The 57,671-nt window shown below is 54.5% G+C and carries 51 protein-coding genes and 8 pseudogenes (2 of these 59 running past the window's edge); 22 read left to right on the top strand and 37 right to left on the bottom strand.

Annotated features, from left to right (window positions below; all coding sequences use genetic code 11):
- Together HP062_RS05010 and HP062_RS05015 are read right to left on the bottom strand one after the other, a co-directional pair.
- A protein-coding gene (locus tag HP062_RS05010; protein ID WP_172790972.1) for a LexA family transcriptional regulator crosses the window boundary here: on the bottom strand, positions 1-222 show its 5' portion. 213 nt of this gene lie to the left of the window's left edge; 222 of the gene's 435 nt are visible here — the first part of the coding sequence; its start codon is at positions 220-222; its stop codon lies off the left edge, out of view.
- Between the two features lie 121 nt (positions 223-343).
- Positions 344-691 carry a hypothetical protein gene (locus HP062_RS05015; RefSeq protein ID WP_256666095.1) on the bottom strand — a complete coding sequence of 116 codons (348 nt, stop codon included), beginning with the start codon at positions 689-691 and terminating at the stop codon, positions 344-346.
- Between the two features lie 556 nt (positions 692-1,247).
- Here HP062_RS05015 and HP062_RS05020 point away from each other — a divergent pair.
- Positions 1,248-1,595 carry a hypothetical protein gene (locus tag HP062_RS05020; RefSeq protein WP_256666096.1) on the top strand — a complete coding sequence of 116 codons (348 nt, stop codon included), beginning with the start codon at positions 1,248-1,250 and terminating at the stop codon, positions 1,593-1,595.
- Positions 1,596-1,974: 379 nt separating this feature from the next.
- On the opposite strand, the gene HP062_RS05025 is transcribed toward HP062_RS05020, so the two are convergent.
- From HP062_RS05025 to HP062_RS05045, 5 genes are all read right to left on the bottom strand, one after another.
- On the bottom strand, positions 1,975-2,910 hold the full coding sequence (locus HP062_RS05025) for a diguanylate cyclase (protein WP_256666097.1): 936 nt from the start codon (positions 2,908-2,910) through the stop codon (positions 1,975-1,977).
- Between the two features lie 11 nt (positions 2,911-2,921).
- Entirely contained in the window at positions 2,922-7,472 is a 4,551-nt protein-coding gene (locus HP062_RS05030; RefSeq protein ID WP_172790975.1) for a CHASE domain-containing protein, read from the bottom strand.
- A gap of 92 nt (positions 7,473-7,564) precedes the next feature.
- Entirely contained in the window at positions 7,565-8,248 is a 684-nt protein-coding gene (locus HP062_RS05035; RefSeq protein WP_172790976.1) for an HDOD domain-containing protein, read from the bottom strand.
- 38 nt (positions 8,249-8,286) lie between these two features.
- The gene (locus HP062_RS05040) at positions 8,287-8,688 is read right to left on the bottom strand and encodes a response regulator (protein ID WP_172790977.1); all 402 of its coding nucleotides are present in this window, start codon (positions 8,686-8,688) and stop codon (positions 8,287-8,289) included.
- A gap of 514 nt (positions 8,689-9,202) precedes the next feature.
- Positions 9,203-9,838 carry an NAD(P)H-dependent oxidoreductase gene (locus HP062_RS05045; RefSeq protein ID WP_172790978.1) on the bottom strand — a complete coding sequence of 212 codons (636 nt, stop codon included), beginning with the start codon at positions 9,836-9,838 and terminating at the stop codon, positions 9,203-9,205.
- 93 nt (positions 9,839-9,931) lie between these two features.
- Here HP062_RS05045 and HP062_RS05050 point away from each other — a divergent pair, with 93 nt between their 5' ends.
- Positions 9,932-10,594, top strand: coding sequence for a TetR/AcrR family transcriptional regulator (locus HP062_RS05050; RefSeq protein WP_172790979.1), 663 nt, complete (start codon positions 9,932-9,934; stop codon positions 10,592-10,594).
- A gap of 186 nt (positions 10,595-10,780) precedes the next feature.
- Here the strand turns inward: HP062_RS05050 and HP062_RS05055 are convergent, their stop codons facing one another.
- Positions 10,781-11,731, bottom strand: a complete 951-nt coding sequence (locus tag HP062_RS05055) for an alpha/beta fold hydrolase (protein WP_172790980.1) — start codon at positions 11,729-11,731, stop codon at positions 10,781-10,783.
- Positions 11,732-11,793: 62 nt separating this feature from the next.
- A complete protein-coding gene (locus HP062_RS05060) occupies positions 11,794-12,999 on the bottom strand; it encodes an MFS transporter (protein ID WP_172790981.1) in 1,206 nt (401 codons plus the stop codon).
- Between the two features lie 105 nt (positions 13,000-13,104).
- Here HP062_RS05060 and HP062_RS05065 point away from each other — a divergent pair.
- Positions 13,105-13,739, top strand: a pseudogene (locus tag HP062_RS05065) (TetR/AcrR family transcriptional regulator).
- 272 nt (positions 13,740-14,011) lie between these two features.
- Here the strand turns inward: HP062_RS05065 and HP062_RS05070 are convergent.
- From HP062_RS05070 to HP062_RS05090, 5 genes and pseudogenes are all read right to left on the bottom strand, one after another.
- Positions 14,012-14,139 (bottom strand): annotated as a pseudogene (locus HP062_RS05070) (serine/threonine protein phosphatase); the annotation flags it as partial.
- Positions 14,140-14,234: 95 nt separating this feature from the next.
- Positions 14,235-14,612 (bottom strand): hypothetical protein, encoded by a 378-nt coding sequence (locus tag HP062_RS05075; protein WP_172790982.1) that lies wholly within the window; start codon positions 14,610-14,612, stop codon positions 14,235-14,237.
- A gap of 460 nt (positions 14,613-15,072) precedes the next feature.
- Positions 15,073-15,453: a hypothetical protein gene (locus HP062_RS05080; RefSeq protein ID WP_172790983.1), complete on the bottom strand. Its 381-nt coding sequence runs from the start codon at positions 15,451-15,453 to the stop codon at positions 15,073-15,075.
- A 45-nt stretch (positions 15,454-15,498) separates the two neighbouring features.
- On the bottom strand, positions 15,499-15,921 hold the full coding sequence (locus HP062_RS05085) for a hypothetical protein (protein WP_172790984.1): 423 nt from the start codon (positions 15,919-15,921) through the stop codon (positions 15,499-15,501).
- Positions 15,922-15,962: 41 nt separating this feature from the next.
- The gene (locus tag HP062_RS05090; RefSeq protein ID WP_172790985.1) at positions 15,963-16,403 is read right to left on the bottom strand and encodes a hypothetical protein; all 441 of its coding nucleotides are present in this window, start codon (positions 16,401-16,403) and stop codon (positions 15,963-15,965) included.
- Positions 16,404-16,614: 211 nt separating this feature from the next.
- Between HP062_RS05090 and HP062_RS05095 the strand changes: the two genes are divergently transcribed.
- Positions 16,615-17,088, top strand: a complete 474-nt coding sequence (locus HP062_RS05095; protein ID WP_172790986.1) for an XRE family transcriptional regulator — start codon at positions 16,615-16,617, stop codon at positions 17,086-17,088.
- 797 nt (positions 17,089-17,885) lie between these two features.
- On the opposite strand, the gene HP062_RS05100 is transcribed toward HP062_RS05095, so the two are convergent.
- From HP062_RS05100 to HP062_RS05115, 4 genes are all read right to left on the bottom strand, one after another.
- A complete protein-coding gene (locus tag HP062_RS05100; RefSeq protein ID WP_172790987.1) occupies positions 17,886-18,902 on the bottom strand; it encodes a hypothetical protein in 1,017 nt (338 codons plus the stop codon).
- Positions 18,903-19,074: 172 nt separating this feature from the next.
- On the bottom strand, positions 19,075-19,929 hold the full coding sequence (locus tag HP062_RS05105; RefSeq protein ID WP_172790988.1) for a hypothetical protein: 855 nt from the start codon (positions 19,927-19,929) through the stop codon (positions 19,075-19,077).
- 7 nt (positions 19,930-19,936) lie between these two features.
- Positions 19,937-20,836, bottom strand: a complete 900-nt coding sequence (locus tag HP062_RS05110) for a TniB family NTP-binding protein (protein WP_306163355.1) — start codon at positions 20,834-20,836, stop codon at positions 19,937-19,939.
- Positions 20,837-20,945: 109 nt separating this feature from the next.
- The gene (locus tag HP062_RS05115) at positions 20,946-22,721 is read right to left on the bottom strand and encodes a Mu transposase C-terminal domain-containing protein (RefSeq protein ID WP_172790989.1); all 1,776 of its coding nucleotides are present in this window, start codon (positions 22,719-22,721) and stop codon (positions 20,946-20,948) included.
- A 901-nt stretch (positions 22,722-23,622) separates the two neighbouring features.
- Between HP062_RS05115 and HP062_RS05120 the strand changes: the two are divergent.
- The 4 genes and pseudogenes from HP062_RS05120 to HP062_RS05135 form a co-directional block, all read left to right on the top strand.
- Positions 23,623-23,808, top strand: a pseudogene (locus HP062_RS05120) (IS5/IS1182 family transposase); the annotation flags it as partial.
- A gap of 305 nt (positions 23,809-24,113) precedes the next feature.
- Entirely contained in the window at positions 24,114-25,484 is a 1,371-nt protein-coding gene (locus tag HP062_RS05125; protein WP_077748449.1) for an NAD(P)-binding domain-containing protein, read from the top strand.
- A 263-nt stretch (positions 25,485-25,747) separates the two neighbouring features.
- Entirely contained in the window at positions 25,748-26,029 is a 282-nt protein-coding gene (locus HP062_RS05130; protein WP_010460264.1) for a hypothetical protein, read from the top strand.
- 217 nt (positions 26,030-26,246) lie between these two features.
- Positions 26,247-26,489, top strand: coding sequence for an AbrB/MazE/SpoVT family DNA-binding domain-containing protein (locus tag HP062_RS05135; protein WP_010460266.1), 243 nt, complete (start codon positions 26,247-26,249; stop codon positions 26,487-26,489).
- 250 nt (positions 26,490-26,739) lie between these two features.
- On the opposite strand, the gene HP062_RS05140 is transcribed toward HP062_RS05135, so the two are convergent.
- Both HP062_RS05140 and HP062_RS05145 read right to left on the bottom strand, forming a co-directional pair.
- Positions 26,740-28,059, bottom strand: a complete 1,320-nt coding sequence (locus HP062_RS05140) for an AarF/ABC1/UbiB kinase family protein (RefSeq protein ID WP_172790990.1) — start codon at positions 28,057-28,059, stop codon at positions 26,740-26,742.
- The gene (locus HP062_RS05145; RefSeq protein ID WP_172790991.1) at positions 28,056-28,520 is read right to left on the bottom strand and encodes a DUF3429 domain-containing protein; all 465 of its coding nucleotides are present in this window, start codon (positions 28,518-28,520) and stop codon (positions 28,056-28,058) included. Before HP062_RS05145 ends, HP062_RS05140 begins: the two co-directional genes overlap by 4 nt.
- A gap of 565 nt (positions 28,521-29,085) precedes the next feature.
- On the opposite strand from HP062_RS05145, the gene HP062_RS05150 reads away from it, so the two are divergent.
- Complete coding sequence (locus HP062_RS05150; protein ID WP_172790992.1) at positions 29,086-29,550, top strand: hemerythrin domain-containing protein; 465 nt, start codon at positions 29,086-29,088, stop codon at positions 29,548-29,550.
- Positions 29,551-29,655: 105 nt separating this feature from the next.
- Here the strand turns inward: HP062_RS05150 and HP062_RS05155 are convergent, their stop codons facing one another.
- The gene (locus HP062_RS05155; protein ID WP_077748452.1) at positions 29,656-29,892 is read right to left on the bottom strand and encodes a hypothetical protein; all 237 of its coding nucleotides are present in this window, start codon (positions 29,890-29,892) and stop codon (positions 29,656-29,658) included.
- Between the two features lie 444 nt (positions 29,893-30,336).
- Between HP062_RS05155 and HP062_RS05160 the strand changes: the two genes are divergently transcribed.
- Positions 30,337-30,909: a TetR/AcrR family transcriptional regulator gene (locus HP062_RS05160; RefSeq protein WP_154911710.1), complete on the top strand. Its 573-nt coding sequence runs from the start codon at positions 30,337-30,339 to the stop codon at positions 30,907-30,909.
- The gene (locus HP062_RS05165; RefSeq protein ID WP_172790993.1) at positions 30,906-31,883 is read left to right on the top strand and encodes a DMT family transporter; all 978 of its coding nucleotides are present in this window, start codon (positions 30,906-30,908) and stop codon (positions 31,881-31,883) included. Before HP062_RS05160 ends, HP062_RS05165 begins: the two co-directional genes overlap by 4 nt.
- A gap of 563 nt (positions 31,884-32,446) precedes the next feature.
- Here the strand turns inward: HP062_RS05165 and HP062_RS31290 are convergent.
- The 4 genes from HP062_RS31290 to HP062_RS05180 form a co-directional block, all read right to left on the bottom strand.
- Entirely contained in the window at positions 32,447-33,403 is a 957-nt protein-coding gene (locus HP062_RS31290) for a GGDEF domain-containing protein (RefSeq protein ID WP_306163356.1), read from the bottom strand.
- Positions 33,403-34,005 carry a CHASE domain-containing protein gene (locus tag HP062_RS31295; protein ID WP_306163364.1) on the bottom strand — a complete coding sequence of 201 codons (603 nt, stop codon included), beginning with the start codon at positions 34,003-34,005 and terminating at the stop codon, positions 33,403-33,405. The genes HP062_RS31290 and HP062_RS31295 overlap by 1 nt, the downstream gene beginning before the upstream one ends.
- A gap of 309 nt (positions 34,006-34,314) precedes the next feature.
- A complete protein-coding gene (locus HP062_RS05175) occupies positions 34,315-35,685 on the bottom strand; it encodes a heavy metal sensor histidine kinase (RefSeq protein WP_077748455.1) in 1,371 nt (456 codons plus the stop codon).
- Positions 35,682-36,353: a heavy metal response regulator transcription factor gene (locus HP062_RS05180; RefSeq protein WP_172790994.1), complete on the bottom strand. Its 672-nt coding sequence runs from the start codon at positions 36,351-36,353 to the stop codon at positions 35,682-35,684. The genes HP062_RS05175 and HP062_RS05180 overlap by 4 nt, the downstream gene beginning before the upstream one ends.
- A 150-nt stretch (positions 36,354-36,503) precedes the next feature.
- Between HP062_RS05180 and HP062_RS05185 the strand changes: the two genes are divergently transcribed.
- The 6 genes and pseudogenes from HP062_RS05185 to HP062_RS05205 all read left to right on the top strand — a co-directional run bounded on the left by HP062_RS05185 (position 36,504) and on the right by HP062_RS05205 (position 40,364).
- On the top strand, positions 36,504-37,007 hold the full coding sequence (locus tag HP062_RS05185) for a heme-binding protein (RefSeq protein WP_172792544.1): 504 nt from the start codon (positions 36,504-36,506) through the stop codon (positions 37,005-37,007).
- A 10-nt stretch (positions 37,008-37,017) separates the two neighbouring features.
- Positions 37,018-37,428 (top strand): hydroxyisourate hydrolase, encoded by a 411-nt coding sequence (uraH, locus tag HP062_RS05190; RefSeq protein ID WP_077748458.1) that lies wholly within the window; start codon positions 37,018-37,020, stop codon positions 37,426-37,428.
- Positions 37,429-38,169: 741 nt separating this feature from the next.
- A pseudogene (locus HP062_RS31410) lies at positions 38,170-38,805 on the top strand (PAS domain-containing protein); the annotation flags it as partial.
- A 156-nt stretch (positions 38,806-38,961) separates the two neighbouring features.
- Positions 38,962-39,396, top strand: a pseudogene (locus HP062_RS31415) (methyl-accepting chemotaxis protein); the annotation flags it as partial.
- A gap of 61 nt (positions 39,397-39,457) precedes the next feature.
- A pseudogene (locus HP062_RS05200) lies at positions 39,458-39,873 on the top strand (hypothetical protein); the annotation flags it as partial.
- Positions 39,874-39,911: 38 nt separating this feature from the next.
- On the top strand, positions 39,912-40,364 hold the full coding sequence (locus HP062_RS05205) for a PAS domain-containing protein (protein ID WP_010460270.1): 453 nt from the start codon (positions 39,912-39,914) through the stop codon (positions 40,362-40,364).
- A gap of 447 nt (positions 40,365-40,811) precedes the next feature.
- On the opposite strand, the gene HP062_RS05210 is transcribed toward HP062_RS05205, so the two are convergent.
- Positions 40,812-41,591, bottom strand: a complete 780-nt coding sequence (locus HP062_RS05210) for an SDR family NAD(P)-dependent oxidoreductase (RefSeq protein WP_042932070.1) — start codon at positions 41,589-41,591, stop codon at positions 40,812-40,814.
- 62 nt (positions 41,592-41,653) lie between these two features.
- Here HP062_RS05210 and HP062_RS05215 point away from each other — a divergent pair.
- Positions 41,654-42,019, top strand: a pseudogene (locus tag HP062_RS05215) (response regulator); the annotation flags it as partial.
- Between the two features lie 23 nt (positions 42,020-42,042).
- Here HP062_RS05215 and HP062_RS05220 read toward each other — a convergent pair.
- From HP062_RS05220 to HP062_RS05230, 3 genes are all read right to left on the bottom strand, one after another.
- The gene (locus tag HP062_RS05220) at positions 42,043-42,636 is read right to left on the bottom strand and encodes an iron transporter (protein ID WP_172790996.1); all 594 of its coding nucleotides are present in this window, start codon (positions 42,634-42,636) and stop codon (positions 42,043-42,045) included.
- A 369-nt stretch (positions 42,637-43,005) separates the two neighbouring features.
- Positions 43,006-43,614 (bottom strand): dTMP kinase, encoded by a 609-nt coding sequence (locus HP062_RS05225; protein ID WP_172790997.1) that lies wholly within the window; start codon positions 43,612-43,614, stop codon positions 43,006-43,008.
- Between the two features lie 154 nt (positions 43,615-43,768).
- Complete coding sequence (locus HP062_RS05230; protein ID WP_172790998.1) at positions 43,769-44,536, bottom strand: AraC family transcriptional regulator; 768 nt, start codon at positions 44,534-44,536, stop codon at positions 43,769-43,771.
- 278 nt (positions 44,537-44,814) lie between these two features.
- Between HP062_RS05230 and HP062_RS05235 the strand changes: the two genes are divergently transcribed.
- From HP062_RS05235 to HP062_RS05250, 4 genes are all read left to right on the top strand, one after another.
- Positions 44,815-45,741, top strand: coding sequence for a 4-hydroxyproline epimerase (locus HP062_RS05235; protein ID WP_145307056.1), 927 nt, complete (start codon positions 44,815-44,817; stop codon positions 45,739-45,741).
- Between the two features lie 61 nt (positions 45,742-45,802).
- On the top strand, positions 45,803-46,750 hold the full coding sequence (locus HP062_RS05240; RefSeq protein WP_010460283.1) for a dihydrodipicolinate synthase family protein: 948 nt from the start codon (positions 45,803-45,805) through the stop codon (positions 46,748-46,750).
- A 72-nt stretch (positions 46,751-46,822) separates the two neighbouring features.
- Positions 46,823-48,100, top strand: coding sequence for an FAD-binding oxidoreductase (locus HP062_RS05245; RefSeq protein ID WP_172790999.1), 1,278 nt, complete (start codon positions 46,823-46,825; stop codon positions 48,098-48,100).
- Between the two features lie 141 nt (positions 48,101-48,241).
- Positions 48,242-48,886 (top strand): MliC family protein, encoded by a 645-nt coding sequence (locus HP062_RS05250; RefSeq protein ID WP_077748464.1) that lies wholly within the window; start codon positions 48,242-48,244, stop codon positions 48,884-48,886.
- A 28-nt stretch (positions 48,887-48,914) separates the two neighbouring features.
- Here the strand turns inward: HP062_RS05250 and HP062_RS05255 are convergent, their stop codons facing one another.
- The 8 genes and pseudogenes from HP062_RS05255 to HP062_RS05290 all read right to left on the bottom strand — a co-directional run.
- Positions 48,915-49,355 carry a CBS domain-containing protein gene (locus HP062_RS05255; RefSeq protein ID WP_010460288.1) on the bottom strand — a complete coding sequence of 147 codons (441 nt, stop codon included), beginning with the start codon at positions 49,353-49,355 and terminating at the stop codon, positions 48,915-48,917.
- Between the two features lie 30 nt (positions 49,356-49,385).
- Positions 49,386-49,772, bottom strand: a complete 387-nt coding sequence (gene nirD, locus HP062_RS05260) for a nitrite reductase small subunit NirD (protein WP_172791000.1) — start codon at positions 49,770-49,772, stop codon at positions 49,386-49,388.
- The gene (nirB, locus tag HP062_RS05265; RefSeq protein ID WP_172791001.1) at positions 49,772-52,333 is read right to left on the bottom strand and encodes a nitrite reductase large subunit NirB; all 2,562 of its coding nucleotides are present in this window, start codon (positions 52,331-52,333) and stop codon (positions 49,772-49,774) included. Before nirB ends, nirD begins: the two co-directional genes overlap by 1 nt.
- Positions 52,334-52,682: 349 nt before the next feature.
- A complete protein-coding gene (locus HP062_RS05270; protein WP_371859430.1) occupies positions 52,683-54,023 on the bottom strand; it encodes a glutamine synthetase family protein in 1,341 nt (446 codons plus the stop codon).
- Between the two features lie 20 nt (positions 54,024-54,043).
- Entirely contained in the window at positions 54,044-54,598 is a 555-nt protein-coding gene (locus tag HP062_RS05275; protein ID WP_172791002.1) for a helix-turn-helix domain-containing protein, read from the bottom strand.
- Positions 54,599-54,623: 25 nt separating this feature from the next.
- Positions 54,624-55,913 carry an FAD-binding oxidoreductase gene (locus HP062_RS05280; protein ID WP_077748468.1) on the bottom strand — a complete coding sequence of 430 codons (1,290 nt, stop codon included), beginning with the start codon at positions 55,911-55,913 and terminating at the stop codon, positions 54,624-54,626.
- Between the two features lie 68 nt (positions 55,914-55,981).
- A pseudogene (locus HP062_RS05285) lies at positions 55,982-57,165 on the bottom strand (patatin-like phospholipase family protein).
- A 102-nt stretch (positions 57,166-57,267) separates the two neighbouring features.
- A protein-coding gene (locus HP062_RS05290) for a MaoC family dehydratase (protein WP_154911704.1) crosses the window boundary here: on the bottom strand, positions 57,268-57,671 show its 3' portion. The gene runs 61 nt beyond the window's last position; the window shows 404 of its 465 coding nt (coding positions 62-465); its start codon lies beyond the right edge, outside the window; its stop codon occupies positions 57,268-57,270.

A 57,671-nucleotide genomic window follows, 5' to 3' on the forward strand; every position in this document is an offset into this window, starting at 1 on the left:
CACAGCCATATCGCCATCGAAGATCCCAGCGCCTTCCATGCTGTGGCCTTCGATGCGCACCAGGTAGATATGCGGCGCTCGGATCTCCAGGATTTCGTCGATGGAGATGTGTTGTTCAAGGTGATCAGCCGCAGGGGATGGAAAACCGGCTGGTACTTTGAACGAGTAAAAAGGGAGCTGAACTCCCCCTTCTGCCAACGGCCCTAAGAATGTGACGCTCATTAGAAATGCCTTTACGCCGAAACTGTATATACATACAGTTAACGTCGAAGACTGCTTGCGGTCAATCTCGGCCGTAAAATTTAGACAAATGGGGGTGCAGAGCGCTACAACGCGGGGCCTTCTACAGCCCCAGAACTCGCCCTAAATAGTCATCCGTCATTTCGTCAGTGGCCTGTCCCGACTCCATGAGATGCCATTGCAGCTGGTGTCTCAGGTGTACTCTCAGGCGTGACCTGATCTCGACGTAGCCTGCCGTTGGGCCTGCATAGATATCACGACGTTTCAGAACATCACGCAGCACCCTGATGCCCTCAACGCCAATCCCTGACGCGTGCAGCCGCAAGGCAGGATCGACCCCAGGATCTCTCTTGAAACTACTGACAGCCTCTTCAACCAGCCTCACAAACGCTCCCGCGTCACATGCCTGCTGCGCTGTGCGCCAAACCTTAATCTCCAGCTCATCTTCCATCTGCTCTCTCCAATTCATACGGGACTCCGCGCGCGTGAAAGTTGTCCGACACGGGTATTTTTAAAAAAAATGACTCGTTGTTTGAAATCAAACGGGAAAGCAGCGGCTTACGCCGCGCAGTGGCGATTTTGCTATGCCCATAAGGGCAGTCACACATCAGCGCCAGCGGGATAAATCGCAAGAAAAGGCCAGAAGCAGAAGCACTGCAAAAAAGCAAAAACCAACACCGTTTCCTCAGCAGGATCGGCGGAAAGTGGGGTGCCGAGATCGCTGCTTTTTTGTTGGTCTCAAATATAAAGATCCGTTGCTGAAAAAATTTTTCAAGGGGCCATCTGAAAAAATATATTTTTTGACAGTGCCCAGCCAGAAATCACAACGCCCCATACTCGCTTTGCTTGAAGAGTGCGCGACGAACACATCCAGATCTAAGCGTCCAACAACGTATGATTGCGCTTGCTGTTGAAACGCCTGGGTAGTCCTGGAAGATGGTGGTCGCCTTGAGCCCACACGTGCAGAGAAGCGTTAGCGCAGAATGTGGTGAATTAAGGAAACACTGATGGCAGTCGATTTGAAAAGCCTGTGGCAGCGTGAGCGTGCAAGGCGGGCGGCTTTGTGGGATCTGGAGGAATTGCGACCCGGCGATGACCGCGCAAAACCTCACCTGAGAACTCTCGATGAAATCGATAGGCAAGATCTCGAACAACCTCATGGGGAAGCTCAGTTTATGACGATTGAGGAGTTGAGAGATTCTGTACCGGAAACGCCTCACGAAAGCCGCGATGGCCACCATTTCGTGATCGTTCTAGACCGGCACATTCCGGAAGTTTGGCGAACGAGATTTGAAGCAGCCAATGCACTCTCCGAACGTTTTTCGGAAGGAAGCTATGTGCATGATTGGCACTGATTTTTGAGGGTTTGGATTCGTGACATGGAACATCTCAACGCCCACCGAGAGTGGAGTCAAAATGATCGAATTTGATTTGAACACAAACGACTGTGAGACGCTGTTGAAGCGCGATTTTCAATCCAGTTTTGAGTACCTGCCGCGCTGAAAAACGTTTTTACACAGCCTCGGCCAGAAGCAGCCGGTGGCGAAGGGCCGGCCAAGCAGCCAAGCAGCCAAGCAGCAAACTGGACAGATAGATTTGTCCTGATCGCCAGCTACGTAAAGCAAGGTAATGGAGATTATCCATTGATTTTCGCGTTAATTAGGCGCTCCGTTGACCGCCTTGTTGCCGGAAGTAAGCTCCACCCAAACATGCAGTCATAAACAGGAGTAACTCTTAACTGGACGACATTGCAGATGAACATACCCGCGCCCTGCCCGCGTTCTTCGCTTCGTAGAGTTGCTTGTCCGCAGCTTCTATCAAAGCCTCGAATCCTAGTTCGCCAGTGGGCGTCAATGTTGCGACACCTAGAGAGATTGTCAGCACACGATCGACATCAGAAGCAGAATGTTCGATGCCCAATGTCCGAACACGTTCTTGCATTCTTTCTGCAATCTCGACCGCACCAGAAAGAAAAGTATTGGGCAGAACGCAGGCGAACTCTTCGCCACCATACCGAGCGACCAGGTCATAGGGCCGTCTAACCGTTTCAGATAACGTTTGGGCAACGGATTTCAAACAGTCATCTCCAGCCTGGTGTCCGTACCGGTCGTTGTAGCGTTTGAAATAGTCGACATCCACCAAAATGAGCGATAGCGGCTTTTGCTCTCGAAAGCACTGACGCCAATCCGCCAATATGTCCTCATTAAATTTGCGTCGATTGGCCACCCCGGTAAGACCATCTATCAACGCCATGGAACGCAGCAGATCGCTCTGTAGTTTCAGGGTTAGATGTGTTCGCACACGTGCTCTGACAATGGTGGTATTGATGGGTTTGGTGATGAAGTCCACCGCGCCAAGTTCCAGACCTAGCACCTCATCTGACTCCTGCTGCTGTGCGGTAATGAAGATGATGGGGATGCCTTGGGTCATAGGGTCAACCTTGAGTCGACGGCATACTTCATGCCCGTCCATACCCTCCATGATCACGTCCAGCAGAATCAAATCGGGCAGTTGGGCCTGGCATACGCTGATTGCCTGCTCACCGCTGGTGGCCATGAATACATCACAGTCCTCACGAAATAGCTCATGAAGTACCCGGATATTAGTCGGTTGGTCGTCGACAATAAGGAGTTTTGGACGGTTAAAGGAATGTGGTAACCACGTTTCCATCGATTGTTCCATCAGGCCGATCTCAACAGGTCACGACCAATCGGCATCGCAGCGGAAAAGTCTAGCGACTGCACCTTGGCAACAAGTTCGTCGAACTGTGGGCGGAGGGCTTGCGGCGTTTTTGACGCCAATGCGTCTGCCAGTTCTATGGCTTGAAGGTTACCCGCTTCCAACAACAGCAAAACCTCCTCTAGGGACTCTCTCCATAGCGCCGGCGCCATGGAGTCCTCGTCAGCACTGCTTTTTACACGCAGGCTCTGGCCAAAATCGACATTCATTTGCTCAAGGCTTTGTTGCAATAACCTGATCAAGCCGTCAAACCATGTTGGGTCGGCCAAGAGACTCGCTACAAACTCTGAATCGGCAGATTTCAGTTTGTGCTCCAGGTCGCCTGCCAACAGCGACAACGCCTTGGCGCCCATAGTACCGCTGCTACCTTTAATGGTATGGAGTACAAACGCGGCCCCCGATGCATCTTGCCGCTGGATTTGATCGCGCAACTGGACAAGCTGTTTTTCCATCTCTAGGCCAAAGGTACGTAGCACCTTGCGGATCAAATCGAGGTCACCACCAAAGCGGTCAATAGTTGATGTACGAGACTCTATAACGCCATCTCCAGTATTGGCTTGTCCCAAAGCTAAAGATGCTTGGCTATCCTCAGAGCCAGCTTGTAAGAGCAGTGTTACGACGAGTTGTTCCAGGTCTATAGGTTTGCCGACATGATCATTCATCCCGGCAGCAAGACAGGCTTCACGGTCGGTATTGGAGGCATTAGCGGTCATAGCCACAATTGGCAACGTAGCAAAGCGCGGATTCGATCGAATGCGACGGGTCGCCTCCAAGCCATCAATATCTGGCATCTGGATATCCATTAATACGACGTCGAAGGTCACACGCTCATTCATCACCTTGCTCACACCTTCCAACCCGCCTTCGGCCAACGTTACCTGAGCGCCTTCCCTTGTCAGTAACTCATCGGCGACCTGGCGATTGAGCATATTGTCTTCCACCACTAATAGTCGCAGCCCGGCCAGACGCTGTGGCCTGTCAAACGTTGACCGAGTTACGGGGGACTGCAGCAAGTTTTTGCCCTTGAGTGCTCGCTGAACAGCGTCGGTTAGCTGCTTGGGAGTGACAGGTTTGGTGAGAAAACCCACGAAGGGGGCGTCTCCCGTCTGGTGCGCGTCGGCCAATACTTCGCGGCCGTAAGCAGTGATCATAATGATCATCGGAGGTGGCACACCGTTACCCTGCTGATGAATCAATTGCGCAGCGCTCAGCCCATCCATATCGGACATCCGCCAGTCCATCAGCACCACGTCGTAGGCTTCACCTAGCGCCTGGGCTTTCTTCACCCATTCCACCGCTTGCGTGCCACCACTCACGTGGTCAGCCTTCCATCCCAATCCATGCACGGTGCGCAACAGCAATTCACCCGCCATGGCGTTGTCGTCGACGACCAGAACCCGTAAGGACACATCGACTCCAGTACAAGCGGATTTCAGCAGTGACGTCGGCGCTACATCCAAAGTGATATCGAACCAGAAACGACTCCCGACACCTTGCTCGCTCTCCACCTGAAGTTCACCACCCATCAAGGTGACCAACCGCTTGCAGATCACCAGGCCCAGACCTGTACCACCAAAGCGCCTGGAAGTTGAAGCCTCGGCCTGAGTGAAGCCTTCAAAAATGTGCTGAAGATGTTCCGGGTTTATACCAATGCCGGTATCAGAAACGGCTATGCGCAAGCTCACAGCATTTTCCGTTCGCATCAGTTGCTCAACGCTGACCACGACCTGGCCTTCTAGGGTGAACTTGAGGGCATTACCCGCTAGGTTGATCAGTACCTGTTGCAGTCGCAGGCTATCGCCGATCAGGTCGTTGGGTAAATTGGAGTCCAGGTCGAACATGACCTCAACCTCCTTATCGCCCTGGTTACCTGCCAGCACAACGGCGAGGTCACGCATGAGCGGTTCAAGCTCGAACGGGTGCACATCGAGTTGCAGCTTGCCCGCCTCAATCTTGGAATAATCGAGAATGTCATTGAGTAAACCAAGTAGTGATTTCGCAGCGGTCTGCGCTTTGGTCACATAATCGAGTTGGCGACCATTCAGGTCAGTGTTCTGCACCAACTGCAACATACCCAACACGGCGTTCATCGGTGTGCGTATTTCATGACTCATGTTTGCTAGGAAGGCTGACTTGGCCGCACTCCCTGCATCGGCCTGTTCCTTGGCGTAAAGCAGATGTGACTCTAGCTCGCGTTGAACAGTGATGTCCCGATTGATGCCGGTCACGCGCAACGCTGTACCGTCTGGACTGCGTTCTATCTGTGCGCCGGCATGTATGAAGCGGATCTGGCCGTCCGGGCGAACGACACGGAAAATTGTGTCATACACATCAGTCCCCTCGACGGCGGCATTCAGCTTTGCCGCCGCTGCCACGACATCCTCGGGGTGAACACGCGAGTACCAGTGCATATAGCTCAGACCGTTATTGCGCAACGTTAGTGGCTGCCCGTAGAACTCGAACATACGGTCATTCCACTGCAAGTTATTGTCCGCCAACGTCCAAGACCAGACGCCCAATTCAGCTACTTCAGCAGCCATCAGCAGTTGATCGTGCACCGCCATCAATTCGCTGCGTTGTTCCAGTGTTGTCTTCAGGCTCGCAGCCAGTTCCTTTTCTGCCGCTTTACGTTCGGTGATGTCTACCGCAATACCCAGATAACCGCTCAATACCCCATCGGCATCGCGCATGGAGGTGACCACTAGCGTCACAGGAAACCGCGAGCCATCCTTGCGTGTGTAAGTCCACTCTCGGGTTTCTGCGCCTTCAAGCTCAGGTTTATGGGTAAGCACACGGAAACCGTCGATAGTCTGAGCGTACTCCTCGCTCAGCTCAACGCCACGTGCAGCGACTTCCTCTGGGACATGGAAGAGCGCCGGGGTGTCTTTGCCCACTAACTCATCGGCGTCATAACCCAACAAATGCTCGGCGCCTTTGTTGAACACACGGATAACACCATCGAGATCCGTCGCAATGATCGAAACCTCAGTAGCCGAGCGTAGCACCGTGTCCAACAACAGATTGAGATGCCGCAACTCGGATGTTCGTTGCGCAACCTGCTCTTCCAGGCTGGAGTTGAGTTCAAGAATTCGGGCCTCTGCCACTTTTTTCGCCGAGATATCCCTTAACGTCTTGGACGCCCCAATGACGCGACCACCCTCGCCATAAATGGGTGAGATGCTGACGGAGACATCGATCAGTCGCCTGTCTTTGTGATGGCGTTGCGTATCAAAGCTGCCGATACGCTCACCCGCCCTGATGCGCGAAAGGATACGAGCTTCCTCTGTGACAAGCTCCAGAGGAACAATCAAATTGGCCAGTGTCTGGCCCACGGCCTCCTCGGCGGTATAACCGAAAAGGTGCTCGGCGCCTTTGTTCCAGTTGGTGACGACGCCATCGAGGTTTTTTCCAATAATGCCATCGCCCGAGCTTTCAACGATGGAAGCCAGCCTTGCCTGCTCGATAAATATCTGCCACCGACGTTGACGGCTGACACTCACGACACTCGCCAAGGTCGCCAGAAGCAGTGTGAGAAAACCACCGAAAAACAGCACAACTTTTGGTGAAACCTGATGCAGGCGCTGGATGAACAGCGAATTTGCGTCGAGTTCGATTTGCCACCGCCTTCCGTATACCTCGCGCTCCAGCTGATGGGTCATCAGCGTTTCTAGGCGAGCCGAGTCATCGGTGCTTTCATAAAACAGCTTCTCTTGTCCTGGGACGGTGATATCCCTTAATCGCAAATGTACCGTCTCATTTTCTATGCGCAGGCCTTTAAGTACCTCCTCGGTCTGCAACACAACATAGCTCCATCCAAAAGCAGCTGCCTCTCGTTCAGCAGCGGTCACCGGAGTGACTCCACCGCGAAAGATGGGCATCAATATCAGGAAAGACTGCTGCGGTTTTCCCATGGCCTGTACTAACGTGATGGGCCCAGTGATCCGTGCCGCACCGCTTTGTATCGAGGATTGTGCCGCCTCTCGCCGCGATGTTTCTGACGCTATGTCCAAGCCAATGGCAGCCCGGTTACCTTCAGCCGGTTCGACATACTGAATAACGTAGCGCTCGCCTGAGTGCGCTGAGAATTGATGGATGGAGAAGTCAGCAGCGCCGTCAGCTTGAGCGTGCTTGAGAAACTCGTTTTCATCGCGCTCTGGTACACGCCTGATAAAACCAAAGGCACTGGCGCCGGGAAACTCGAAAGCGAGGTCACGGGTTCTGTGATATTGGCGAAACACTTCACGGCTAACGTCATATTCGCCTGCTGTCAGCACCGCTGCACGAGCGCCTCGCAAACCGTATTGGTAAAGATTGAGACGCATTAAAACCAACTCTGCGGCGTCATCTGTCGCTGCTGTAATCGCTTCTCGAGCCTGCTGTTCGTTGATGCGTTCAAGGATCCAGCCACCCAGAATGCTCGCCCCTAACCCCACAGCCAGAGTGATAGCTACTCCCCAGTTCCATGCAAAAAACTTATGCTTTTTCACCCGCATTGTCCTATCGCAGAGGGCCTTCAGCCTTCAAGATTAACGTTCAAACCCTGTTGAGGGCCGCGAGATATCCAACCTGTAAGTCACGAATACGCTCAGGTCAGGCCGGCTAATCGTTGAAGCCTGTCTATGTCTGTTTCCGGTTCGCCGTTGTTAATGGCGGCAGCAAGGCGCATCACCACTTGTTCGCGGCGAACTTGCATGTGGGGCAACGCATAAATTGCGCCTATCAATTCGCGTAGAACCATAGGCAGCCCCCAGCGCGCTTTCAAGCGAATGGCAAAAGGCGCTGAAAAATCACGGGTAGCGTGGGTAAGCGTTTCTTCGGTCACGCTATTGCCCTGGTTCTCCCATATCTGAATTTGGTACAGCACACAGAGTTCGCCCATGCGGTGCAACAGGGCGGCACTTTGCAGCGGAGCGGGATCCAGACCACATTGTTGAGCTAGGAGCACAACCCTTTCAGCTAAACGCTCGGCATCATCCAGATGAGCCTGGATGAAAGTCATCACCATGCCGTCAGGTTGAGTATTGGTCTGTCGCAGGGCTTGGCTGATCGCCAGATTCACGCTGGTAAGCCCTCCCAGCCGCGTCAGGGCACCGTTCAAATTCGTGCATGGCTGCCCTAGCCCTAGATACGCGGCACCGTTGGCGGCGGCGATCAAGTGCGCACATAGCGCCGGGTCATACTGCCAATCATTGGCGAGTTCTCGTAAATCCATCACCGCCCCGCCATAGCCGAGCTGAAGCTTGTCTTTTACCGAAGCAAGTAAAGGCAAGTCCAACTCTGCCGCAGACAAACCATTGAGATAGCTAATCAGGTCTTCATCGTTGACAGTGGTCGCTCGGGGGGCTCATCAAGCGGAAGAAGCGTATCCAGGCATTGTACGACGCGCGAAACCTGGAATGGCTTGGTGAAAAAGGCACTGATCCTCAGCGATTTTACCGCCAGCACACTGTCTCGATCAGCACGCCCAGTGATCATGATCAGCGGCGTTCTTTGATCTTTTTCGCGAATTTTCTGCAACAGGTTGACGCCCGGGGCATCCGGTAGATTCCAGTCGGCCATCACCAACTGATAGGTGCTTGGCTGCCAAGCGTCTAAAGCACTAGCGACATCGATAAAGCAATCGACCTGAGCAACCGGACGGATGCTCAACACGAGCTGTTTTAAAAGATCGGATATCCAAGGGTCATCATCCAGAATCATCACTCGCATTCGATAATCCTCACTGGATTGACACGTAACTTAGCAACGCCTTAGTGACTGACTATCAGCCAACAGCAAACATAGACGTCGTTGAGATCAAGGGGTGAGGTTGTAACCGAGCGATTTTGGATAAATCACGGCAATTTCCCTTTGGCGGATGGTTAGATGGCATCCTTGAACGGTTGAATCTATTCCTGACCCGCGAACTATACAAGCAAGCAAACAGCTTACAGGTAGTCAGGATAGCGGGGGTTAGTGCATGAAACGCCGCCATAGCGGAATTGCTTGAGTGATTCCGTCCTGCTGCTCGCTGCCCTAGGCACCCAAAAATGCGCTAACCCCTCTGACTCACGGATCCAAGCAGTCTTGGATAATGGCCCGGACAGTCACCCCAGTGTTTCGGCTGGTTTTGCGCCAACATCTATGGACTGGCCTGGCATCTTCCAATGGAACGCGTCACGAGTGGCTGCAATGAGTCGTTTTCAGCCGGTGACGACAGGCAGAAAACCGCCAGAGCGGGCATTCAAGCCATGGGCAATAAATCTGTCGCGTTATTACTGCATCGCTTCGATACAGTGAAAAGTTCGCGACCGAGAGCTCGTGCAGTGTCCATATGAGCAGTCGAATCCTGCGTTTCCGATTCGAGCAGGAGTTCGGACGTCACGACGCATACGCCGCAATAATCGAAGATCCCATGGTCAATCTGCGTCTTCATGGCGTCGGCATAGCCGTGCCGCTCATAGGTTCCCCCGTCGGCGCCGCCGACACCGACAAGATGAACCCGCAGGTGGCGAAGCTTCTTCACCAGCTTGGCATCCGAACTGAAATCGAACGCCCAGCCATTGGCGAACACGCGATCGATCCATCCCTTGAGAAGCGCTGGCATCGACCACCAGTAGACGGGATAGACCAGCACAAGGGCGTCGGCGCGATCGATCCGCGCCTGCTCGGCAGCAACATCGGCGGGGGGCGGAGCCTCCCTGTGATGGACAGCGAGATCAGCCGCGGTGAACCTCGGATCGAATGCTTGCGCCGAGAGATCCGCGATTTCGAAGGAGTTGCCGGGATCGGCCAGGGATAAGCCTTCGGCGACTTGCGCAGCGAGGCTATGGGTGAGGGACTGGGGATCGTGATGAGCAACAACGATGAGTGCGTGCATGTCGAAAACTCCTGCTAGTGATTGAGGGCGAAAGGGCGAACCTTATATACTCATGGTAAGTTACGCACAGTAAGTTACTTTTGGTATATAGCCATGTCAAGCATCGAGACAAGACAGCAGGATTCCAGTCCAAAGCCGCGTCGGCGCATGTCAAGAGAAGAGAGGCAACGCCAATTGCTGGACGTCGCCTGGCGGCTAGTCCGGGAGGAAGGCACGGAAGCCTTGACGCTTGGACGGCTCGCCGTACAAGCTGGCGTGACAAAACCCGTGGTTTACGATCATTTCAGCACGAGGCCCAGGTTGCTGGCAGCGCTCTATCAGGAGTTCGATGCTCGCCAGACCGCACTCATGGACGCCGCGCTTCAGACGAGCGAACCCACCTTGCTGGAAACTGCGACGGTCATCGCATCGTCTTACGTCGACTGCGTGCTTCTCCAGGGCAACGAGATACCCGGCGTGATCGCGGCGTTGGCCAGTTCACCGGAGCTCGAAAAGATCAAGCGCGAATACGAAGCGATCTTCATGAACAAGTGCCGGATGGCCCTCTCCCCATTTACCAGAGAGGGTGCTATCGAGCCCGCGAGTCTTCGGGCGATGCTCGGTGCGGCCGAGGCCCTGTCCCATGCCGCCGCAACCGGAGAAATCACACCCGAGCAGGCGCAGGACGAACTCTTCGAAACGATTATCGCAATGGTCGACAGAAGCGCGCGCGGTGGCACGCAAAATGTCGACGAGGGCGGCGAGCTGAGCCCCTAGTGAACCGGAACGCCAAACAGCAGCTAGCTCACGAATCTATCCGACGTCCGAGAAAAGGGTCGTTGTAAGATGGTCGCGATAGGCAGAAATCGGCCAAAAGCCGACATTGGCCAAGCCCCGAACACGGCTCACATCAGTAGCCACCGCGCTTCAAATAGCAGCCACCTTACGCATCAAGAATATCCTTCAGTTTCTCAAGAATTTGACCACCAGAGGATTCAATTCAGCGGAGCATTCCTCCGGCAACCAGTGCCCGCAATTGGGCAAGACCTGGCCTTGTACATTGGTCGCGTACTCTTTCATCTGATCGACTTGAAATTGCCCCATTCCGCCGTGCCCTCCACCGCCGATTGCCAGCACGGGCATGTTCAGGGAGGTCTTCGACAGCTCGACGTTTTCAGCGACCGATTGGTTAAGTGCTCGGTAGTATTCGAACGATGCGTTCAGCGTATGGGGCTTGGCGTATGACTTCGCGTACAGATCGAGTAGCTCAGGCGTAAAAGCATCCTTGTTGGTCGCGTGTTCTTTGATGAAATGCGAGAGGAACAGCTTTTCATGGCCTGTGATTAACTTTTCAGCCAACTGGTCGCCAGCGGCGAAGAAGCTGAAATGCCAGACCAGTGACTCACCCTGTGGTGAGAATGCCGGGAAATCGTAAATGCGCTTGTCGGGAATCGGTGCCTCCATGTACACCAGTTTCCTTATCTGGCTTTGGTGGGTGACTGCCATGGGATAGGTGTTCCAGATACCGATGTCATGCGCAACCAAGTCAAACGGCTGGTTGTCGCTTAGCTGTGTCGCGAGGGCGAACAGATATTTCGAGACGTCAGTGCCGGTGTAACTGGTCTTGGGCGGTTCCGACTCGCCCAGGCCCGGTAAATCCACCGCAACGACGGTATGAGTCTTCGCGAGTTCGGGCATCAAGCTGTGCCATTCATACCAGGCTTGACCAAATCCGTGGACTAGGTAAACCAAAGGCCCGGAACCGCCCTTCACATAGTGGAGCCTGACGCCGTCTATCGTTTTGAATTCACTCTTGAATCCCGAGGGAACAGGAAACTCTGCCGCTTGAGTCAAGCATGGCAAAGCCAGGGTGATTGCGACTGCTGCGAGTGCCAATCTAATGCGCTTTTTCATTTTATTTCTCCATCGAGTTATGGCTGAAAATTACGACTGTGCGCAGGCGTGCTATCCCCTGATCAATGACCGTGGATCGCCTGAGTGGTGTGCCGTTGACCTTGCGGAAAACCATGCGCCCGTGCCCGAAATGCAATGGCCAGGCTGATCAATAGCAGCGCCAGCAACACGCTAGGAAATGCACTCGTTCCCCATTGGCCGAGTAACACGCCACCCAGCAGTCCACCGCCGGCAATAGCGCTGTTCCAGACAACTACGTTCATAGAGAGCGCAACGTCAGAGCCCTTGCCTGCTGCGTCGGCGAGTGCTGTTTGCAGCAGGGTGGCCGCGCCACCAAAGGTCAGCCCCCACATGAAGACACCCACGTAGATGGCTGCGGCGGAGCCTGAGAACACGCCGAGGAAAATCGAAACCGCTGCGAAGGTTGCAAGGCTGGCCAGTACGGTTGTTCGCAGGTGCCGGTCGACCAGTCGGCCCGTGAGCCAGATGCTGGCCAGCGCCGCGACACCAAATGTGAGCAAGACCAAATCGACGTCACTGTTCAGCCCAGCCTTGGAAACGAAAGGCGCGACATAGGTGTAAAGAATGTTGTGAGCCAGCATCCAGGTGAAGACGACAGCCAATACCGAGCGGACGCCTGGGGTGAAAAACACCTGGCGTAACGGCATGCGCTGTGAGGATGATTGGCCTGGGTAATCCGGTACTTTGATCAGCACCCAAACGATCAACACCAGGGTCATGCCAGACATCAATCCAAAGGCCATGCGCCAGCCCATGAATCCACCCAACCAGGTTCCCATCGGCACCCCCAACGACAACGCGATGGGCGTACCCACCATCGCCACCGCCAATGCGCGCCCCTGCAAATAAGGGGCGACCATGCGCCGTGCGTAGCCCGCGATAAGGCTCCAGGCCAGCCCCGCTGAAACCCCGGCGAAAAACCGTGCAATCAGCGTCAGCCAGTAATCGGAAGACAGCGCCGTGAGGGAGTTGAATACCAGAAAGCCGACAATCGTCACCAGCAGCACCGTCCTGCGGCGCCAGCTTTGCGTGGCAATGGTCAGCGGGATTGCTGCCAGCAACGACCCCAACGCATAGACAGTCACCATCTGTCCGGCCAGAGACGCAGAGACACCCAGGCCACTGCCGATTTCGGGTAGCAAACCTGCTGGCAAGGTCTCAGTGACAATGCAAATGAAACCCGTCATCGCCAGTGCAAGCAGGGCCCCAAGCGGAAGCTTTCCGCTCTGTTGCTCATCTTTAGTCATTTGCCACCTCACATATATACCGATCGGTATAATATGGAGGTGTGCCGCGATGTAGTCAACGACTTATATATCGATTAGTATTTAAGTGATCTAAAGGAGGTTCACATGGCACAGATGGGACGTCCACGCACCTTTGACCGTGGCGTGGCGATTACTCAGGCGATGCATTTGTTCTGGGAGCACGGCTATGACGCAACATCGCTTAGCCAGCTCAAGGCAAATATCGGCGGCGGCATCACCGCCCCCAGCTTTTACGCGGCATTCGGCTCAAAGCAGGCGCTTTTCAATGAAGTGATGGATCGTTATCTGAACACCCACGGCCGGGTGACCGATAGCCTGTTTGACACCACGCTCTCCCCGAGAGAGTCGATCGAACTCACGCTGCGGCGCTCCGCGAAAATGCAGTTTGAGCCCGACCACCCGACAGGATGCCTGGTGGCGCTGGGTTTGCTGAGTGCGTGCACGGATGAAAGCAAAGCCATCTCGCAGCCGCTGGCTGACGCAAGATCCTTGAACCGTGCAGGGATGGTGGCGTGTGTCGAACGCGCTATCGCATCCGGAGAGCTCCCCCCACAGTTGTCCCCGAGGCATTGGCCACAGTGTTTGACAGCTTCCTGCTAGGGATTTCGGTATTAGCCCGGGACGGAGAGCCCTTCGAGAAGATAGACAAAGCAATCACGCAAATTATGACCTTATGGGACGCATCGCCTATCAGCAGTCCGGCTTTAGCCGACGATTAGCACAACGCTGAATATCCGAACTCGTCAGTCAATTGCGAGTCATACGGGCAGTAAGACTCGCGACCTCACAGCCTGTCCATCTGCCGGATATGCCGGTGATAGTCCGTCCATATCGCTCTCGCGCTGTCACTGACCGCCGCTCGGCCACGGCGCGGCTTATGCGCGTTTCGAACTTGGCATGACAGATCTATCTCTCAGATTGAATCTGAACTGCTGGCTGGGGAGCAAAAACTGCAGGTTGCTCATGAGGTCATGAGGGTTAAAACCTAACCGTTTGCCCATTTCACACCTCTCGATTTCAGATCGATGTCACCTGCAAGGATGACGACGTCAGCATCGCTTGCAGCGCGATCGAATCGAGCGAATCGTTGTGCAGGTCTGAATAGATTTGAAGCTTCATTGGATTACCCGCCCTGAGCAGTGCTCAGCACATTCTTAAGCTGTTGTATGAGCGGTCAGCTATTTCATTGGGGCAATGGCTAGCATCCCATCACTTCATTTGCTGTAGTCAGAGGATGACCAATGGATGTGCTCAATGCATCGTACGCTCAGCCAACGCCCCTCTCCTAAAATCCCGGCCTGCCCACAAACTTCGCAAGTCGAGAGCGACCGTTCTTCTGCAGCGGCAACCACCCCACGGCACGCCGTATCACCGCCAGAAAAATAGAAGCGCAACCCACCAAACTTTTCCTTCACTTGGAGCACCTTCACCTGAGGAACATCAGGATGAGAATCCAGGTGAATTTGCAAAGTGCGGCACAGTTCATCAATCAGATTTAACCACCCGGGCAAGCACGCGATCTCCCGAAGATGGGTACTGGAGAAAAGCTCTGGATAGCGCCCTCGTAAGATATGCAACAGGTCATCCGTCATATGATTCCAATACCCCACTTTCTGTATTAGAGCTCGCCGCTAGTGCAGGGGCAGTAGACAAGCTCGCACGCCTCGTTGACGCACACTGATCAAGGACGACTTTCGATACCCTGACCTGCAACCTGCAACCTGCAATCGCCTCTTCGCGCCAGCGCCTAGCTTTACCGTGTCCTCTTCACCCAGCGAACAATTGTCTGGGCTAATCAGTGTTTCGTAGGTTCACCAGCACCCCACGTTGGCGGATGCTCAACAATATCGATGGTCATCGTCAGCTCAAATTGCATACGAGCGAAAACAGTACCGAGGTTCGGATAAGATCCCGACTCACGTAGGGCTGTTACTAGCTGAAGCAGCTCTTTGCCACTAGCCAGGGACATTTGAATATTGCAATACACGGTATCGTCGTCTTCCCGAGCCATATCAAATCCAGATTCCCATGCTGAATTGGCGTGCCCTGTGCTCACTGAACAGTTGGTGACACGGGAGCCCCATTCGTAGCGGGTTGCATGAAAGCTCTGAAACTTGGCCGCCCTACCCCTTTCATGAAGGAAGCGACCAAATATCGCGAATTCATGGTCGTCAACACCCAGAACTTCCCCTCCTTTTTTGCATAGCGAATGCTGGATGTGCGCATCAAATGTCCATCCGCGAAACGCCCAAATCGATCCACCTTGGTATGGCCAAAAACCACACCAACAGCCACGCCATTTGATACGAAGACATCGCTCAAGCATGCAGTGATGGGCGCGTCATAGACGTATTCACTTGCACGAACGATCCGACGCAGCTGGAAATCCGTAAGACGCTTTGAGTGAAGATCGACTTCGTGGATGTCGCTCATTAATTTTCTCCGATTCAGGATTCGCCCAGCGATGGAGTAAAAACGTCAGTAAATTTTTCTGACGTTAGTTAACGACTCCGGCTTGAAAGAGCGATCGTGAGTGTCTGTGTAGATCTTGCCGCTCTCAACCTCAAGCACGCATATCACGCAGCCATTACGGTCATGGCCGATGGAAATCGCCTTGATTATTTCCATTCGCCAACTTTTGCCGCCATTCATCCAAGAGGGTGTCAACGCTTGGATTTCAGTAATGACATAGTCTTCGTTCTGCAACTCAATAGCCTCGAGCAGCCTTGTCTCGTCATTCAACATATCAATCATGTTTATGAATCGACCGTCGAGCCGCTTTTTTACGCATACGTGGTACCAGTGAATATTTAAAGCTCGTGAAATGCCATGCCAGTGCGCCAGCCCCTCCCCGAACATTCCTGGTTTACCTTCAATGTCTTCGATGTTGGTTCTGAACATTTTTGTCTCTATCTGAAATCGTTGCCTAGGCACCGCGTCATCTAAAAGAAAGAAAAGATTGCCTCGAGGCTTGCTGATTTTTCGTGACCGGGCCCCTTCAACAAATAAGTCGTGTTCCAGGTTTCAAAAAGGAAGCCGTCCTGAAATGAAATCGCCATGGTGGAGCGTACCCAGTCGCCGACGTCAAATCGCCGCTCGCTGTCAAAGCGGACATTGTGAGCAAACAACACCAGCGGTAGCTTTCCGGCTGCGTGGATTTTCTGTAGCTCGTCTTCGGTGACGTCAACCTTGAAGATTGTCCAATCCTCAACGAGGCAGTAAGGCTTTCGGGGGAAGAGAGCCTTAACCAGTTCTATGAGAATCTCGTCGTCGTCAGTCGATCCTTGGCGAGGACTGCCAGGCCCGCCGAGTAACCCTTCAGCACCTTCGTTTGTATCTGTGCTCAATCTCGTAATCTCCGTCACTACAACTGGTGTGTTCATCGAGCGATCACCATCCGGAGGAACTCTCGAACTGGGCACCCACCATAGGTACCTCGGTTTTAGTGCTCCTTGAGGAAGCTTTGGTGGCGCCCTGCTACCTTCGAACCGAGGCATCTGGCCCACAGGAGCACCCGACAAAACGGATAATACACTATATTGACGTTTATTCGTAAAGCTCAGTTATGGCTATATCCTGACTTTTGAGAAAGTCATGGAACTGAGAACCGCATTTGCAGCCGTACTTCGGGCGCTCCGTCTTGTCCGGCGCGCTAGGTATGCTGACGTCTCGGATGCGACCCACAGACGTAAAGTCAGTGCTCTCGAGAACGCGCAGACCAGCATCACAGTCGAGCAATTTGACGAGCTGGCGCAATCTCTTGGTCTCGATCCCATAGCGATGCTTACCCTCTGCATTGCCCTCCGCCAGGGTGAGCAACCGCTGACGGTAATTGGTCGTGCATTGACCGACGTGGCGGCCTTCGAAGCTGAAGGTGGTATGAAGGTGCTCGCCGAACAGTTCGATGCCGACGGTAACCTCATAAAGCGCGGACGCGGCAAACCGTTAAACGCAGATAATGAGAAAGCGGTATTGGCACTCAAGGCAGAAGGTGCGACGCAGCAGCAGGCAGCAGCGCAGTTGGGGCTGGCGTTGACGTCGGTGAGGGAGTATTGGAGGAAGAGCTGATAATCAGGTGTTCACCCCTAGCAAATGAGCTCACGCTCCTAACTCTGGCGTAGTGTCCTAGTGGTGATTTAATCAAACACCAGTCTCCCAGAGCGCGCCTCCCATTTTTCACGAGGTTGGTTCATGTAGCTATTACGATGCTACGAAACGGGCGCGTAATGATTTGAACCATCCAACATCCGAAGCAGCTTTTATGCGCCCTAAACCGCGACCTTGCTTTCATGATGTCAGCGCTCACGCAAATTTATAGTTGTTTTGGCTATATAGATTGAAGCGAAAACGTTCTGTAGTGTCGATAGGCGACAGGTCAATTAGCTCACGGCGGCGCAAATCCATTCGCGCATGCAATCGCTCTATCGATTCTTAGATGCAGCTGAGCGCTAGTAGTTCGTATAGGGTTATAGAGATAACCGATGTGCCATAAGCTTAAGTCGTAAAAAGCCTTCATAAGGCTATTGGTTAAGAGCGCTACCTTAGCTGCTGGAAGTTTCCGAACGACACGGAAAGGGCCGAAGGAGTCAAAATCCAGCCTGGTTACCGCCTGTGGCGGGATGACCAAAGCCGTCCGCTCCTTCAAGTCCCGTCGAAATGCTTGCCAGAGCCAGAAACGATTAGGGTACTTCAAGTCGATCAAGGTCGGTTTAGAAAATCCATCACATCCCTCCCTGAACCCTAACGTGTAAGTCAAGATCTTCCATGCAACCACATCTACATGTAAAGCGACGACAAAATGATAGCTTGATCGGCTACCGGTGCGATGTAACATACATCCCGGTATCCAATAAACTGTCGTAATCTTATACATCATAAATAATCCGAGTTAGTTTGGGTATATTCATATGAGTAAGATTAAGGCATGGCGTTTCATAAAGCTTAAGTTCCGAAAAAAGCAATCTCAATATCCCCGGACGATCATCCAGTATTGACCATATCATGTGAGTATTCCAAGGGGAAAAATAACCTTCGCGGAGAGTCTTAAATGCCTGTTCACTGGTAATCCAACCCAAAATAATCGCGCTGAAATAGAGAGCGTACAACCGCGCCAGGCAAGTACTTCGATAGATTTCATTGTAAAAATCGCCATGAATCCCGAGACCCGCATAGGGGTCGCTGCCACCCCAATGTGCGAATGCTATTTTGGGATAGCCGTGATGGAACGCGGGAATCATCATTGACCTCATTAGGGTCAGCACGAACATTTGCACACCAAAGCTATGGCCAGATTTGGATGCCCGCTTCGTCAGCTTATCCAATTGCTGTTGAGCCTTCAGCGCCAGGGAATTTCTCATCGCTCCAGCACCACGGATCAAATCGCAATCCTCCTTGAACTGATGATCATCCCAGTAGGATACAAATGCCTGAATTGTGTAATCGTCATGATCTATAAAGAAAATCGACGAGTCATGAAGTGGAGTACCATGAAACTCGCAGAGAGGCTTGGTCAGATAACACCACTGAACCTTGCTAACCGGAATGCCAATCTTCTGGAAAGACTCGATGAAGCATTGTGAGCAAAACGCCCTTCTGAATTGAGTCGGTATGGTGGGTTGACTGAATTCAGGAAATCGTTTAATCAACCAGGGTTGAGAGATGTTGAATTCTTTTTTGAAGGTTTCAATAAATCCGTTTTCAGTCAAGAGGTCGCGATCTGCGAACCGCTCTCCCCGAAGTCCTATTTTATCACGCTCTATGATCTCGCCTTCCAGCGAACTGAATCGCATATAAGACATGATAGGTATGTGGGCTGTTGAGTTTACTCTCCACATCCATGACGATAGGGTTTCGTCTGCTAGCGGTTCCGGAACTGCATACATTCTTGGGCTCACTATTGCTACTCTTTTCTTGGGAGGGGCTTAACTAGCCGCTTTATCATCCGCACTATCAATAGTTGCTAGGCTATCAAGTCCCACTAAGCCATTGAGGATTTCTTATAAGTATTGAGGGCTCCTGCGCGCATACTGAGGGTTACTTTGTACACATTGATCTTTAGGTAAAAGCATTATGTTCAATTTCGTGACGAAGATCTAAAAAATTATCAGGAAATTTATAAATCAAAGGCGTGCCGGTAAAAGTGATCGTCTTGCTGTTAAAATCCAGATGTGCTTTCAGGAGTTCCGAGCAGTACAGGGTTTCGCACACGTCGATGATACGGTCGATCGGCATATCTTGATCGAGCTTGCTAAATCGAGACATGCAGGGCGGTTGAGCTTTAGTCCCGTAGTGCTGATTGCACCAATCATAGAATCCTTGAACAACGGTCTTTACATTGACTGCTGGAATTATCCCAGAGACAGGGATCACCATGCTAGTTATTCCTATGACCTTTGAGTAACGCTGAAGCAACCTTTTGTTTCTCGTAGACATGATAATTTTATACCAACCAAGGCTTCGCGCAAGTTGATGGAGCTGGTCAAAAATCACCTCTTCCATACTATTTTGATTAGAAATAATATCCAGATCGTCGAAGATAATAATCTTTCTGGCAGCCTGACGGCATTCAATCAAACTTTTAGGCACACGCTTGTAGGTGCGGAAGTCGCTAAAAGGAAAGATTGCGTGGAGTACCTGACCTATTATGTTAAGACTCGATGAGTAAATGCGCGGTTTCACAACAATTACCTCGTCGTGAAATTTTAAAGAAAACTCTTCGAGTATCGAGCTAATTCCTGCTCCTGCATCTCCCCGCAACATTACAAAAATGGCGTCGTCGGATTTGGCTATGCCATCCAAAGCCTGGTAAACCTCTGTGCGTTCAGGCCAGCGATGCTGGAACCCGTGGAGGCCTTGCAGCACCGTGCGAGCAATCTGACGCTTTTTACTTAATGACAGATTTCGCTTCATCTAATCTTTACTGCCCCTCTTCCTCTAATGGCATCTCTGCGCCACGCAGTGCGTAGTTGAAACTCGCCATAATGTCGTCGATGTTATCGAGGTGGCGGTGGTTGATGTGTTCGGTGCCGTCAATGATGCTGGCCATAGCTGATGCTTGCAGAATCTTCACAACGTTATCGGTGATACCCTGCCCCTTGTTCATAATTTTCAGGAACAGCATCTGATCCTGAAAGTTGGTTTTGTTCTTCAGCGGCAAATGGTGGATATAGCTAGATACGAAGTTTCGAAACTCTGGCCCATTTTCCCACCCGTTAAGGGCCACTACAGGATATCGGCGTTCAAGCTGAGGATCCTGACGGAGCACACGCGCAGCTGCCGGTACCCCGAAAGCAAACACCGAGAGGCCGTAGGTGGAGCCTGACAGATTCTTCAGCAGCGAAAGGTTGATGCGCTGCTGAAGCTCGGTCAATGTCAGTGCATCGTGAATCTCATCAATCACAATGGCGCAAATATTTTCCGTCCTAATGATATATTGAAGTTCTGGAGTAATGTTATGGCCTTGCCGCGCCCTTCGCCCTACCCCCAAACCTAGTTCGCTCAGGATAAGATCCTTGAGTGAGTAGCCATTAGGGCTTTGGTGCATGGTCACGAAGATCATTTTGTTTTCGTTCGTAGCATTCCTAGCCTTCATCTCGCCAATCAAAGCGGTTTTGCCTCCTCCTCCTGGAGAGGTAACGAGCATACTGGGTGCGTTGATCTTGTTCCGCATCTTCATTGCCATTTCCATCCTTAGTATGATTTTCTGGGCGCTAGGATGGTGCACCCAGAAGTCGTTGGAACAGGTGATAAGACGAACATCGTCTGGCTCATTGAAGTGGATGTGAGATGCAGGGTGTACGTGAGAGTAATCTGTCATGGTAGTCCACAAAAGTATGAGCGCATGATTCCCCCTAGACTGATGTCCAAATAATAGGCAAGAAAAACCAGACCCATGCGCTCAGGTTAAGTACAAGATAAGTGTTTAATCAGTTGCTATCGTAAAAAATCGGGGGTTGGTTGTAGTCAACATCTTCGGTTTTCTTGAAGAAACCGCCAATGTCAAAAACATTAGATTTCTTAGATGACTTGCCGGTGTCATTGGCCTTGCCGGTGGTGCTGGTTTTGTTCGGAGTCGTACGGCTCAGAGTGCTGTCGTCTTCTGAATTTTTGCCGTGTAAACCTGCTTGTTTTTTATAGTCAGCTTTTCCTTTTTCCGCCTTCCTCCTGCGTTTTTCCTGAGTGGTTAATTTCACCTCCTTATTTTTCTGCTTGGTAATTTCACCATAAGACTGTGCCCCTTCCTTCGTCATGGTGCCATCTCGATCTCCCTTCTGTTGGCGTTGCCAACGGTACATCTCATAGTCCGAACTCCTACTGAAACTATTGCGCACACAAGAAATCTTCTCGAAGATCTCGCCAAGTTTTACGTAAATGAAGCTCAAATCGTATGGATCATACTTAACTGTGACCTCGTCCCGAATCCTGTCCTTAAGTAAGCGTCCGTAATAAAACCTGCGGAAAATCTCAATACCTCCCGGCACTACTTTCTTATTGGAGACTTCTGGGTAAAACCGGTATTTGAAGTCTTCATACTGGGACGTTTCCAAAACCCGACTGTTCGGCTTTTTAGAAAAGTGCCCATCCCATGCTTGCGCAGGAGTCGTGTCTAGCTCCGAGTGTTTCGTCTGATGGTAGGCGTGTAAGGTATAGGCCAGTATACGGCGCAGCCCAGTTAACCCAATCGCGGCCTTCTTGTTGCTCTTCAGATGTTTGCCCTGCTGAGCATTGGAGCCTGTGGTGCCTGGCAGCGGATGGATCGTGTTGATCATCAACTTTCCAATCAGACTTTCAATGTGGCCACCTTGGTGCTTTTCGGGAATATCTCGGTGCTCAACGTCAATGCCAAAGTCCTTGGCGTTGAGGACGAACACGTCAGAGATGAACTCCTTTGCATTATCGGTGTGGATGACTTCCGCCAGTCCGTAGTAGGGAAGCAGGTGTTCTGGGAGTCCTAGGCTTTGCAGAAATTCCACTTTGGGCAAGGCGCAGTTTTCCATCAGCATTGCAACAGATACAGCGCTTGGCGGAAGCAATGAGACGTAAAATCCCAGTATCACACGTGTATGCAGATCAACCGCCAAACTGATGTAAGGACGTCCCAAGACGACCGTTCTGTCGTCCTCGTCCACTACCATAAGATCGACAACCGTATGATCGATCTGCACCCACTCCAGCGGCCTCTTAGTAACTTTATAACCGGGCTTTGCCCCATACCTTTGCTTGGTTTGGTCTCCCGTGTGAGTCATCTTGTAAAGGAGCGACTCTGTTTTGGCTTTGATCCAAGTCGAAACGGTATGGTAACTCGGCCTAAGCGTCCGCCTATTGTCGGCTTGGGTTTGACAATGCTTCCATACCGCCGCGATGGTCTTGTGGCTAGGGTAGTGTTCCTCGAACATCTCCTCTATCAGCTTCAGTGTCTCAGGATTTGTCACTGTGAGGCCTGGCTTTCTTCCCGTTACATCCGGTACCAGTGCCCTGTAACTTTTAGCTCCTGCCATGTATTTCAGTAGTTTGTAAAAGCGAGACTTCTTGACGCACAGAATCTCCATAGCTACATCAGCACTGATTGTTCCTGTCAAATAGTCTTTGAGAATTTCGTACCGCCTAACCGCCTCTTCATGCCGTCTTATTTCGGCGAGAGTACTGGTTGAATCCAGCTTCACATTAGAAGCTTCCAAAATATGCCCAGGAACATTTTGCATTTACCATTCCTCTAATATGTGGTCAGATCTAAAGACTCACATTGTTGACGAAATAATCGCCAGACCCTAGATCGACCACTTTCGATTTTTTAAAGAGCGGGTTGTAACTTTCCAGCTATTGGATGCCGAGCAGTAAACCCAAATCTATTTTGAAGGTCAAGAGCGCCTCTTGGTACTGTCAATATATCTAAATTAAAAATTTTTCTGAATTTATCTTGGCGCACTAAATCGCTGGAAGCCCCAAGTAACGGGCACTCCAGAATTTTCGAATATTTTTTATTCCTAAAATCCACCCATGGTTTTATGGTTATATTGACAGCCGATTAGGACTTCCAGTTAGTCATTTGAACTCAATAATATTATTTAACGCCAAAATCTATCGAAAATTTAGATGCAAAAAATTTGAAATGCCAGGCCGATCCAACTGCTTAATAATTATGGATATATTGCCACTTTCTCCTTAGTTCTTTCGGAGAGCGGGGATGAATAATGTATGAGTATTGACAGGAATCTTGGCAGCCAGGTTGCTCTGACTGGCGCATGCGGAGACACAGGAGAGGTGGCGGCGCGGGTTAGCCAGATTTTTGCTGGACGCTGAAAATGGTTTGAATCAATGAGTGGGAATTCACGAATTGGACTTAAATAAATGAGCGGAAAATCACGATTTATTTTGTTTCTTGAATGGAAAAACCCTGAAGGACTCCACTAATTTCCGTAAGAGAAGGGTTTGGAATAGGAATTGCTGGGTTTTAGGGATTTCCACTCAAATCGCGATTGGCGCACCCGCACCGACAGAGCTCTCTGAGTGCAAGTGATAGCGAGTCGCCTGTCACTCAAGCGATTCGTGCGATGACCAACTGGGATTCATCTGACGTACTGAGCCGAGCCGGTGGCTCGAAGGATGGAGGAAGCGCTATATGAAATCGCGCCAATACGTCAGTTCGCATGCCTGACCATCAGCGCGTCTAACTCCGAAGACACCACGATCATGACCTTCCGGCACCTGCTGGAAATACATAAGTTGGCCCATGCGATCTTCACCATCATCAATGGTTATTTGCAGGAAAAAGGCTTCTCCCTACGTCGGGTGTGTTAACGTTCTGACCGGTTTCAAGCATTTTTTCTCCTGTTTGACCGGATCGAACGCTGCCTTCCAGCGTTTTCTCGAGAACCCTCGCTTCATTGGTGGCCTGCCCACCCTCCGGCCTTCTGTTTCACCGACAGATGCTGCCTTCATCACATTGCACTATCGGTAAAGCCGATTTTAGTGCGCATCACTACAGAGCTTGATGGCCCGACCGTTGCCGGTACGAGCATCACTCTTTTCCGCGCTCAGTCGTCGTCAGGGCCAAGATCCCGCGCGCGATGAACCGCCTGAAGAAAGGAGTCTTTATGACTTTTAGAGTTGCCATTCTTGGCGCCGGCCCTAGCGGCTTGGCACAATTACGTGCTTTTGAAGCTGCCCGTTGCGACGGCGCTGAATCCCCCGAGATCGTTTGCTACGAAAAGCAGAGTGACTGGGGCGGTCTGTGGAATTACACCTGGCGCACCGGTTTGGATCTGTATGGCGAGCCCGTCCATGGCAGCATGTACCGATATCTCTGGTCAAACGGCCCCAAGGAATGCCTGGAGTTCGCCAATTACAGTTTCGAAGAACACTTCGGCCGGCCGATTCCTTCCTACCCGCCACGCGCCGTGTTGCGAGACTACATCATCGGCCGCGTAGCCAAAAGCAACGTGCGACAGCACATCCGTTTCAATACAGCGGTGCATTGGGTTGCCTATGACGAGAGCACCGGCAAGTTCGCGGTCACCGTGCGCGACCTCAAGCAAGACCAACTGATCACCGAAGAATTCGATCACGTAATCGTCGCCACCGGGCACTTCTCGACCCCCAACGCGCCCTACTTTGAAGGCTTGGAGCAGTTCCCCGGTCGCGTATTGCACGCCCATGATTTCCGCGATGCATGCGAGTTTCAAGGCAAAAATTTGCTGCTGGTTGGCAGCAGCTACTCCGCAGAAGACATCGGCACGCAGTGCCACAAGTACGGCGCCAAGTCGGTTACTTTCAGCTATCGCACCAAGCCTATGGGCTTTGATTGGCCGGAATCTTTTGCCGAAGTACCGTTGCTCACCCATGTGGTCGGCAAGACCGCACATTTTAAGGATGGCACCAGCAAAGAGGTCGACGCGATCATCCTGTGCACCGGGTATCAGCATCACTTCCCGTTCATGCCCAACGAGTTGACGCTGACCACGCGCAACCGGCTCTACCCGGAAGGCTTGTACAAAGGCATCGTGTCTTTGGCCAATCCGAAGCTGATGTTCCTCGGCATGCAGGATCAGTACTACACGTTCAACATGTTCGATGCCCAGGCCTGGTATGCCCGGGACATTATGCTTGGCCGCATCACGCTACCAGTAGAGCAAGCCATGGTCAGCGACAGCCGTGAATGGGTGGCTCGCGAAGAGCAAGTGGCCGATCCCTTTGAAGCCATCGACTATCAAGCCGCCTACATACTCGACCTGCTTGAGCCCACCGATTACCCGCCTTTCGATGTTCTCGCCGTGGCTGATATCTTCAAGGAGTGGGAGCATGACAAAGAAGCGGACATCCTCGGCTATCGCAACAAAAGCTACCGCTCCACGCTGACCGGCACCATGGCGCCCGTGCATCACACGCCGTGGATGGATGCGATGGACGATTCACTGGAAGCCTTTCTGCACGGCAAGCAATCGAAGCCTGCAAAGGTATCTACATGAATCAGCCAAGCCTGAGCCAGGCACGGTCGCACTCCCCTCTCCAGTCGACCGATAAGATCGAGTACGGAATCATCCCTGGCATGTTCCCAATTTCACACGATCGCCGTGTTGGAAGAAATTGATGATCCGCCTCCTCTCTTCGACCTGAAATCCTGTGGCTGTATCTGCAGCCCAAATTTTCGACACGATCGATTGGATGTTCCCCAACCGGCCACTGGCCTAGTCGATTACTGGGTGCCTGGTTTCCTCATAGGAGTGACAAATTGCTGACTCGACCCGACAAAGATGCGCTACGTGCAATGCTCGAATCGCAAGTTCAAGAAAAGCTACAGCACGACCCTGATGCGGTAACGACTTATGCAGCACAGCCTGAACCCGAACGGAAGCCATACACCAGTAAGCCCACGGTTCAGGACAAGGCTTTTCACAAAGAGTTAGAGCAAATGCGTGCAGATGCCGAAGCCGGAGTGATACATACGCCTAAGCGTGAGTCTCAGGAGACGGGGGCTCCTAGCCTTAGGCTGGACGATTATCCAGATCTGTAAACCAGTAAGCCCACGGTTCAGGACAAGGCTTTTCACAAAGAGTTAGAGCAAATGCGTGCAGATGCCGAAGCCGGAGTGATACATACGCCTAAGCGTGAGTCTCAGGAGACGGGGGCTCCTAGCCTTAGGCTGGACGATTATCCAGATCTGTAAAACACGCCGCAGTGAATCTAAAGGCATTGGACGGCTTCAGAATTAGAACCAATGGAGACCACACGTGAGAAAGCCCCCTTTGAAGGTCATCATTGAAGAATGGGATGGTGACGGCGCTATTCGAATTCCGGACGAAGCGCTGCAGGAATTGGAACTGGATGTCGGCGACGCTGTGTATTTGATAGAAGAATTTGTTGGCAATACGCGCTGCCTTGTCCTATCAAAAAAGCCTCAAATCACGGATCTGATAGACGAGCTCACGGAAGCATGGAATAGCAGGCAGCTTGGTAACGCCCAGGAGAAATGAGACAGCTGCAATGCGCTTCGCGAATCAATCGTGGCAGGCCAACTGCGGAGTGAATCGCTCAGGGCATATGAATACTTTGGGTCGAACCGGGCTTAAGCCCGAATGAGCGATAGCCGATGTAGCTATAGCTCCGCAGCCCAGCAAATCGCCAATTGAATCAGAGATCAGATACTTGCGGGCCGAGAATTATGTAAAGGCCTGGTTAAGCAGTAGTGGTACCCAGGACGAGCATTAATCGTCCATAAAGCGCTCACATCACGTAAGGCTCGAACAGCCTCCGGACATTCACCCGCGCCTTCAGCTTCGCGGCCAACAGGTACAAGCCTCCCACCTTGCGATGCAGAAACAGTACATCCACAGGTGGCGTGTGCCAGAAGTCGCGGTCAGCACCTAGTTCCCAACCGGTATCACGCAAGCGTACAGCCAGGTCAGACGTCGCAAAGTCATAGGCACCTTGAAGCCTCAGTGGTTCGCAGGCCTGTGTAATGAGATCAGTGAGCACCGCTCGGTGTTTGGGCAGTGTTTCAGGCTGAAAGTAGCCGACGTCCAGTGCGGCATTGGTGATGGCGGCACGGTCTTCATGCAGGCCTGCAATCAACAAGCGGCGATAAGCCTCGGTAGTGTTGCGGTCATAAAGTCGCGTGGCGCCAAAGTCCAACAACACCATCCGGCCGGAGCCTTGCTGATAACGGTAATTGGCATAGTTAGGGTCGGTCTGCACGCACTGGAACTCGAACACCTCGCGAAGAAACAGGCCGAATAGCAACATGATGATCCGGTCGCGCTCTGCCTGCGGCGCGTGCTCTAGTGACTCCACCGCTACTCCATCAACGAAGGACATCACCAAAATATTTGGCGTGCTGAACTGGGCATACGCACGAGGAACCAGAAAGTCAGGACTGTCCGCCAACAGTTGATCAAAGCGCTGTAGGTGCTCGGTTTCTTTCATGTAATCCGCTTCATCCTGTAGCTGACGCTTGGCCTCTTGGAGCAATGGGCCGATGTCCATGCCTTTAGGCAGCATCCCGGACATGCGCAGCAACGTAGCAACGTTATCCACATCGCTGGAAATACTCTCGCGCACGCCAGGGTATTGCACCTTGATCGCCAGGCGTTGGCCGTCCTTATCTTTCGCAGCATGAACCTGGCCGATGGACGCTGCCGCCAATGGCGTGAAGGAAAACCGTTCGAAGCGCTCTTCCCACCCCTTGCCCCAGCTTCCGTTGAGGACTGCCACCAACTGGCTCATAGGCATAGGGTGAGCGTCGCAACGCAGACGAGAAAGGATTTCGCTGAACTCGCGCGGCAACAAATCACCTGTGTCCATCGATAACAACTGGCCAACCTTCATGGCGGCGCCACGCAGTTGCGACAGTTGCTCGACCACCCGATGCACATTGCCCGACGTCAACAGAAGTTCGCTGAGCGCCGGACGTTTGCCCTGAACCCACTGCCGAGCGCCTTCGGCTAGCATGCCGCCCGCGACGCCCGAGGCCAAACTGCCAAAACGCATCAACCGCGATAAGCGGCTGCCAGGCACGGGCAACGAACCGGGCTCACGAGGCTTCATGAATGAAGCGCCTCAACGATCGCGGCAAGCAGCAAGCAGACGCTCGCCACGAAGGTAAGCCGTAATCGCATCGGCAAGTACCAAGCGGGCAAGCTCGTAACCCGCAACAGCTGCCTGTCCTGCCGGAGGTGGGCAACAAAGCCGATGACCAACAGCAAGCAACCCAATGGCATTGGCAGTAACGTGGCAATCCAAGCAACAAGCGCAGGAATGACACTCCAGATGAACCGGTCTCTGCCCTGCTCGGCGCTCATGTCTTGCACGGTCATGGCGAAGCCCCAGTGTAAGGCGCCGACAAAGCTCAGGATGACTGCGCCATAGTTAACAAGCGCAATCGTAAACAACGACCGATAGTCGAGAGAGAACGGGATCAGTAGCGCCAGAAAAATAAACGGCAACAGACCGCCATAACCCAGCAGGCTGACGTGCTTTGGCGGAGAGGTTGAAGGCAACACGTTCATTTGTATTCCTTGCAGTGAGCGACACTCAAGACTGTAGGCCCAAAAGCCCCGCTTGGGCGAGATTGATGGCGATCCGAAGCTGGGGTCAGCGTAATGAATCGCTTTGTAGAATTGGATCATTGCCCATTGCTTTGCGGGCAAGGAGGCGACGGCATATAAGGAGTTTCGCATCCTTGAGATCATGCTCAGTGCCTGCATTTACCAAGTCGACCGCACCCTAGAACCCTTCCAGTCTTCAGTTCTTAGTGATCGGGTTTTTAAAGCGTTCCAATGCAATGAACAGATTCTTGAAACCAAAATTAATAGGGAAACCGCGCCAGCTGTGCTTTGCCTGGTCGTCCAAGGCTCCCTGCCCTGCGGCGAGTTTAAGATGTTTACAGACCTCCTTTCAGCGAGACAAAGCGCGAACTCTGTGCTCGCCTATACTAATAATGTTAAATCATGCTGGTGAGCTCGGCTAACAAGGCATTGATAAATATGGAGATTTAAAAAATTGTTTGCCTTGGAGGTCGCGGGTTAAGAAATATTTCGCCGTGACGGTTTGGTGTCGTTTAGAGGTTTTGATATGAACGTCTTGTTGAAAGAACTTCAGGCATATCATCATGAGGTCGCTATAAAAATCACTCAGATCAAAGAGTTGCTGAGGAAGATGAGGCATGAATCCGAATCCGATGGTGCTGATGACTGCAAGCTGTTGTTCAAGATGCTGGAAGCCATGCATGGTGATGCAGAACGACAACACCATGAAAATGAAGAACTTATTAGGCTGGCATTGCTAGCGACTGAGGCGCCGATCCACCAACGGGTTAAGGATATCGAGCGAGATCATCAAGCATTTGGGCGCATTGCTGGACAGCTGAAGATGTTGGAGGACACAACTCAGGAAGCGAGAGTAATTGCTGATACTATCGATGACTTTATCAAAAAATACTTCGATCATATGGACTCGGAGGAAAATATTTTCTTTCCGTTGGCAGATAAATGGCTGGCAAACGAGCAGTGGCAGGAAATAAAGCGTCAGTGGCATTAATTGCGTCTTACCGTAGACCTTAATATTCTAGCTACTACTCAGATCCGCGATCTAACAAGCTCGGTTTGCTTTACTTGATTTGGTAATCGGAATATTGCAATGCGCTCATTTAAGCCTCCTAACTTTTTCTCCGGTGAGAAAAATTATAAACTCGGAATCGCTGATCTGACTGACCGGCCCAAAATCTATCGCGCGCAAATATGATGATCCGTTAACCCACTTTGACTCATCGCCAATCATGGCGTCTCGTGACGACTGGCTCGTTGATTCAACAATCGTATATTGCCGTCCAGACTTACCTATTGCTTCGAAGCGATCGGTTTCTTGAAGACGACTAGCCATTTCATAGAACTCCATCTCGGTTGGAAGCCGTTAAAAGATAGCATCGTGGTACTGAATTGCCAGAAAACGGGCTTGTTCCAGCTTCGGTAATTTATCCGGTGTAATAGGCAAGCCCTCAAACGTCGCTGCAAGCGTAATCGGCTTCAAAGATGATGTTATTGGCGATTTGCCGACCTCTACAACTAGCCCCATAAATGCACATCCTTACCCGTGGATCGATTCCCGTCACATACCAGAGGCAAGAGCGTATGCGTTAACCACTCGGGTGCAGGGTGCGTTTAATTAGCGTAACGAACGTCCTGGCTGGCCAAATCCTGCGATTTACTGCTGCTTTTGCATACTGCGGTCTGCGTCGTAACGGCCATGATTCAGGTCGTATTTGGATGCACCCCAATCTTACCGGTCAGTATAGTTAGCTCCGTCCCTATGCCGGAGTGCCTTAAATTGGACAATACCCGTGAACGCTTGATTGACTCAGCGCTGAAGCTGTTTCTTTCACAAGGTATATACATTACTGGTGTGATGGCCATCGCCGCGATGGCAGGTGTTACCAAGATGACGCTCTACAGCCATTTCCCCTCCAAGGATGCGCTGATAGTGGCTTGCCTTGAGGAGCGCGACCGACGCTGGCGTGAAGAGGTAGAGCGCACCTTGGCAGGGCATCCTGACCCGGTCAGTGGCATGCTCGCTTTTTTCGATTTGTATCAACGCTTTCTTTTACAAGACAGCGAACGCGGGTGCCTGTTCGTCAACAGTGCGGCCGAATTCCCCCAGTTTAGCCACCCTGTGCATTTGGCAGTGAGCAGGCATAAGCAAGGGATACGCGACAATCTCACTACCTTGGCCGTGAGCGCCGGTATAAGTGACCCTGACGTAGTTGCTGAGGGGCTGTTTATCTTACTGGAGGGCAGTTTTGTCAGCGGCGCCATGGGCCAGGACGTCAGGGTATTCGACACTGCCCGACACGTAGCTCATTGCTGGATCCGGAAGCAGGCCCAACAGGAGCAGAGCGTATGACCCTAGGCCTATTAGCGGCCATTGCCGCCACTTTTTCATGGTCGCTGCTCTACATCTTTCCGGGGTTGGTCGGCGATTACAGCCTTTTTGATCTGGCTGTGGTGAGCTATGCCTTTGCCGGTTTAGGTAGCCTGCTTGTGCTGTTTGTTTACCGCAGCGAAGTTCGGCAATTGCGACTGAGCGACTGGGCCTGTGCCGCACTGCTGGGCTTCTTGGGATACATCGGCTACTTCTTCCTGATCACCACTGCAGTCTTGGCAGCTGGGCCGGTGATCCCTCCGGTGATGATGGGGTCAGTACCGATTGTGCTTGCGATCGCCGGCAACATGCGAAGCTCCAGCGTGCCCTGGCGCGCCATTGTCGGGCCGCTGCTGGTGGCGGCATTGGGCATAAGTTTGGTCAACTTGAGCGTGTTTGATTTTAACGCCGCAAAGGTGGTGCTCCCGACCCATTCCATACTGCTGGGGCTGCTCGCATCGTTAATGGCAATTGGATTTTGGACTGGTTTTGGATTGTTAAATGAAAGTGCTTTGGCTCAGCGCCCAAGCATGTCCCCCATGTTGTGGTCAGCCATGTTGATCTTCATGTGCAGCGTCGAGATGCTGGCGTTCATACCCGTTGGTCTGCACTTGAACCTGTCCCACTTCGCTAGCCATCCGAGCGGGTTAGCAGGTACTCAGGCGCTATTAGTCTGTGGGTTGATTCAGGGGTTAGGGGCTACCCTTGCGGGTGCCTGGGCATGGTCAATTGCAACTCGACGTCTACCTCTGGCGCTCAGCGGGCAATTGATCGCCAGCGGAACCATTTATGCAACTACGATGGGCCTGCTGATCAACCAACGCTGGCCCTCTCCTATGGAAGCGCTTGGGACAGGGTTGCTATTGGTCGGGGTGGTATGGGCAATTCACGCCTTTTATCGCAGGCAAAACAGCCTCGCGACGCGTGGTGGGATAACTGACCTTGGCCAAAACTAATTCGACTGCGCCGGTACGGGCATTTTAGGTGTCCACTTTGGATTGATTTGGCATCATTACCCTGAGTGCCGGAGTCGGGAAGGTGTGTTTGGCGGACGGTTACGGCGTAGCTGTCGGAGGGGCCCGGCATTGCGAAATCAAACTTAGAGAGACGCGGGGGGTCTCAATCACGTAAGGATTTCAAGGTATTTCAACCTGATAGGCCGCATCGGAAGTCGGAATGCCGATATGCAGAAATGATATCTGTATTCAGAGCATTTCTAACAGAACCTGACAGGCTCCCTGGGTCTTTGTTGCCGAACTTAGCGATTAAATGAGCCGGAATATCCTAGACGCAAGATCGCTACCGAAGAAAGACCGCAAAAGGCAAAGCCGCCTCTAAGTCAGTAACGCGCAAATAAAAACTGACGCCTTGTTGGGTTGCCGTTTTGTTCTAGGGGGGCGTGCTGCGAGTTTAAATATGACGAAGGCCAATGCCGCATCGAGGCCAACGGGACGCTAAAGTAAATTTACATCCGATGGATCCTTGCCTGACTAAGCGACTAGCGGTGCTAGTGAGCATCTCAAGCTTCCGGGGACTCAGTCATCGCGACTCCTTTTCGCCCCAGTTGTTTAACGCCATACATGGCCTGATCCGCCGCCTTAAGCAATGTATCGAGACTCTTGCCATGGGTAGGACACAGCGATACGCCAATACTGCACGATATTGAAAGCTCTCCTGCACTGGTCACGACTGTCTGCGCGATGGTTTCGAGCACCCTCGCCGCCTTCAGTTCCGCACTCTCGGTGTGGGTAATGTCTGTAACCAGAATCACGAATTCATCCCCGCCGTAGCGTGCGATGGTGTCACACGAGCGAGTGGCTTGAAGCATGCGATTTGCGACCGCTCGGAGAACCTGATCGCCGACCTCATGGCCGTACTTATCGTTGATATCCTTGAAGTGATCCAGGTCGATCAACAGCACGGCAAATGGAACCCCGTTCACTTTCCAATCGGAGAAGGCCTGATCAAATCGATCGGCGAAAAGGTAGCGATTAGGCAGTTGGGTGAGCACGTCATGAGTTGCGAGATAAGCCGAGCGTTCGTGTTCAACCTCTGCTCTTTCGATCGCTTTGAAATGCCGAATCAATACCACAGGCACAAGCACGAATGCCCCCGCGAGAACCGCAAGGATGATCAATGTTTCCGCGGTCAGAATATCCCCCAATCGCAACTGACGCTCAAACAACAAGATCATCGGTTGTGAAACATTCCTGATCTCGACTCGGTCAGATAGCGCCGGTAATAGGAAGCGATCCAAGATACAGGCTTGCTCGGTCTGCGTTGAAAAAACATTGCTTTCAGATCCTGCGGCGGTTTTCAGGACAGCACTGACGCGAACCAGGGGATCTACGTTCGCATAACTCACAGCCTCCTGTAGCGAGTCCGTCTTGATCAAAAGCAAAGACACCATCGTGCTGCCAAAGAAATTGGGGCGAGTGTTCCCTCGATCCTGTTCAGGACGAATGACTGACTGCATCAGAATGTAAGCGTTCCCCCCTCATACATTGAGAAAACAGGCGATACGACCGGCTTCTGATTATTGTGTGTTCGAGCCAACGCATAGGAGAGATAGGCGACGGTTTCTAGCTTGACGCCATAGATCGAACTCGATTCAGGGAGTAAGGGGTACATGAACAATACAGGCCAAGTCTCATTGAGATAGACCTGATGTTGCGCAGGTTGGTGAGTGAGACTCGGAAAATCCTTGAGTTGAAAGTCTGGTCGCCAAGTACGGCGCAACAGATCTTCAAAAGCCGCCTGTTCGGCGATGGGTACCGCCCGCGCCGCCTCAAGCATATAAATATGAGGGTAAGCGGCTAAAACGACGGCTGCATACCGGGCCGCAGCTTCCGTATCGCTCTGATCGACGGCTTGAAGAAATGCCGAGAAACCCGCCAGCACAGCCTCATTAGTATCAAGCTGATTGCGCACGATGCCGGAAATATTTTGTACGTATTCCGAGAAACGCTTTTCTCTACGTTCAGTCTCAGACTTCAGCAGTAACAGAGCTGAAAAAACAACCAATCCGACAGCGAGGAAAATGAAACCTGCCAGGGAGCTGCGCCGCCTAGTAAGCATCACTTTAACTTTTCCAAAGCGCAGAGCGAGAGCCGAGCCTTGGCAAGCACCGTTGAAGCTAAAAGAGATCGCGGGTGAACGACCGATAAATGCCGATTTGAAGGTCGCTGAGCATTGAAAACAACTCCCAAGGAATCAGATCCGATACGATTTCTGCTCTGCACTGCGGCTACCCCTTTCGCATGTGCTCGAAAGAAAAATTTTCGAGCCCCATTTGCTGCTTCCTAGATGGTCACCACCGCAACGAAACTCACTATAGGGCAATTTGCCAGTATTCGCTGTGTCGTGTGCAATACCTTCGGTTCGAGCTCAGGCGTTTATAAGGGGAAACTCCAAGTGAAAGCTCGTACCTGCGTCAGTGCTATCAACGGTTATACGACCGCCATGCAGTTGCATAATCGAACGAACGATGGCCAATCCCAGCCCTCCGGAATCGTCGGGTTGATTGCGTGATGGGTCACACCGGTAAAAACGCTCAAACAATCGTGGAAGATGTTCTGCCGCAATCGGCTCGCCGTGGTTGTGCACAGTGATGTCGAGACGGTGCTCCAAAACCCTGCTGCTGATCGTCACTGCAGAGGTAGGAGTTGCGTAGCGCAGCGCATTCGCCAGCAAGTTAGCAAGTGCTCGACGGATCAAGCCTGGATCACCCAGCAATTGATCCTGGGCCTGGTTTATCAGCTGTACATCTCGTTCTTGCGCTACCCCTTCGAAATACTCACAGAGCTGCTCGATCAGATCGTGCAGGTTGATTTGCTCGAATTTTACGCAAGCGTTTGGTTGCTCGGTGCGAGCGAGGAACAGCATGCTGTCGATCATGCGGGCCAGCCTTTCATACTCTTCCTGATTGGAAACCAGCAGGTTCTGATAGTCCTCTATAGAGCGACTGCGCCTCAGAGTTTGTTGGGTATGTCCCATCAGGTTGCCTAGTGGGGTTCGCATCTCATGGGCGAGGTCTTCCGAGAAACGTGAAAGCTGGGCGAATCCGTCCTCAAGACGTGCAAGCATCTGGTTGAGGGCATTACAGAGCGGTTTGAGTTCATTCAGCTCACTGAACTCATCCAGCCGCAGATGCAGATGCTGCACATCGATAGCGGCCGCGCGCTTGGCCAGCAGGCGCACAGGGTGCAGGCCTCGTTGACTAACCCACCAACCGAATCCAAAAGCCAATAGCGCTCCGACTGACATGGCCAGCCAAAGCCTGAGTCGGTAAACCCCCAGCATCTGCTCGCGCTCACCCAACAACTTGCCAGCGATCAAGGTCAAGCCGCGATCACCTTGTATGACATCCTGCCAGGCAAGCCGCACAGCCTCGGAAGAGTGATCCTCAACAAGGCGCGCCTGGGGGGCAGCCGGCAACTTTGGAAAAGTCATACCCACCGGGTTGATTTCGATCAACACCTTGCCGGTGTCATCGACAATCCATAGCAGACTGTCGCGATTGCCCAACATGTTTTCGTAGAGCTTGGGCCGACCTCGCAGTTGCTCGATGCTGTCGCTATCGCTGATCAATGCTTGCATTCGCTCCAGGCGTCCCAGCAGGGCCTGGTCGTCGCGCCACGCAATCTCTCGCTGTAACGATTGATAAAGATAAAAACCGATGGAGCCCAATAACAGTGCGCTGACCAATGCGAACATGATCGCCAGGCGCAGGCTCAGAGTGCGCGGAAACAGAGTCAAGATCGCACCTCGAGCATGTAACCGATACCACGGACTGTGTGGATCAATTTCAGCGGGTAAGGATCATCAACCTTGGCGCGCAGTCGGCGGATGGCGACATCGACCACATTAGTGTCACTGTCAAAGTTCATTTGCCAGATCTGTGAGGCAATCAACGAACGCGATAGCACCTCCCCTTCACGACTAAGCAGCAAGTGCAGTAGGGCGAACTCCTTATTGGTCAGGGTGAGGCGCTCTCCGTTGCGCGTTACCTTGCGTCGCAACAAGTCCAGACTTAGGTCGCCAGCCACAAAATGCTCCACCTCGCGAGGCGGGCCACGGCGCAGCAAAGTGCGTACGCGTGCCAACAACTCGGCATAGGAAAAGGGTTTCACCAGATAATCATCAGCCCCCAACTCCAGCCCTTTGACCCGATCATCAACCGAATCACGTGCGGTAAGAAACAGTACCGGGGTCTGCCACTTACGCCGGATGATTTGCAGCAATTGCCAGCCGTCCAACCCCGGCAACATGACATCCAGAATGATCAGATCGAACTCACTCTCCTGTGCCAAATGCTGGCCATCGAGGCCGTCAAGAGCGATCTCTACCGAATAGCCCGATTCAGTCAGGGCTTTGCGCAGGTAATCCGCCATTTTCGTTTCATCTTCAACCACCAGGATACGCATTTTTTCCTCCAGGACTGGCGCACAGGCTAGCCCGCTTCGCTGATTTCTCACATTACATATTGGTAATCAGGAGGTAATCATTCTGACGGAGCGGGCTGGTCATGATGTCTGGCAATGACCCAGACAGACTCAACCAACCAAGGAAACAGCATGCGTACAAGCCTATCGACTTCATTGCTGATCACACTCGCAATGAACTCTGCGTTCGCCGTTGCAGCTCCGGATCAGGTTGCGCAGCGCCAGGACGTGTCACTTGCAATGGCCAACGATTTGCTAACGGCCGCGCTGACCGCCTGTCATGCCGATGGCCGCACAGCCGTCGCCGCAGTTGTCGACCGAGGCGGCAATCTGGTTGCCGTGCAACGCGATGACAATGTCGGCCCGCACAACACGTTAGCCGCGCAACGCAAAGCCTATACCGCCCTGTCGACCAAGACTTCGACGCGGTTGTTAGCTGAGCGCGCTCGCGCTAATCCAGATGCTGAAAACCTCAACACCCTCGATGAGTTGTTACTGCTCGGTGGAGGCGTGCCATTGAAATTCGATGGTCAGGTCATCGGCGCCATTGGGGTGGCTGGTGCGGGGGGCGCATCACACGATGAAAGTTGCGCAGAGGTCGCTATCAACAAAGTTTTACCTGCCGTTAAAAACTAAGGACATCACCATGACTGTATTGAAAAGTATCTTCGCTGGCGCTGTATTGAGTGCCCTTTCAGCCCTTGCATCAGCGGCAACAAATCCGTTGAGCGTGCATGTACTCAACTTGCAGGATGGTCTGCCCTCCCCTGGAGTCAATGTCACGTTGGAAAAACAGGATGGGAAAAACTGGGACATGCTCAACAGCGCGGCTACCAACGAGCAAGGTCGTATCACCGGGCTGTATCCGCAAGGTCGGGGTCTGGAGAAAGGTACCTACCGTGTCACCTTCAAGACTGGTGAGTGGTTCAAGTCGCACAAAACGTCCAGCTTCTTTCCGGAGGTACCCGTCATTTTTGAGGTGGACGGTACCGTTCCTCACTATCACATCCCGTTGCTTCTGAGCCCTTACGGTTTCTCCACATACCGAGGAAATTGATCGTAAAGCGATACCAAAGGATACCGCCCGAAGGTGAAGACAGCCGCCCCTACTCAAAAGGGCGGCACTGTCGCTTAACTTTTGGGCATCAAAACCTTCAGCGATGACCACGTTCACGCCTTAGGCTTGGTTCACGTTACAGGTGTGATGCCGGTAACAGTGCCTTTCTGATCCCTGACCGTAAATTGCAGGCCACTGAACACTCGACCCGATTGGCCATGCCGAGACAAGGGAATGCGGTGGACTTCAAGGCGCAAAAAAGAGCGTCCATCCTCAGTGTGTTCCTATGCTTACTTGATGCAAACCTATACAAGATGCTGTCATTCGCACAAGGCTGATCAGCAGTGGGTGACGCCTTCCTTTGTTGATGAATGCCCGTTCTGCGCTCTATACATTAAAGACCTGCGCAGAGGCGACTATGGGTCCCATCAATTATTTATTAGTGTTCGCTGTGATCGGCTTGAACCGGCGCCTGGGAGCGGTAGGCAATTGCCGGTGCTCAATCCCCTACCCGATCAGCGCATTACCCGCGATCAACATGCTTCCCTTCGTGTTCAATCTTGAATTTTATTGTACAAATGGCATCATGCTGTACAGGTTTTGCGTCGGCTTAATGAAAGTGCCATGCAGTCCATAGCCACTGAGGTACGTATGTTCAACTCGCAAATCAAAAAAGAACTGGCCATCAGCAAGCAGCGTTTGGCTGTCTGCGAAGCCACCCTCGCAGCATTAGGTGGCTCCATGGCTCTGATTGAGTTCCAGCCCGATGGCACGATCCTCGGCGCCAATCAAAATTTCCTGAGCGTAATGGGCTATCGCCTCGAGGAAATTCACTCCCAGCATCACCGCTTATTTTGTAAAACGACCTATGCCAACAGCGTCGCTTATCAAGGTTTTTGGTCCCGCCTGAGTAATGGTGAGTCCATAAACGACCGCTTCCTGCGCCTGGACAAACAGGGGCGTGAGATCTGGCTGGAGGCTAGCTATAACCCTGTTCGCGACGCCTCTGGACGGGTGATTAAGGTCGTCAAGATTGCTACTGATGTCTCCGCCCGGGTGCAGAAGGAACAAGAGCAGGAAAGTCAAATCAACGCGATTAACCGTTCCATGGCAACCATTGAGTTCAACCGGCAGGGAGAAGTCATCAGCGCCAACGAGAACTTCCTTGCAGTGATGGGTTACCGCCTCGATGAGATTGTTGGCAAGCACCATCGTCTGTTCTGTGAGCGTAGCGAAAGTGAATCTAACGAGTATCGCCAGTTCTGGGAGCGCCTGAATCACGGCGAATTTTTCTCCGGTAACTTCAAGCGCCTCAACCACCAGGGACAAACCGTCTGGTTACGTGCGACTTATAATCCGGTGTTCGACGCCAACGGCAGCCTTTACAAAGTGGTTAAGTTTGCAAGCGATATTACTTCTCAGGTTCTCCAGCAGGAAACTGAGTCACGAGCAGCACGCATGGCCTATGAGACTTCGCTGAAAACCGACAATACAGCACAGGAAGGCGCCCGAGTGGTGCAGGAGACCGTGGGTGTCATGCAAAGCCTGGCTAGCGAATTGAATCACGCAGCCGAAGGTATCAATGATGTCAGTCAGCAGTCAGAAGTAATCAGCAGCATCGTGCAGACCATCCGTGGCATCGCCGAACAAACGAATCTTCTTGCGCTAAACGCCGCCATCGAAGCGGCTCGTGCCGGAGAGCAGGGTCGAGGTTTTGCGGTGGTCGCTGACGAAGTGCGCAATCTGGCTTCGCGCACAAGCCAGGCCACCATCAAAATTGTTGAAGTGGTGCAGCACAATCGTTTATTAGCCCAGGGGGCAGTGGCCAGGATGGAGGCGAGTAAAGACAAGGCAGAACAAGGGGTCAAATTAGCCGGAGAGGCTGGTCGAGTGATTCTGGATATTCAGGATAGTGCTCGCCAAGTCGTACACGCGATCAGCAATTACTCGTCGACATTAGCTAGATGATTCAGCCTTGCGGCTTGAGCAAAATCCTGGTTTGACCGACACATTGGTGGTAATTGAAAGCTTCGACGGTAGTGAGCTGCACTATGCCAATGGTTAGCTTTACTTGGTCAATCAGTTCATTTCAGCCCATAGCAATCATCGCGAAGACCAGTACGGCGACTCCCTTCACAAACGCCTACGGTTATCGCCGAATCGGACTGGGATAATGCACAACTGATGTCGGAATCGTTCCGTCGCGCAGTCCGTAGTTCTTTCAGCGGTGCGATCATCTACGCCGGTCGTTACACTGCACAAAGCGCTACGCAGTTGCTGGATTCAGGACTGGCCGACCTTGTCGCTTTTGGCCGTACGTTCATGGCCAACCCGGATCTGCCAGCCAGAATCTCGAACGATTGGCCGCTGCCCCCTCTAAACTCAGCCACAGTGTATGGCGGTAATGCCGAGGGTTATACTGATTACTGCGTGTATGGCGGGTAACCGCTAAAAATGAGATGTCACTCACTGGGGCTCTGAAAATGATCGACGCAGAACTGCTGAAACTGGTGGTTGAAGCATCCAACGACGGCATCGTGGTAGCAGAGCAGGAAGGCGACGAAAACATCCTGATCTATGCCAACCCCGCCTTTCAGCGCCTTACGGGGTACAGCGTTGACGACATCCTGTACCAGGACTGCCGCTTCCTGCAGGGTGATGACCGTAATCAAGCTGGTTTGACAGTAATCCGCGAGGCGATAAGGAACATGCTCCCCTGCCGCCAAGTCATTCGCAACTATCGCAAAGACGGCAGCGCCTTCTGGAACGAGCTGTCGATCACCCCAGTGTTCAACGACACAGATCAACTCACCTACTTCATCGGTATCCAGAAGGACGTCAGCGTCGAAGTTGAGGCCAAGGAGCGAGTGCGTGAACTGGAAGCTGAAGTCGCACAGCTGAAGACCCAGCTGGCTCTATTACAATCTAAAACCTAGATGAATCCGCACTTGATGGTTAACGATCCAGTATCCACCCGTAAAAACGTCTCTGTTTCTGAACCAGGGACTGGTGAACTCTCAAGCAACGTACCACCCCCACCCTCGCAATCATCCGCCATAATTTGTGCACTGCCGTAATCGTAATCAGATGGTGCACAAGATCATGGCCCATTCCAGCTATCCGGCGAGATGCCAATGGCCCGGCCTTCGGCCGAGTTTGGTGTATGCCGATGCCCTACGTCATCGAAAGACAAACGTGGTGCTTAAGGATGGCTGGGCTGCACGGATGTTCTGGTATGGAAGCACCTGAAAGTAATCGCTCAACCTGAGTCACTATTTCAACGCTGGCGGAGCTAGCATCCGGCTTAAGGCTAGCAAGTATCTGCGCGTTTGATTTCTTCGTTAAATAGTAGGCTCACTAAAAGACAGCAGTCCAAGCTAACGTCAGGGCGCCTTGTTTTCGATCAGACAATTACCGCCATCCACCACCAGCACTTCACCGGTGATATAGCTGGCTTCCGGAGACGCCAAAAACGCCACTGCAGCGGCAACCTCTTCTGGACGACCGGCGCGACCGATCGGAGTGTAGGTACCCGCGCGGCTTTCTTCTTCGGTCAATGCTCCCGTATCAATCCAGCCTGGTGCAACACTGTTGACGGTGATGCCCCGTTTACCGACTTCCAGCGCCAGGGCCATATTCATCCCCAGCATTGCTGCTTTTGCCGCACTGTAAGCCGACTCACCTGGATTGCTTCCGCGTGTACCGGACGTCGAACTAATGTGGACGATACGTCCGTAACCGCGCGTCTTCATCCCAGGTAACACCGCACGAGTCAGCAAAAAAGCGGTAGTCAGGTTGCGCGCCAGAGATAGATTCCAGGTCGCCAAATCCATGTCCGCCACTTCGACGAAGGGTTCCGGGCTGCCGACCATAGCCATGCCGGCGTTATTGACCAAAATGTCGATATGGCCGAACTGCTCATGAGCCCAATCGGTCAGCGCTTTGACTTGCAATTCGTCAGTCAGGTCGGCTGCCATCGCCCGAGCGTCTATACCTTCAGCCTGCAACTCGGCGACACGTTGCTGAATTCGCGCACTGCTGGCAGTGATCAAGACTCGCGCGCCTTCGCGGCCCAAACGTCGGGCGATTGCGAGTCCAATACCACTTTCACTGCCCGCACCGCTGACCAGCGCGACTTGACCTTGCCACATTGGAATCGCCATTTCTTATCCCTTTGTGATCACTCAATTTAATGCAACGATAGCAAAAAAGCCTATTAATGGCGGTGCTCAACGGTTGGGACGTCCTGACAAAGATCCGGGCCGCAGGCGCAAGTATGCGAGTGTTGTTCCTCTCAGCTCGCGATGGCGTAGAAGACCGAGTTAAAGTATTGGATCTGGGTGCTGATGACTACATGGTCAAGCCTTTTGCGTTCCCCGAGCTACTTGCTAGAGTCCGAGTCTTGCTGCACAGAGCAGACCCTCCATCCAGTCAGCCCCATTTAGTAATCGGTGATCTTGAGCTTGACCTACTCAAGCATCAGGCGTTTCGAGGAGGGAAACGGATCGACCTAACGGCGAAAGAGTTTTCATTATTGGAATTTATGCTCCAGCACCGTGGTGAAGTTCTTCCGAAATCCCTTATCTGCGCCCTCCTTCGGCAAAATGGGCTCCGCTAGTTTGCTGCCGAGACGGGTTCTGATACCTCGACAAGCACACCTTCCTTCAATTTGAAGTGAAAGTGGGCGTTTACCGGTTTCGACCACAGGTCTTTGTCCTGCATTTCACGAGCGAACGTTGGAACACCAACAGTGACCGTGGCGGCGTAAACACCATCACCAGCTAAGGGGCTGTTTTCAGAGTAATGCAAACCACTGCCGCCCCACATCGGCGGTAGAATCGTTTCTACGCTCTTTCCATTGGCTTTGTTCGTCGCAGCGAAGGTAACCGTGGAGTACGGGAGTCGCGTCTTGGTTGCGTTGTCCGTCACCTTGATCTCAATATGATACCGCTCGTTCTTTGCGGGAACATGTTCACTCCACTGAGCAGGTGTTCCCATCTGCATCCACATAGCTTCGGCGCCCTCAAGCTCGAACTGGATTGTCAGCCCGTCGTTGATGACTCTACCTATTAGAACTGCGCTTTCCGTTGGATCTTTCGGTGAGGTGAGCGTCTTGATCTGCGGCTCTTCCGCTTGCGCAAGGCATGTGGCGACTGGCAGTGCTATTGCGGATCCTAAAGCGAACAGCAACTTTTGGGTGTTTGTCATCTCAAGTGCTCCTGGCTGAGTGAAGCTATCGCGGATGCAATTTCCAACGCCAATTAGATCTCACTGTCGTTTCCACCAATCACGTTTGCAATAGCATCAATGGCTAAGTTCATCTGCAAGCCCTTTGAATAGCTACGTTGGTACTTCACTCTAGCCCATGGACTGCCTACTGCCGGTTAGCTGTCAGAAATGTAATATTTCAAACAGCTAATCAACGCTGCTCCCGCATAGGCTTTCGATTGCCGACCTCTGGCCCAGGCTGTGTGTGCGTGTGTGTAAAAGCGCGGGCACCTTCTTGAAGAAGTCGTTGCTACGTAAAAACTGTCAGCGCCGCAAGACCGGCGCAGCGAACTTCGTCTACAGGGCACATCAAAGGACTCCATTGATCTGCGAAACCACCTGCATCGTTGCGGCTTCGATCGTTCCTTCATTACGGCATAAAATCCAGCCGTGATCTGCAATCGCTCGTTCGAACGCCTGGGTACAAGCGACATGTTCTTCCAACCGATGGATCACAGTACTGCTCAGCCCACGCTGTCGTGCCGCTGCCCTCGCCCATGAAATATCAGGGGCGGTGACAACTCCGACATGCAGGTCTGGCACTCGCACGTTTCGATCAATGTTCAACTGCAGAATCTCTGCAAACGGGATTATCCGGCGAAACGCGGCATCAGATGGATACCAGCGATCGATCAAGATGATGCTGCCTGGTGGTTGTTTAGTCAGCACGTGCCGGGAGATCCAGGCACGGCTATCGGCGAAGCGCTCACAAACTTCCAACTCCAGAGCCCGGCTGGGATTTCTGACGAGTTTGTTCACGAGGGCCATTGTTTCACCCCTGTAGGGATCGCTTTTTTTCTCGCAAAGCCGGATCACTTTTTTGTTGTCTGCCCTCAGTACTTTCGTGACGGCCTCCAACAGTGTGGTTTTGCCGGCTCCCTTGGGCCCATCTAGAGAAACAAACAGCGGACGATTCATTCTTCACATAACGATTGATACACGGTTTTTTTTGCCCTGTTCGTTCGCTGGAACCGCTTGGCGCGACTACCCGAATCGAGTGCAGGGCCCTTATGAGCAGACACTGATGGGCACTCTAACTTAGTTTCTGGCGAATGAATGTCCCCCGATGCATTCATGACACCTGTCGATACTGGCGCGGCGTAAACCCGGTCAATGCCTTGAACTGTCGTGTGAACGCACTGTGGTCGGTGTAGCCGCACTGCAATGCCACGTCGGTAATGGGAATGTCGGTGTGCAGCAGTCGGTGCGCATGTTCCAGTCGAATCTTTTGAATCATCTGCCGTGGCGTCAGGTGGAACACGCGCTTGCAATACCGTTCCAGTTGCGCCACCGAAATACCGGCGATCCGCGTCAGTTCGCCCAAGGTGATACGGCGATTGAAATGCGCGCGAATGTATTCATCCACCGCCGCCAGGCGCTGATAGGCCGGGTGAGCATCACTGGCCGATTGCAGGTCAACCGAAATTCCCACCAGGCCCATGATTTCACCGCTGCGGTTATACAACGGGCGTTTATGCGTCAGGCACCAACCGGGTTCTCGACTCCCGTATAAATGCAATTCCAATTGGTCTTCCAGAACAAAGCCTTGCTCCAGTACACGACGATCCTGTTCGGTGTAGCCAGGCCCCAATTGTGCTGGAAAGACTTCAGCGCTGGTTTTGCCAAGCAGCGGTTGCAACTGTTTCAACCCGCAGCGCTGAACCAGCGTGCTATTGGCCATGACATAACGCGCCTTCATGTCCTTGATAAAGATCGCGGCATTGGGGATCACGTCCAGCATCGGCAACAGCAGTGCCACGCCCGCCAGTAATTCTTCGAGGGTATCGGGGCGATTCAGGTCGTTTCCTTGGCACAGGATCGCCAATGCGTTCTGCGTCATGACGCTTGTTCTCCCACTCTGCGGACAAGCAAAAATCCTCCCTTGCGCCCTCTCCGCTCAGCAACTGGCCTTCACTTCGGAGCCGTTGTCGAGGCGCGCGCAAGCAGATTGCCCCAAGGTTTACCCCGTGTCGAGGCCACAAGGATTGTGCTGATTTCGTCATTTGCATTCATGGAAAACATCAATCGCTATCGCCCCTGACGCGTTCACTCTATCCGCAGGTTCGGTGGCCTGGTGGTGGCAACCGGTGTACCGGCACACTTCTAAAGGATGGGTTCATGAAACGAGTACATGTCATCGACTCCCACACCGGCGGCGAACCGACTCGCCTGGTGATGAACGGATTTCCCCAATTGCCCGGCCAGACCATGATCGAGAAGCGTGATGCCCTGCGCGATCAGCATGACCACTGGCGCAAGGCCTGCCTGCTGGAGCCCCGGGGAAACGATGTCTTGGTCGGCGCCCTGTATTGCGAGCCGGTCTCGCCGGATGCCACCTGCGGCGTCATCTTCTTCAACAATGCCGGCTACCTCGGCATGTGCGGTCACGGCACCATCGGCCTGGTCAACTCGTTACATTACTTGGGGCACATCGCTCCGGGTGTGCACAAGATCGACACGCCGGTCGGCCCGGTCAGCGCGACGTTGCATGAAGACGGCACGGTGACCCTGCGCAATGTGCCCGCCTACCGCTATCGCCAACAGGTGCCGGTAGACGTCCCCGGGCACGGCTGCGTCTACGGCGACATCGCTTGGGGCGGCAACTGGTTTTTCCTGGTGTCCGACCACGGGCAAGTGTTGCAACTCGATAACGTCGAAGCGCTCACCGATTACACCTGGGCGATGCTCAAGGCCCTCGAAGCCCAAGGCATCCATGGCGAAGACGGCGCCGTCATCGACCATGTCGAGTTGTTTGCCGACGACGACCAGGCCGACAGCCGCAACTTCGTCATGTGCCCGGGCAAAGCCTACGACCGCTCGCCCTGCGGTACCGGCACCAGCGCCAAACTGGCATGCCTGGCTGCCGATGGAAAACTGGCCGCGGGTGCGCCCTGGGTACAAGCCAGCATCACCGCCAGTCAATTCGTCGGCAGTTACGAATGGGAAGGCGAACGTGTCCGCCCGTTCATTACCGGCCAGGCCTTCATGACCGCCGACAGCACGCTGCTGATCGACGAACAGGACCCCTTCGCGTGGGGCATTTGAGCGAACACGCTGCATTCCCCACCTCAATCAAGCTGAATAAACGCTTCAAGGAGTGCCAACAATGAGCGCAAACATCTTCACAGGCTGCATGCCTGCACTGATGACCCCCTGCACCGCCGAGCGCAAACCCGACTTCGACGCGCTGGTGGCCAAAGGTCGCGAACTGATCGATATCGGCATGAGTGCTGTCGTGTATTGCGGTTCCATGGGTGACTGGCCCCTGCTCACCGAAGCCGAGCGCCAGGAAGGCGTGGCGCGTCTGGTCGCTGCCGGCGTTCCGACCATCGTCGGCACTGGCGCCGTCAACAGTCGTGAAGCGATTTCCCACGCGGCGCATGCGGCCAAGGTCGGTGCCCAGGGCCTGATGGTCATCCCTCGCGTCCTCTCCCGGGGTGCCTCGCCGGCCGCGCAAAAAGCTCACTTCGCGGCGATTCTGGAGGCTGCTCCAAATCTGCCGTCGGTAATCTATAACAGTCCTTACTACGGCTTCGCCACCCGTGCCGAGCTGTTCTTCGAACTGCGCCGCGAACACCCGAACCTGATCGGCTTCAAGGAGTTCGGCGGTGCTGCTGACCTGCGTTACGCCGCCGAAAACATCACGTCAAAGGACGATGACGTCACCCTGATGGTCGGTGTCGATACCCAAGTGGTGCATGGCTTCGTCAATTGCAACGCCACCGGCGCTATCACCGGCATCGGCAACGCGCTGCCCCGCGAAGTGCTGCAATTGGTGGCCCTCAGCAAGCAGGCGGCCAAGGGTGACGCCACGGCTCGCCGCCTGGCCAAAGAGCTGGAATCTGCGCTGCAGGTGCTGTCGTCCTTCGATGAGGGCTGCGACCTGGTGCTCTATTACAAGCACCTGATGGTGCTCAATGGCGACAAGGAATACACCCTGCACTTCAACGAAACCGATGCGCTCAGCGATGCCCAACGGCGCTATGCCGAGACTCAGTACACGTTGTTCCGCCAGTGGTACAAAAACTGGTCGGCCGAACAGAACGTTGCCTGATCCCACCCTGACTGCGCCCGCTGTAAACCCGCCCGGCTTTGCAGCCGGGGCCACTTATTCCAGGAAAGCGCCATGACTCTGCCTGCTGCACACAACCCGCACGACATCGCCGACATTGCCGTGGTCGGCGCCGGCATCATCGGCGTCGCTTGCGCTGTGCGGCTGGCACGTCAGGGTCTGCGGGTGGTGGTCCTCGACCAGCAAGACCCTGGCCGGGGCGCCTCGTTTGGCAATGCCGGGCACCTGGCGACCGAACAGGTGTTTCCTATCGCCGACCTGTCCATCCTCAAACGTTTGCCCGCCATGCTCACAGACCCAATGGGGCCGTTGCGCCTGGACTGGAAATACCTGCCACGCGCTCTGCCCTGGTTCACGCGCCTGTTGCTGAACCTGCGACATGCCCCCTTCCAACGAACCATCGCCGGCCTGCGCGCACTCAACGAAAGCAGCCTGGGCGCCTGGCACCGACTGCTGGAGGACATTGCCCGCCCCCATCTGCTGCGCGAAGATGGCTCGTTGCTGGTGTTCGAACGGGCGGACTCGCATAAAGCAATCGAAGCGCTACAGGCTCGGATGCGCCATCAACACGTACCGGTCGACTACTGGCAGGCCAACGCGGTGCGCGAGGCGGCGCCACAACTCAGCGAGCGAATTCAGGGCGGTCTGTTCTTCCCGCGCACCGGTCATTTTCTCGACCCTTACCGAGTGGTCTGCGAACTGGTCCATGCCGCCAAAGCCTGCGGCGTGCACTTCCTCAAGCACCAGGTCCTGGGCGCACACCTGCATGAGCACGGCGTCTCGCTTATCACCGACCAGGGCCGTTTCACCGCCCGCCAGACCCTGATCGCCTGCGGTGCTCACTCCGCGAAGTTGACGGCAGCGCTGACCGGCAAAAAAGTACCGCTGGATACCGAGCGCGGCTATCACTTGATGTTGCCCCATGAACACGGACGGCTGCCGTTCGCCGTTACCTCGCTGGAGCGCAAGTTCATCATGACCCCGATGGCCGATGGACTGCGCTTGGCCGGCACCGTCGAGTTCGCCGGCCTCGACCGAGCGCCGGTGATGGAGCGTGCCTGGCAGTTGCACCGGTTAAGCGAAGGCCTGTTCAAACGAGACTTGAACGCTGAGGCGGCGACGCCGTGGATGGGGTTTCGCCCGTCCTTGCCGGATTCCCTGCCGATCATCGACCGGGTGTGCGACGGCAAAGTGCTGCTCGCTTTCGGTCACCAGCACCTGGGCCTGACACAGGCCGCAGTCACAGCCGAACTCATCGCGCAACTGGCTTCGCCTGCGCCTCATACCCATGAATTACCGGACATTGCGCCCTACAGGTTGGATCGATTCTGAAGGTCACCCGCCGCCGGGCGGGTGTGGCAAGTTTCAAACACTGGCATACACTGCGTACACCCATGCAAACGAATGACTGTTCAACGGATCGCCAGGTCCTCGGCAATCCGGGCATCCCAAAATGATCTGGGTGAAGCCAACATGAAAACGGTCACGGCCCTGTTCAGATGCCTGTTCGCTGCCAGCCTGTGCGCGGCGGCGAGCACCTGCGCCCACGCTGCGTCCCCTCCCGGCATCGACTGCGCCAAGACCAGGGCCTCCGTCGAAAAGCTTATCTGTCGCGATCCACAACTGACGCAGATGGACATCGAACTGACGCGTCTTTATCGCCTGGCGCTCACCGATGAACGTTCAGTTCCGCCCCCGGACAAAGTCATCATCGACCAGCAGTTCTGGATCGATGCCCGCAACGGGTGTGCCTCGGGACCGGAGCAAAAGATGTGCATCATCCGCAGTTATGCCGAGCGTGCGCACCAGCTTCGCCAAGGCTCGGCCATCGTGAGAACCAAGGATCCAGACCGACTCACCGAAGGCCCCCTGGCGTTTCGTTGTGCAGGCTTTAACACGCTGATTACTGCCACTTTCTTCAGTACGCAGCCGGGTGTCGTGTACCTGAAATGGGCCAACACCGCGATCACCCTGAGCCAGGTGCCGAGCGATTCGGGCACTCGATACACCGGCAAGGATTACCAGGGCAATTACAGCTTTTGGCAAGACGGCAACGCGGTGCTTTTCCAGAAGCCAGGCTCACGGGAAATGAGCTGTACGGTCGAACCGGTCAGTTGATGGCTTTGGCGCAAAACCACCCACCGTCTCAGTGCCCGCGAATGTAATGCTCCAATTGCCGAATCAGATCGGCCTGTTCGACGATGGCTTCCTTGACCAGATCGCCAATCGACAGCAGGCCAATCAGTTCACCGTCTTCCACCACCGGCAAATGACGCAGATGGCTGTCGGTCATGACGGCCATGCAGCGCTCGATGCTTTGCTGACTCGGCGCAGTCACCACCGGCGAGCTCATGATGTCGCGCACTGGCGTCCCTACTGAAGAGCGCCCCTGCAGCACGACTTTGCGGGCATAGTCACGCTCGCTGATCACCCCGACCACCTGGCCTTTGTCGATGACGGGAAGTGCCCCGACGTTCTTTTCGGCCATGAGCTTCAGGGCCTCCAGCACCATTTCATCAGGTGCGATGCTATGCACCTGACGGTTCTGCACGACCTTGAGTTTGAGCAACTGTGCGGCTGTTTTCATACGTGGCTCCGATTCGATTGCGTGATGCAGTTAATGGCCTTCAAACCGCCCCGACCTCCACCCTCCCCCGTTCAACCGCACCGGCCAGACCCGCAAACGCTGTTGCGGGTACTCCAGGCAACTGCCGTCCTCGAGCCGGAAATGCTGTTTGTAGATGGGCGACGCCACCACCAGGTCGCCCTTGATGCTGCCGATCAATCCGCGACCGATGACATTCGCCCCGGATTGCGGGTCATGGTTGTCAATGGCGTAGAGGGTCTGCCCCTCGGCTCCGGGCAGGTAGAACAGCGCCACTTGTGCGCCGTCGAGCCAGACGACCACGCCGGAGTTACTGACCAGGTCCTGTTGGTCGCAGACGGTTTGCCAGGCGCCGGTGTTTTCCAGGGGCGCAATGCGTTGGGTAGTGGGCTGGCTCATCAGGCAATCTCCTCGGTGACAGGAATAAGGTTGAGTTCGGCGGCCATGATCGGGCGCCGCTGACCGCGCTCCTGGACAAAGTGAATGTCCGGGTCCGGGCGTTTGTCGTTGACGAAGGTACGGAAACGCTTGAGTTTCTGCGGGTCTTTGAGGGCGTTGGCCCACTCGCATTCATAGCGGTCGACCACCAATTGCATCTGCGATTCGAGCTCTTCACCCAGGCCGAGGCTGTCGTTAATGATCACCTCCTTGAGGAAGTCGAGGCCGCCTTCCAGGCTTTCACGCCATACCGAGGTGCGCTGCAATTTGTCGGCGGTGCGGATGTAGAACATCAGGAAACGGTCGATGTAGCGGATCAGGGTTTCATCGTCGAGGTCGGTGGCAAACAGTTCGGCGTGACGCGGTCGCATGCCGCCGTTGCCGGCGATGTACAGGTTCCAGCCTTTCTCGGTGGCGATCACGCCCACGTCTTTGCTCTGGGCTTCGGCGCACTCACGGGTGCAACCGGACACCGCGAACTTAAGCTTGTGCGGCGAACGCAGGCCCTTGTAGCGGTCCTCGATGAGCAGGGCCATTTTCACGCTGTCCTGTACGCCATACCGGCACCAGGTGCTGCCGACGCAGGACTTCACCGTGCGGGTCGATTTGCCGTAGGCGTGCCCCGTTTCGAAACCGGCTTCGATCAGCTCGGCCCAAATGTCCGGCAACTCGTGCAACTGCGCGCCGAACAAATCAATACGCTGGCCGCCGGTGATTTTGGTGTAGAGGTCGTATTTCTTCGCCACCACGCCGATGGCGATCAGTTTGTCGGCGGTGATCTCGCCACCTGGGATGCGCGGCACCACCGAATAGGTGCCGTTTTTCTGCATGTTGGCCATGAACGTGTCGTTGGTGTCCTGCAGCGGCACCAGTGAGGCGTCCATGATCGGCTGGTTCCAGCACGATGCGAGGATCGAGCCCACCGCCGGTTTGCACACGTCGCAACCGGTGTGGCCACGGCCATGTTTGGCCAGCAGTTCTTCGAAGGTGATCACCCCTTCTACCCGTACCAATGCGTAAAGCTCCTGACGGGTATAGGCAAAGTGTTCGCACAGGCTTTTGTCGACGCTGACGCCGCGGGCAATCAGCTCATGTTCGAAAACCTGCTTGAGCAACCCGGCACACCCGCCGCAGCCGGTGCAGGCCTTGGTTTGCGACTTGAGCAGGCCGAGGTCGGTGCAGCCACCGTCGATGGCCGAGCAAATGGAGCCCTTGGTGACGTTGTGGCACGAGCACACTGTGGCCGATTCGGGCAACGCGCCCGGGCCCAGGGTCGGCGCGCCTTCGGACGAGGGCAGAATCAGGCTGGCGGGTTCCGCGGGCAAGGCAATCGCGTTCTGCATGTATTGCAGCAGCGTGTCGTAATAGCTGTTGTCGCCGACCAGCACCGCACCGAGTACATGCTTGCCTGTCGCATCCACCACCAATCGGCGGTAGCTGGCGGTGGTTTCGTCGATGAATTGATAACTGCGCGAGCCCGGCGTGCTGCCATGCGCATCGCCGATGGAGCCGACGTCAACGCCCAACAACTTGAGCTTGGTCGACATGTCCGCGCCCATGAACGGCTCGGCGACTTCGTTGCACAGCCGTGCAGCCACGCCGCGCGCCATCTGGTAGCCCGGGGCGACCAAGCCAAAAATGCTGCCATTCCACGCGGCACACTCGCCGATGGCATAGATGTTTGGATCGCTGCTCAGGCATTGGTCGTCAACCACCACGCCGCCGCGCGGGCCGACTTCCAGCGAGCACTGGCGGGCCAAGGAGTCTTGGGCGCGGATCCCGGCGGAAAACACGATCAGGTCGGCCTCCAGAAATTCGTCATTGGCGAAATTCATCCGATAGCGATATTCCTCGCCTGGGCTGATCGATTGAGTGCCTCGCGACAGGTGCACGCCGACGCCGAGGCGTTCGATCTGGGCCTTGAGTGCACGACCGCCCTGCTCGTCCAGCTGCACCGGCATCAGGCGCGGCGCGAATTCCACCACATGAGCCTCCAGGCCCAGGCTTTTCAGGGCATTGGCGGCTTCCAGTCCGAGCAAGCCACCGCCGACTACCACGCCACGTCGGGCATTGGACGCAGCGGCGCGGATCGCATCAAGGTCTTCAAGGGTGCGGTACACCAGGCGCGAATCGCCCTCGGCGCCTTCGATCGGCGGCACAAACGGGTAGGACCCGGTGGCCAGTACCAATTTGTCGTAGGCGACGCAGCCTTGCGCGGTGATCACCTGGCAGCGGGCGCGGTCGATTTCCAGGACCGGCACACCCAAGTGCAAGGTGACGCCCGGGGTCTGGTACAACGAGGCTTCACCCAAGGCGAGCGACTCGGCATCACGTCCGGTGAAGTATTCGGAAAGGTGCACACGGTCGTAGGCGCGCATCGGCTCCTCGCTGAAAACGTGCAGCCGATAGTGATCAAGGGCACCGCGCTCGATCAGCTGTTCGACACAATGATGTCCGACCATGCCGTTACCGATCACGATCAGCGTTTGCAGCTTGTTCAACGCGGCGACATTGGAATTCATAAGAAGTACCCGACTAAGCCCATCACGGTTCAAAAAGCAAAAAAAAACGCCTGAAACCTTGCGGTTCCAGGCGTCTTTGCCTGTTCTTTTGCGGTGTTGAAACCAGACGTCTATGCCTGACCCACCGATGTTGCCCACGAATCGATCGTCGTTGACCGAGGGGGCTGCCCACTCGACTGCGTTCACGGTGGGCCTGATCGATGTAATGCAGCGATTGTGCCAAGCGCTGAATGTCAGTGTTTTACGGCACCTTCCGGGGCTTTAAGGAGATCAACGTTGCCGGTTTCTGCCTTGGCTTAGTGCATGCCACCGCACGAAAGCTTTATTAAAGTGCATTCGCACGCTTGGCTTATAGATACCAGCGATACTCCCGCGCACTGATCTCCTGCATGAACGCCAGATGATCCTGGCGCTTGTTCTCGCAATACACGTCTACGAACTCCGCTCCCAGCCCTTCGCGCAGCTGCGGTTGATGCTGCATGGCGCGTACCGCTTCGAGCATCTCCAGCGGGAAGTCGACCCCACTGTTGCGGTCTTCATTGAGCGGCGGGATCGGTTCGTTGCCTGCTTCCAGGCCCTGTTCGAGCCCCACCAGAATCGCCGCCAGCACCAGGTACGGGTTGGCATCGGCACCGGCCAGGCGATATTCGATGCGCAGGTTTTTCGCATCCGATTCCGGAATGCGCAGGCACGCATCACGATCCTCAAAGCCCCAGCTCGCCCGGGTAGCGATGTTGGTGGTGCCGCCCAAACGGCGAAAGGCGTTCTGGTTCGGCGCGAAGATCGGCATGCAATGCGGCAGTAATTCCAGGCAACCGGCCACGGCATGACGCAACGATTGCTGCTGATTCGCGGCGAGGAGGTTATTGCCGGCGGCGTCATACAGGCTGACGTGCACATGCATGCCGCTGCCCGGGTGCTGCAAGTAAGGCTTGGCCATGAAGCTGGCGCGGTAACCGTGTTTCAGGGCCACGCCACGGGTGCTGCGACAGAACAAGGCCGCCCAGTCCGCCGCTCGCAAGCCATCATCAAGATGCCCGAAATTGATCTCGAACTGGCCCGGGCCAAGCTCGGCGGTGATCACTGTGGTATCGATGCCTTGGGCCCGCGAGGCTTCGACCATCTCATCCAGCACCGGCGCAAAACGTGACAGGCGCTCGATGTGCATGTTCGGCTGATCGTCGGCATCGTCGGTCAGATCATCCCGGGGGAATTGCGGCAGTCCGTCGCGCAGCTTTTTATCGAACAGATAGAACTCCAGCTCGAACGCCACCACCGGATGGATGCCTTTGCCGGCGAGCCTGTCCAACACCTGCGCCAGGACCTGGCGCGGCTCGAACACAATTGGCTTCTCGGTGCCGTCCGAGGTGATCAGCATTTGCCCCAGCGGTTGTGCTTCCCAGCTGACCGGCTTGAGTGTGCCGGGCACCAGGCGGCGCAGCGCATCCGGGTCTCCGTCGTTAAAGCAGTAGTCGCCAATTTTGAACAAACCGCCTTGCACACCGAGCAGCACACAGTTTTGCGGCAGTTTCAGCGCGCTGCCGGACGCGACCTTTTCCAGCATCTCCACGGGATAGCGCTTGCCGTAGAAGTGCCCCGGAATGTCCAGGGAAATCAGGTCGACATAACGTACATCAGGGTAGCGTTGGCGAAAGGCGTGCACCTCGGCCAGCAGATCAGCGTCCATCATGGTTGGTCCTATTGTGGTGATCAGGTGTAGACCCAGAGCACTCGCGTGAGGTGCTCGGTGAGGTTGCCGTAGCGGCAACGGGTATGGCTGTCGAACTGAAAGCTGTCGCCGGCCTGCAAGGTGACGGCGTCGTCATCACCCAGCCACAGCGTCAACTCGCCTTCGAGCACGTAGCCGCCCTGCTCCGAGCTGTCGCTCAAGTGCCGTTCGCCACTGCTGGCGCCGGCTTCGAGGTGACTTTCGAGCATGGAAAACGAAGCCCGCATCTTCGGCGACACCAGAATGTCGGTGATGCCGTTGGCGTAGTACAACGTGCGGCGTTCATCCGGCCGGGTGACCCACGACAGTTCCTTGGGTTTGGGCAGGCTATAGAAATAGGTGGTCGGCACGCCCAGGGTTTCGCTGATCGCCGTCAGGTCGGCCACGGTGGGTCGTGACAGGCCGCGTTCGACCTGTGAGAGAAAGCCGACGGAACGACCGATCTGGTCAGCCAGATCCTTCAAGGTGTACTTCTTATGCTTGCGCAGATCGTGAATCAGGATCGCCAGCGCGGCGATTTCTTCTTGCTTGTTCATGCCTGGAATTCCGCCAAGTGATTCATCAAATGCTGTCGCGCAGTCGATACCACGCCTTGCCGATAGCTTCCAGCGGCGCCGCCAGGTATTTACCGCCGGGGAAGCTGGGGTTACTCAAGCCCTGATACAACGCCAGTTCATCACTCTGGCCGAGAATCGCGTCGGACACGGCGCGGGCAGCGGCCAGTGTGGGCAGCACGCCATGCCCGGAATACCCCTGAAGCCAGTAGCGATCACCCTTGCGACCAATGTCTGGGGTGCGTTTGAGCGTCAGGTCAATGTGCCCGCCCCAGGCGAACTCTAGCTTCACGCCTTTGAGCTGCGGGAAAACCCGTTCCAGAAACGGCCGGGTTGCGCCGGCAATGTCCCTGGGCATCCCACCCAGATACGTGCATCCACCGCCGAACAGCAAGCGGTTGTCCGGCGTGCGACGGAAGTAGTCGAGAACGAACTGGTTGTCGGTGACACAGACATTGCTCGGCAACAGCGCCGTGGCCTGCTCGGCCGTCAGGGGGGCGGTGGCGACTTGATAAGTGCCCACCGGCAACACGCAACTGGCCAGCTGCGGGTCGAGCTCGTCGAGATAGGCATTGCAGGCCAGCACCAGCACATCCGCGCGAATCGATCCGCGTTCGGTGTTTACCAGGAATTGACCGCCCTCCTCTCGATAACTCAACGCCTTGCTTTGTTCATGGATACGGCCGCCCGCACGCTCAATGGCGGCGGCCAGGCCGAGGGCCAGTTTCAGTGGATTCAGGTGCGCGCCTTCAGGGTCATAAAGCCCGGCCTGATAGCGCTCGCTGGCCACCCATTCCGGCAACTGTTCACGGCGGATGAACTGCAAGCCATCGTGGCCCCATTTGTGGCTGGCTTCGTGCTGCCACTCCGTCAGCAGACCAACCCGACGGGGCATCACCGATGTCCACAAATGGCCAGCGCGGTAATCACAGTCGAAACCATGGCGAGCCGGCAACTCACGCAGCTCTTGCGCAGCCCAGCGCATGCCGTCCCACAACCGCCGCGCACGCTCGTAGCCCAACGCTGCTTCCAGCGGCGGCATGTCACACGACCAGCCGAGAATGGCCTGCCCGCCATTGCGCCCCGACGCGGCCCATGCCACGCAGCTGGCTTCCAGCAGCGTCACCCGCTTACCAGCCAAAGCCAGGCGCAACGCAGTATGCAGGCCGCTGAAACCGGCACCGATGATGACGATTTCGGTGGTTTGCTCACCGGCAAGCGCCGGTCGGGTGGTCAGGCGATCAGCGCAACTGTGGGCGTAATAGCTGGCGACATGCTGCGTGGACTGCTGAAACATACAAGCCTCATGAAATTATATTTTTATAATTTCATGAAAAACTACAGCATAAATTTCATGCAGGCAACTCAGGTGTGCGGCGATTTATGCCACGGGTAGCCTTGCGCGCTAAGTTGAAAGGCGTAATCGAACAGACGCTTCATGTACTCGCCATCGAATTTCTGATTGCGCGGGCAGATAAAATCCGCGCCGATGTACGCCAGATTGAAATCTGCGCCGTCCTGCTGGGCGATCCGGTAAATGTGATTGAGGTCGCTGATCCCTTGAGTCTGGATCAAGGTGCTGATGGCTCGCCCGCCAATGCTCAAGGTCCGGCGCTTGGTACCGGACCACTGCGGTTCCAGTTTGCCATTGCGAATGACATAGAAATGCCGGGCACGGCGGATACGCGCGCCGGCCACGCTGTTCAACGCCATCACGGTGCCCGGCGGGTAAAGGAACACCTGAGTGAGGACGCCTCCGTCCACGTGCATTTCCTGAAACTGTTGGCCGTCGACCTCCACATCGATCATGACCGGTGAAACGGCACCGGGAATGCTCATCGACGCGATCATGATGTTGCGAAACAGGTGCAGCGCGCCCGGTGCTCCGCTGGAAGCAATCGCGCCCATGTTCCAGGTGACGGGCCGTCCGGCATCGAGGTCGGTGGTGCCGATCATCAGCAGTCGTCCCTTGGCGTATTGCGCAGCGATGGCCGCTAACACGTCGGCGGTGATGTACTTGGCAATGAGGCGCGCCAGGGGCTTGCTGTCCGCAATGCCGTCGCTGGCCAGGCGGGTCAGCACACTTCGCGCATGGAACACATCTTTCGGACCGATTGCGCTGCAGATCCCCAGAATGACCGGGTCATACTCAGGCCCCAGGTAAGCGAACGGTGCGACCAGGGCACCTGCGCTGATGCCGGTGACGACTTTGAAAGGAGGTCGACTCCCATGCAAGCTCCAGCCGGCGATGATGCCCGCCGCGAAGGTGCCGGCGTCGCCGCCCCCGAAATGGCCAGGTAGTAAGCCAGTGGCAGCGCATCGGTCGGCAACTCTGTGTCGGCGAGCGCCTCGACCTCGCGATCGTTGGCCAGGCTCGCATCCACAATGAACGCCGTCAGGTCCCGGTCCAGCCAGTAGCGCGCATTCGGGATGCCCGGAATGACTGCTTGTTCCGTCAGGTCTTGCGGCACCGCATCACGGCGTTGCAGGCACCCTTCACGCAACATGTTCATTGTTGAGGCGCTGGGCCTGGGCAGAAATGGTTTCACGACGCCTCCTCCGGTCCCTGCCATCGACAGAGCGCACTCGACTGACTCGGTGAAAACTGGCCTCCGCCATCATGCGCGCCCCCTAAAACCCATGACTTCTTTTCAGTCAAGCGGCGGTCTCCTGAAGACCAACAATTTGCCGGTGGCTCTCTGCACCACCTTGTCATTCTGATTGAGGGTCTCCATGAACATCGTCACTACGCCCCGGTCGGGCTTGGAGCTGGACGGGTCGATGGCGTGCACGGTGCATTGCAGGCGCAACAGGTCATTGGGGTAAGTCGGTGTCGGCCAGCTCAGCTCGATGCCCAACCCGATGATGCCGTCCGCCAACGGCACGCTGTCCACCAGCAGCTTCATGGTCAGGGCGGCGGTGTTCCAGCCGCTGGCGGCCAGGCCGCGGAACAGGCTCAACTCGGCAGCTTCAGGGTCGAGATGAAACGGTTGCGGGTCGTACTCCTGGGCGAAGGCCAGCATCGACGCTCGATGGACGCGCACGCTGTCGCTTT

The organism is Pseudomonas sp. B14-6 (genome assembly GCF_013260315.1).
In the GTDB taxonomy this organism is placed as follows: Bacteria; Pseudomonadota; Gammaproteobacteria; order Pseudomonadales; family Pseudomonadaceae; genus Aquipseudomonas; species Aquipseudomonas mandelii.

Bases quoted from the DNA above. Each gene is read 5' to 3' on its own strand.
- HP062_RS05015 (WP_256666095.1), bottom strand. From the start codon at position 691: ATGGAAGATGAGCTGGAGATTAAGGTTTGGCGCACAGCGCAGCAGGCA.
- HP062_RS05020 (WP_256666096.1), top strand. From the start codon at position 1,248: ATGGCAGTCGATTTGAAAAGCCTGTGGCAGCGTGAGCGTGCAAGGCGG.
- HP062_RS05025 (WP_256666097.1), bottom strand. From the start codon at position 2,910: ATGGAAACGTGGTTACCACATTCCTTTAACCGTCCAAAACTCCTTATT.
- HP062_RS05030 (WP_172790975.1), bottom strand. From the start codon at position 7,472: ATGCGGGTGAAAAAGCATAAGTTTTTTGCATGGAACTGGGGAGTAGCT.
- HP062_RS05040 (WP_172790977.1), bottom strand. From the start codon at position 8,688: ATGCGAGTGATGATTCTGGATGATGACCCTTGGATATCCGATCTTTTA.
- HP062_RS05045 (WP_172790978.1), bottom strand. From the start codon at position 9,838: ATGCACGCACTCATCGTTGTTGCTCATCACGATCCCCAGTCCCTCACC.
- HP062_RS05050 (WP_172790979.1), top strand. From the start codon at position 9,932: ATGTCAAGCATCGAGACAAGACAGCAGGATTCCAGTCCAAAGCCGCGT.
- HP062_RS05055 (WP_172790980.1), bottom strand. From the start codon at position 11,731: ATGAAAAAGCGCATTAGATTGGCACTCGCAGCAGTCGCAATCACCCTG.
- HP062_RS05060 (WP_172790981.1), bottom strand. From the start codon at position 12,999: ATGACTAAAGATGAGCAACAGAGCGGAAAGCTTCCGCTTGGGGCCCTG.
- HP062_RS05075 (WP_172790982.1), bottom strand. From the start codon at position 14,612: ATGACGGATGACCTGTTGCATATCTTACGAGGGCGCTATCCAGAGCTT.
- HP062_RS05080 (WP_172790983.1), bottom strand. From the start codon at position 15,453: ATGAGCGACATCCACGAAGTCGATCTTCACTCAAAGCGTCTTACGGAT.
- HP062_RS05085 (WP_172790984.1), bottom strand. From the start codon at position 15,921: ATGTTCAGAACCAACATCGAAGACATTGAAGGTAAACCAGGAATGTTC.
- HP062_RS05090 (WP_172790985.1), bottom strand. From the start codon at position 16,403: ATGAACACACCAGTTGTAGTGACGGAGATTACGAGATTGAGCACAGAT.
- HP062_RS05095 (WP_172790986.1), top strand. From the start codon at position 16,615: ATGGAACTGAGAACCGCATTTGCAGCCGTACTTCGGGCGCTCCGTCTT.
- HP062_RS05100 (WP_172790987.1), bottom strand. From the start codon at position 18,902: ATGTATGCAGTTCCGGAACCGCTAGCAGACGAAACCCTATCGTCATGG.
- HP062_RS05105 (WP_172790988.1), bottom strand. From the start codon at position 19,929: ATGAAGCGAAATCTGTCATTAAGTAAAAAGCGTCAGATTGCTCGCACG.
- HP062_RS05110 (WP_306163355.1), bottom strand. From the start codon at position 20,836: ATGACAGATTACTCTCACGTACACCCTGCATCTCACATCCACTTCAAT.
- HP062_RS05115 (WP_172790989.1), bottom strand. From the start codon at position 22,721: ATGCAAAATGTTCCTGGGCATATTTTGGAAGCTTCTAATGTGAAGCTG.
- HP062_RS05125 (WP_077748449.1), top strand. From the start codon at position 24,114: ATGACTTTTAGAGTTGCCATTCTTGGCGCCGGCCCTAGCGGCTTGGCA.
- HP062_RS05140 (WP_172790990.1), bottom strand. From the start codon at position 28,059: ATGAAGCCTCGTGAGCCCGGTTCGTTGCCCGTGCCTGGCAGCCGCTTA.
- HP062_RS05145 (WP_172790991.1), bottom strand. From the start codon at position 28,520: ATGAACGTGTTGCCTTCAACCTCTCCGCCAAAGCACGTCAGCCTGCTG.
- HP062_RS05150 (WP_172790992.1), top strand. From the start codon at position 29,086: ATGAACGTCTTGTTGAAAGAACTTCAGGCATATCATCATGAGGTCGCT.
- HP062_RS05155 (WP_077748452.1), bottom strand. From the start codon at position 29,892: ATGGCTAGTCGTCTTCAAGAAACCGATCGCTTCGAAGCAATAGGTAAG.
- HP062_RS05165 (WP_172790993.1), top strand. From the start codon at position 30,906: ATGACCCTAGGCCTATTAGCGGCCATTGCCGCCACTTTTTCATGGTCG.
- HP062_RS31290 (WP_306163356.1), bottom strand. From the start codon at position 33,403: ATGCAGTCAGTCATTCGTCCTGAACAGGATCGAGGGAACACTCGCCCC.
- HP062_RS31295 (WP_306163364.1), bottom strand. From the start codon at position 34,005: ATGCTTACTAGGCGGCGCAGCTCCCTGGCAGGTTTCATTTTCCTCGCT.
- HP062_RS05180 (WP_172790994.1), bottom strand. From the start codon at position 36,353: ATGCGTATCCTGGTGGTTGAAGATGAAACGAAAATGGCGGATTACCTG.
- HP062_RS05185 (WP_172792544.1), top strand. From the start codon at position 36,504: ATGCGTACAAGCCTATCGACTTCATTGCTGATCACACTCGCAATGAAC.
- uraH (WP_077748458.1), top strand. From the start codon at position 37,018: ATGACTGTATTGAAAAGTATCTTCGCTGGCGCTGTATTGAGTGCCCTT.
- HP062_RS05205 (WP_010460270.1), top strand. From the start codon at position 39,912: ATGATCGACGCAGAACTGCTGAAACTGGTGGTTGAAGCATCCAACGAC.
- HP062_RS05210 (WP_042932070.1), bottom strand. From the start codon at position 41,591: ATGGCGATTCCAATGTGGCAAGGTCAAGTCGCGCTGGTCAGCGGTGCG.
- HP062_RS05220 (WP_172790996.1), bottom strand. From the start codon at position 42,636: ATGACAAACACCCAAAAGTTGCTGTTCGCTTTAGGATCCGCAATAGCA.
- HP062_RS05225 (WP_172790997.1), bottom strand. From the start codon at position 43,614: ATGAATCGTCCGCTGTTTGTTTCTCTAGATGGGCCCAAGGGAGCCGGC.
- HP062_RS05230 (WP_172790998.1), bottom strand. From the start codon at position 44,536: ATGACGCAGAACGCATTGGCGATCCTGTGCCAAGGAAACGACCTGAAT.
- HP062_RS05235 (WP_145307056.1), top strand. From the start codon at position 44,815: ATGAAACGAGTACATGTCATCGACTCCCACACCGGCGGCGAACCGACT.
- HP062_RS05240 (WP_010460283.1), top strand. From the start codon at position 45,803: ATGAGCGCAAACATCTTCACAGGCTGCATGCCTGCACTGATGACCCCC.
- HP062_RS05245 (WP_172790999.1), top strand. From the start codon at position 46,823: ATGACTCTGCCTGCTGCACACAACCCGCACGACATCGCCGACATTGCC.
- HP062_RS05250 (WP_077748464.1), top strand. From the start codon at position 48,242: ATGAAAACGGTCACGGCCCTGTTCAGATGCCTGTTCGCTGCCAGCCTG.
- HP062_RS05255 (WP_010460288.1), bottom strand. From the start codon at position 49,355: ATGAAAACAGCCGCACAGTTGCTCAAACTCAAGGTCGTGCAGAACCGT.
- nirD (WP_172791000.1), bottom strand. From the start codon at position 49,772: ATGAGCCAGCCCACTACCCAACGCATTGCGCCCCTGGAAAACACCGGC.
- nirB (WP_172791001.1), bottom strand. From the start codon at position 52,333: ATGAATTCCAATGTCGCCGCGTTGAACAAGCTGCAAACGCTGATCGTG.
- HP062_RS05270 (WP_371859430.1), bottom strand. From the start codon at position 54,023: ATGATGGACGCTGATCTGCTGGCCGAGGTGCACGCCTTTCGCCAACGC.
- HP062_RS05275 (WP_172791002.1), bottom strand. From the start codon at position 54,598: ATGAACAAGCAAGAAGAAATCGCCGCGCTGGCGATCCTGATTCACGAT.
- HP062_RS05280 (WP_077748468.1), bottom strand. From the start codon at position 55,913: ATGTTTCAGCAGTCCACGCAGCATGTCGCCAGCTATTACGCCCACAGT.